Raw genomic sequence first — 57,671 nt, forward strand, 5'->3', positions numbered from 1 at the left:
GTACTTGGCCTATCTCGCAGCCATCAAAGAACAAAATGGTGCGGCGATGTCACTCGGTCGCGTCTCCACGTTCCTTGATGTGTACGCAGAGCGTGATATCGAGTCTGGTCGTTTGACGGAATCAGATGTCCAAGAAATCGTCGACCACTTCATCATGAAGCTTCGGATCGTCAAATTCTTACGGACGCCGGACTATAACGAATTATTCTCAGGTGACCCAACATGGGTAACAGAATCAATCGGTGGGATGAGTGAAGATGGTCGCTCGAACGTCACGAAGAGCTCGTTCCGATTCTTGCATTCACTCACAAACCTTGGACCAGCTCCGGAACCGAACTTGACTGTCCTTTGGTCAACGAAACTTCCAGAAGGGTTTAAACAATACTGTGCGAAAATGTCGATTGAAACGTCGGCCATTCAATACGAAAACGATGATTTGATGATGCCACAATTCGGCGACGACTACGGCATCGCATGTTGTGTATCACCGATGAAGATCGGGAAACAAATGCAGTTCTTCGGTGCGCGTGCCAACATGGCAAAAGCCCTTCTTTATAGCATGAACGGCGGACGCGATGAGAAGAACGGCGCTCAAATTGCCCCGGTTTGGGAAATGAACACAGAAGATGTACTCACGTACGAAAAAGTATATGCCGATTTCGACCGTACACTCGACTGGTTGGCAGAACTATACGTCAACACACTCAACGTCATTCACTTCATGCATGACAAATATGCATATGAACGAATCGAAATGGCGCTTCACGATCCAGAAATCTTACGGACGATGGCTTGTGGAATCGCTGGTCTCTCGGTAACGGCCGACAGTCTCTCGGCAATCAAATACGCGAACGTTAAACCGGTCCGTAACGAAGAAGGAATCATCATCGACTTCGAAACAGAAGAAGACTTCCCGAAATTCGGAAACAATGATGACCGTGTCGATGCGATCGCTGTCGAACTCGTCGAGTCATTCATGGAAAAAGTACGGAAACATAAAACGTACCGTGACGCGCTTCACACACAATCGGTACTCACGATCACATCAAACGTCGTCTACGGTAAGAAAACTGGGAACACGCCAGACGGTCGTCGTGCTGGTGAACCGTTTGCTCCTGGAGCAAACCCAATGCATGGACGAGATACTAAAGGTGCGGCTGCATCACTTTCATCAGTCGCGAAACTTCCGTTTGAGCACGCACAGGATGGAATCTCGTACACGTTCTCAATCGTACCGAAAGCACTCGGAAAAGAAGAAATCGCACGTGAACTCAACTTGGCGGCACTTCTCGACGGTTATATGAGTGGAGAGCATAAGGGACATCATTTGAACGTCAACGTCTTCAACCGTGAAACACTCCTTGATGCGATGGAACATCCAGAAGAGTATCCACAGCTCACAATCCGCGTATCTGGATATGCAGTCAACTTCATCAAATTGACGCGTGAGCAACAGATTGATGTAATCAACCGTACGTTCCACGGTTCGTTGTAAATAAAGGCTTAGCGGCCTTCGTTAGGAAGGTCGCTCATTCGTTAGGAGGTCATTTCGATGACAATGGGATATGTACACTCGGTCGAATCATTCGGAACAGTTGACGGCCCTGGTATTCGCTTCATCGTCTTTTTACAAGGTTGTGCGTTACGTTGCCTGTATTGCCATAATGCGGACACGTGGGATTTCAAAAAGAATAATCACCGCTCGGCTGAAGACGTCATTCAAGAGGCGCTCAGCTACCGTCCGTTCATGGAAGCATCGAATGGTGGCATCACCATCTCTGGTGGCGATCCACTCGCGCAACCCGAATTTTTAGAGGCGCTACTACGTGAAGCGAAAAAGCACGGGCTCCATACGACGCTCGATACGTCCGGTGCGCTCCGTCCTCCTAATTTGGATGCGATTTTAGATCATACCGATCTTGTCTTGCTCGATATCAAGCATATCGATGACGATATGTGTAAAAAGCTAACGGGTCGTAGCAATGCCAACACGCTCGCGCTTGCCGAACATCTTTCCGAGCGCGGAACAAAAATGTGGATTCGCCACGTCCTCGTTCCTGGGTGGACGCTTGAAGAAGGTGCGCTTCGTCGCACCGCCGCGTTCATTCAGAAGCTAGACCATGTCGAGAAAGTCGAAATCTTGCCGTATCATGAAATGGGCGTCTACAAATGGGAGGCGCTTGGATTAGATTATCCGCTTAAAGGAACGAAACCTCCGACATCAGATGAAGTCGAGTGGGCGGAAGGGATTTTGCAGGGAACTGTATAAAATAAGCGCAGGCCACATCGGCCTGCGCTTGTTTTATTGATTTAGAGATTAGACAAAAGTTTGGAGAATCAAAAAGAGATTTAATGCGATGACAATCGCTGTAATTCCCCAACCGATCCATGTTGTGAAGCGGTGATTCACCAGTCCGCCCATCAATTGCTTGTTGCTCGTAAAGAGAAGTAAGGGGACGAGGGCAAACGCGATGCCGAACGAAAGAACGACTTGACTCCAAACGAGAGCGTTTGACAAATTGACGCCAGACAAAATGAGTAAGAGCGGTGGGGTCATCGTAATTAGACGACGCACGTAAATCGGGATATGCTTTTGAATATAACCTTGCATAACGACATCTCCAGCCAACGTACCGACAGATGCGCTTGATAGTCCAGCGACCATTAATCCAATCCCGAACAGCATAGCAATCGGTGAACCTAAAAAGGAATCGAACTGCTGGTGGGCAATCTCCAAGTCATTTACGATTATACCGTTCTTATAAAAGACAGCAGCAGCGATAATTAACATGCTCGCATTGATCGCACCAGCAAAAATCATTGCAATCATCACATCGATTCGTTCGAATTTCATAATTCGCTTTCGTGCCACCGTATCTTTTCCGATGATCCGTCGTTGCGTCAACGCAGAGTGTAAGTAAATGGCATGCGGCATCACGGTTGCACCTAATATTCCGGCAGCCAGTAAAATACTCTCAGTGCCATCGAAACGAGGAATTAAGAGACCGGATAAAAGAGGCTTCATTTCAGGTTGAGCACTGAACGTTTGAATGGCGAATGCAAGAGCGACAACGAGTAGCATACCTGTTATAACCGTTTCGAGAGGTCGGTAGCCACGTCGTTGCACTTCTAAAATCGCAAAGGAACCGACCGCTGCGAGGAGTGCGGCTTGAATCAGTGTTACGTCAAACACCAGGTAGATTCCGAGGGCGGCACCGACAAACTCGGCTAAATCAGTTGCCATAATCATCAACTCGGCTTGAATCCATAAAAAGATGGCAGTTTTCCGAGAGAAGCGATCTCGACAAATCTCAGGTAAATTTTTTCCGGTCGCGATTCCGATTTTGGCAGATAACGTTTGAATCAAACCGGCCATGATGTTTGCAATTAAAATCACCCATAGAAGCAAGTAACCAAACTGAGAACCTGCGGCAATATTGGTCGCATAGTTTCCGGGGTCAATATAAGCAATCGAAGCGACAAAAGCCGGACCTAGAAATGGGAGGAGTGTTTTCATTTTTTGAGATATCGAGTGATGTGTTCGAGGCGATTCGACTTCGTTCAACATGACATATCCTTCTTTCTTTTGCCTGATGGTTAATTTGTTTACCTAAGGAAACTTTTTAAGTACAAGGCAATTTTACGCCTGGTGAAATAGCTTGTCAAATCGTATAAAAAAGAACTATGAGAAGCTCACAGTTCTTAATCTTTATGACCGGTGCTTTTTCTTTTCTAACACTCGTGCATGTTCTGCCTGTTTCTTCTCCATATAGAGAAGTTCTCGTTCGAGTTTGAGGTAACTCGCGTAACGTTTCGCATCTACCGTACCGTTCGTAAGCGCCTCTTGGACGGCGCAGCCCGGTTCTTTCTGATGTGAACAGTCGCGGAAACGACACGTCTCGGCAAGCGCTTCGATATCACGGAACGTGTCCTCGAGATGCTCGCTTCCTTCCCATAGTCCGAATTCTCGCATCCCCGGTGTATCGATGACGTATAAATCATCGATTCGGAAGAGTTCGCGGTGTGTCGTCGTATGCTTCCCACGCTCGTCTTGTGCCCGAACGGTTTGTGTGACGGCGAGTGCCTCGTGGGCGAGGGCGTTCGTCAGTGTGGACTTTCCGACTCCGGACGAACCGACGAATGCAATCGTGCTCTCGCTCGGTAACGCGTGACGAAGTTCAGCCACACCTTCTCCCGTCACGGCACTGACGGGGAATACTTGAATCCCGGGTGCGCTCACTTGAATGTCTTCAAGCAATGTGTCGACGGAGTCGACTTGGTCGATCTTCGTCAGGACGATGATTGGAATGGCGCCTGTGTCCCAAGCGGCTAACGTATAGCGCTCTAGTCGGCGGATGTTGAAGTCGTGTCCACACGCCATCGTAATCAAGACGTAGTCGACGTTCGCGCAGATCAGTTGTTCACGTGTCTCGTTGCCGGCAGCCGCTCGTGATAGAACGGTCCGACGCTCAAGGAGATGGTGAATCGTACCTTGACCATGTTCGCGAACTTGAATCATGACATAATCGCCGATGACCGGGTAATCCCGTTCGCTCGTCGCTGCATGTCGAAATTTTCCGGAGACTCCGCACATATAACCTTTCTCTCCGATGGAAACCGTATAAAGATGTTGGAACTGTGCCGTGACACGTCCCGTTTCAGTTTGTTGAAACAAAATAGAATCCTCCTTTTAATGATGGAGGACGACAGCCCTCCGATTCGCTGACATTAGGTGGCGTGCATGCATCATGTTGCTCATAAAACATCATCCTTTCATTGTTCGATAGCATAAGTTTACCATAATATTTGAAAACGGTAACATCTCAGTCTAAAGACCGAGGCGAAACAAGCCTTCCGCTCGTCGACCTATACAAAATAACGTATTATGATAAGAGTGTACTTAATAAGGAGGGATGACAGATGAATCACCAAGTGAAGAAGGTGCTGTTCATCGTGGCCGGGATCGCTCTAGTGCTCGTGTTAATCGGTGCTTTACCGAATATGATTTTGTTCGGATTAGGAGCTCTCTTGACGCTTTGGGCTGGGGTCCGTTTTCAGGCTGTGACACACATCGGTGCTAAAGTTGGTTTCGGAATCCTTGCTGTCGTCGGGATTGGGACGATGCTCTCGAACATTTGGGCACTCGTCGGAGTGATTGTGGCATGGTTGTTATTTAAAGGGTATATGATGTATACGGGACAAAAACGAGATCCGGATGTCGAGATTTTAGATGCGGATGGAACTCGTGCTGGCCGTAGCAGCTTCCAACAGTTCGATCAAGTGTGGCAGAAATTTGTTAATCGTCGTTAAGATTTCATAAGGAGGATTCACCATGAAGACACCGTTTGATCAGTTTCGTGAATTAGCGAATGAGTTGACGAAAGAGATTTCAAAAGAAGTGAAGAAGTATCAAGATAAAGAGATGCCACGTTCAAGCGGAGAAGCGGAATTGAACCGTCATATCCGTGGAGCGGAGAAGGAAGCGTTGTCTGTTGAGCGACTTGTTGAACGTCAACGTACACTACTCTCAGAACTTGCTGAAAAACGTGACGATGCCAAGAAAATGGCGGATAAGCGATATGAACAGACAGAGCTGGCGAAACAAGCTAATGAAGAGAAGTTGGCAGAGCGTGCAGCGCTCGAGTCGAAACATTACGGAGAACAGTACCGTTATTTTGAAGGCTTGATTGATGAAGGAGAGCGTGAATTGGATGCACTTGAACGTCGTGCGCTCGAGATGAAACTCAAGCTCGATGAGATGCAGAACAAACGATATGAGTTCGCGATGCGTGAAAATCTAGATCTGTTAAAAGGGACACTCGACCAAATTTTTGGTCAGAACACGTCACAGTCTCATCCTTTCACTGAGGAAGAAAAGAAAGAAGAGCCTGCTGAAGAGAAACAAGACACGCAAGCAGACGAAGATGATTTTGAAGCAAAACTAAAAGAACTGGAGCGTCGCTTTAAACAGGAGTGAGGTGACGGTTCGGCGATGACCTAAATAAGGTCATCGCTTTCTTTGCTTCATACATATAAACAGAAAGGGGGAAGGGACATGGAGCGTTGGAACACACGTCAAATCATCGGATTCATGATTATTTTATTTTCAGTCGGACTGTTTATCGATATCGTGACGGGTGGGAATAGCGTCTTATTCAGCATGATTCTCCCGCTACTTCTCCTCTATATCGGACGACGGTTCAGTCGTCGGGGCAAGCAGTCAGCGAGCTATATCTTTTATGCGATTGGCGGCATCCTCTTGATCGGCTTGATTTTCTCATCTGCCGCATTCGGATTCGTGCTCTCGGGACTGTTATTGTTATTCGGGTATCGACTCTATAAAAATCGACCAGTCGAAGCGAAAATTCGGACACCCCTTCGCCAGGAGCAAGCTTTCTCGTTCGGTATGAAAGAATCAGGACACTATGTGTTACGTGATACGAACGAGTTCTTTTTACTACGGGATGTCGAGATGGACCTATCACAAGCCATTATTCCGGAAGGGGAGACATTCTTACTCCTGAATGGTCTTGCAGGAGACATCCGAATTCTCATTCCAGCGGGTTATGACTATTCGATTGATGCGTCGATCGGTTTCGGTAAAGTTCAGGTAGATGACTCGAACTATTCGCCAGTGTTCAATCGCCGCTTCTATACAGCGTCCGATGATTATGTTCAAGCCACACGGAAAGTTCGGATTCATATCGTGCTCATGAGCGGAAGTGTCGAGGTGATGACGGTATGAAAAAAGATTCTTATCCACGAACGGTCGTTTGGCATCAGTTATTTAGTAGTCTCTTGACGGCTTTCTTAATCACAGTAGCGTTTCTCATAGGTGACTCGACTTCACTGAGCGATTTATTTTCGCGGGAAGAAGGGTTGCCTTTCGGTGTGTCCATCCTTGTCATTGCCGTGTTGATCGGGAGTATTTTCGGCGTAGGCTCTTACTTTTATTTGCGTCGAGACTTTCGAGAAGTCGCCAATGCCTTGTGGAAACTGGAAAATCAAAAAGACATCACATTCCGTCCGATGTCTCCTTATCGGGATACACTCGAACGAATCGTCCGCGTGTCAAAACAGCGGCAAGAGATGATTGAGATGGCGAAGCGTGTCGGAGAGCGCCCAATCAGTGTAGAAGAGGCGCGAAGTGAGGCCGTCGTCGAAGAAAGACGTCGCGTCGCACGAGAACTTCATGACTCGGTGAGTCAACAGCTCTACGCCATCTCGATGATGACAACGGCGGTCAAACAGACGATGCAGACGAAACCGGAATTAGCGAGTAAGCAGATGGAACAAGTCGAGCTCATGGCTCAAACGGCACAGGCGGAGATGCGCTCGTTACTCCTGCAGCTGCGACCGGTCGAACTAGAAGGCATGACACTCAAGACGGGAATCGAACGTTTGTTAGAAGAATTGTCGCGCAAACAGTCGACCGAGCTCGTCTGGCGATTAGAAGAAGTGAAGCTGTCCCGTCATACCGAAAATGAACTATTCCGCATCGTACAGGAGGCCATTAGTAACACGTTACGGCACGCCAAAGCGAAACGTTTGGAAATCGAGATGCGTAAAGTGCAACAGACGGTCATTTTAAAGATCAACGATGATGGAATCGGATTTAATGTGGACGATACACAAGTCGCCTCATATGGATTACAATCGATAAGAGAGCGCACGGCAGAAGTCGGTGGAACGTTGCGGTTGGTCAGTGTGCCGAATGTCGGGACACAAATCGAAGTACGTGTGAAACAACAAGTGGAGGGGTAATGATGATTCGAGTCGTATTAATTGATGATCACGAAATGGTCCGAGCGGGCGTGTCTGCTTTTTTATCGACACAACCGGACATCGAAGTCGTCGGCGAAGCGTCGGACGGAGCAACGGGAGCGGAGCTTGCCATTGCAGAAAAACCGGACGTCGTCCTCATGGATCTGGTTATGGAGCCTGTTGACGGGGTCGAATCGACGAAACAAATTAAAGCAAGTTGGAAAGAAGCGAAAATTTTAGTCGTGACGAGTTTCTTAGATGATGAGAAAGTATATCCGGTGATCGAGGCCGGTGCGATGAGCTATGTCCTCAAGACGGCGAACGCGAACGAAATCGCGGATGCGATTCGTCAAACCGCTGCCGGAAATCCCGTCATGGCCGCCCAAGTGACGGGAAAGATGCTCGAACGTCTGCGCCATCCGGAAATGACACTCCATGAGAGTCTAACTGCCCGTGAACGAGAAATCTTGCAACTGATGGCGGAAGGTAAATCGAATCAAGTGATCGCAGATGAATTGTTCATTTCACTGAAAACGGTGAAGACACACGTCTCAAATATTTTGACGAAGCTTGACGTCTACGACCGGACACAAGCGGTCGTCTATGCATTCCAACATAATTTGGTCAGTAAAGGATGACCGACTACATAGCTACATGCGCCAGCGGGGGCAGGCCCATGACGTCTATGTCTATGGCTGTGACAAATCACTGACTCATCAGCCGGTTTGAGCACATCGCCTTACAGACGATGTGCTTTTCCTTAAAGTGAAGTGATAAAAAGGAGTTGGATTCCCAGAGCACATGCCGGGAATCCAACTCCTTTTCTTATTTGATAGAACAGGCTATCTCACGAACAGATCAGCCCTTTTTTTGTGCTTGTATTTGTTCATCGATTTCAGATAGGTACGTCCAGCGTTCCATCTTCGTATCGAGTGCTTCTTTCAGTTCTGCAATCATTGCATACAATTCATTGACTTTACCGAGGTCGCTACCCGCTGTCGCGAGTGTCGTTTCCTGTACTTCAATCTGTTCCTCAAGCGCAGCGATGTCTTCCTCGATTGTGTCCCATTCCTTCTGTTCTTTGAAGGTGAATTTCACGACTTCTGATTTCGGACGATCTTTCTTCTCTTTCGGTTCTTTCTCTTTCTTTACTTGACGAACCTCTTCTTGGCGTGTGGCCAGATAATCGCTATATTCTGCGTGATACACTTGGATGGCTCCATCTTCAAATGCAATTAACTGGGCGGCGACGCGGTCTAAGAAATAACGGTCGTGGCTGACGGCGATGACAGTGCCTGGGAACGATTCTAAATAGTCTTCTAACACGGACAACGTTTCCGTATCCAAATCGTTCGTCGGCTCATCAAGGAACAAGACGTTCGGTTCGTCCATCAAAATTCGTAACAGGACGAGACGGCGTTTCTCGCCACCGGATAACTTCGCAATCGGTTTATATTGTGCGTCCGGTGTGAAAAGGAAACGCTCGAGCATTTGACCGGCCGTGATGGTCTCGCCATCCGGGGTATAAATCACTTTCGCAATTCGCTCGATTTCATCGATGACACGTCTTGACTCATCTTCAAACTCAACTTGTTGACCGTAGTAACCTAGATGAACCGTTTCTCCATGCACGATTATACCGCTTGTCGGTTCCAAACGTTTCGCGAGCAGGTTCATGAGCGTTGACTTCCCACTCCCATTCGGTCCGACAATCCCGTACCGTTCACGGCGACCAAAAATCCAATTGAACTGTTGAATCAATAACGATTCGTCGTATCCGAAAGACATGTCTTCGACTTCAATGACTTTTTTACCGAGGCGACGTGAACCAACCGAAACATCGAGCGCTTCTTCTTCCGCTAAGCTCTCTTGATGTTTCAAGTCTTCAACGCGTTGAATGCGGGCTTTTTGTTTCGTCGTTCGTGCTTTTGCACCTCGACGTAACCAAGCGAGCTCACGGCGTAAAATATTTTGTCGTTTTTGTTCCATCGACTGGGCGCGTGCTTTTAGCTCAGCACGCTTCTCAAGAAACAGTTCATAGTTTCCGTTATAGAAGTAACTCGTTCCGTCCGCAATCTCTAAAATATGGTTTGTGACACGATTCAAGAAGTAACGATCGTGGGTGATGAGAAGGATTGCGCCTCGATAGTCGGTAAGCATCGTCTCGAGCCATGCGATTGTATCGGCATCGAGTTCATTCGTCGGTTCGTCTAAAAGTAATAAATCGGCCTCATCCAGTAATGCTGCGGCGAGAGCGACTCGTTTTTGTTGCCCGCCGGAGAGCGCATTTACATCGACTGATACGTCAGGTAGGCCAAGGCGGTTCAAAATTGATTTTAGTTTTGCTTCCGTTTCCCAAGCATCTGCAGCATCGACGGCTTGTTGAGCTTTCATGAAACGTTCGAGTAACTGCTCGCTCGTTGGATCCACTTCGAGTGCTTGACGGGCACGTTCGAATTGTTTCAGCGCTCTCACAGACGGGGTATCGCTTGTGAACAGGGCGTCGAGAATCGTTTGACCTTCGCCGAATTGGACAGTTTGAGTCAAATAGCGAATTCGATAATCGTTCGGATGTTGCATTGTTCCCCGATCAGCTGTCTCAGTACCGGCGATGATTTTCATAAACGTCGACTTTCCAGAGCCGTTCACACCGATGATACCAATACGATCTCCAGGGTGGATGGTCATCGTCACATCATCAAATAGTACTTTATCGGCAAACTCTTTATGGATGCCTTCAATCATTAATAAACTCATGCGTTCTCTCCTTCAATCTGTTGACGAATGGCTGCTTCAATCGTCGCTGCGATTTCTTTGTTTGGCAGATCGGCTGGGTCGATTGCTGGTAGGAACGTAACGTCGACTGTTGCCGGAGTAATTCGGTTCTTTGCTTCTAGCAGTTTGTAGCTGCCTTGAATCGCGACAGGAACAACCTTGGCACCGCTTGATGTTGCGAGCGTCAAACTCCCGGCTTTGAACTCTTTCATCGAACCGCCTTTTGAACGTGTTCCTTCCGGGAAGACAATCATCGATTGACCAGACTGAATCGTCTCGACACCGGAACGTATCGCCTTAATCGATTGACGACGATCACTTCGGTCGATGAAGATGCAGCCCATCAATTCCATCCAACGCGGAATAATCGGGAATTTTTGTACTTCAATTTTTGAAATGAATGCTTTCGGTCGTTTCGTGGCCGTCAACATGATCGGCACGTCGAAGTTTCCTTGATGATTTGATACATATACGACGGGCTCATCTGGAATCAGTTCCTGTCCATGGACCCGAATATCGGCACCCGCAACTTTTAGCAAGAACTGAGCCCACTTATAGGCGATGTCTTGTACATAACGATAACGTTGTGGAGGTTCGATTTTCTTTGCTCTCTGTAAAAATGGAAGGGTGATTGGTAACACTGCAAAAAATGAGAAAAACCATACTACTGTTCGAATCATTTTATTTTCTCCTCTCATGATGACAACAAGAAAGAGTCTTCTTCTCTTGACGAGAATCCGACCCTTAGGTATGAATCCTTATTCCCAAAAGCGAGAATCGCTCTCTTCTTCCTCTTCCTCGAGTTCGAATGTAATGCGTTTATTCACAGGATCGACGACGAAATAAGCGCCGTCTTGCTCAATGCTTTTGATTTGCATGGCTTGGTCGTTGCCGATTTCAAGAGTGAGGCGGATTCGATTGTCATCATCGACAAGTAAGATCCCGTCTTCCTTTAACCAAAGTTCCATGACGGGTGAATAACGAAGTAGCCATTCATTCGATAACGGAATTTCATTCATACGTTTTTGTGCCTCCTGCGATTATAAATCCATTGTACGTTGTCTGTTCCTCCATAGGATACCAAATGTGGCGAGTGAAGACGAGCGTTATGTAGAGCGTTTTCGTGTCGTTGAATGCATTCTGGCCACGACGCGTTTGATTCGCTTTTGATTTCGTCTTTCCGCGAACAACTCATTTGCCTGCATGAAGAGTTGTTTAAAGGAAGAGAGGGCCATCGCAATTAAGATAGCGAACAGAAATGTTCCGATCGGATCTTTGTACAATTCAGTCTGGAATAAGAAGGCAAGTCCTACAACAGACAAAATCGAAGTGAGAAAATAAAAAATCATAGCGGAATCTCCTTTTCTTAAATGATATGAAAGAAAAAGGCAAGGTCTTCTAATTCGTATTCGACCTTTTGAAAGAAACTCCTGTCTATATCATGTAAAGAAAAAACGCCTTCAGGTGGCTGAATGGCGTTCACTCTTGCGTCATGTAAGTTGTGGATGACGATACATTCGTATCGACACCGTTTGAAAAAATAAAACTGAGTGATGCTAATAATGCGAAAAAAGCGACAAGCAGACCTTTCGTAAATCGTTTTGCAAATGAACGAGACTGTATATCAAACATTTATTATCCCCCGATCGATACTAAATGAAACCATTTTCAAACTGGACACTTCCTATATAATAACGTTTTCAAAATAAGGATACTAGAAGAAAAAGGTTCGTTCACAAAATCGTCACAAAATTTTAATAAATTAGGATTATGCTGCTAATTTCAACGTAATTTTATCTTTCAATTCCTTATTCACATTTTAGACACAAATAGGCTGAATGCTGTAAGAGAACATGATATGATTAGGAACGTGTGTAGATAGGTATACTGACAGTAATAGCTTAGAAAAGGATGTGGGTGTAATGGCATTGCGCGCAGGAGAAGTAGTAGACTTGGTCGCGGAACGTTCTGCTGATTTTGGAGTATTCATTAGTAACGGACGCGAAGAGGTACTCCTTCATCGGAAAGAACAGACGGAAGAAGTGACGGTTGGTCAAACGGTTCGTGTCTTTTTATATCATGACTCGGAAGGGCGTCTCGCATCGACGATGACCATTCCGACGGTCTCATTTGATGAGTACGAATGGTTTGAGGTGACGGGCGTTCGATATAACACGGGTGTCTTCGTCAATATTGGAATTCAAAAAGATGTTCTCGTTTCGATGGATGACTTACCGGAGAACCGTTCCTATTGGCCACAAGCAGGGGATCAATTATGTGTTCGTTTGAAGTATGACCAAAAAGGACGTTTACTTGGGGACCCTGCACCTTATGCGTATTTAAACTTGTTGGCGAGACCTTCTAAAGAAGAATGGAGCAACCAAGACGTTCAAGCGGTCGTCGTCAATAAACGTGAAGTCGGCGTTAACGTATGGGTTGAAGGCGAATCACTCGGTTTCTTGCATGAAGCAGAGATGACACGTTGGCCACGACTCGGTGAACAGTTAACGGTCCGCGTGACACAGGTCAAACAAGACGGAACGGTCCTCGTTTCAATGAAGCCGCGTGCCTATGAGGCAATTGACGGTGATGCAGCGAGTGTCCTTTCTTATATCGAGGAACGTGGTGGACAAATGCCATATGGCGATAAGACCTCACCAGACGTGATCGACCGCGAGTTCGGCATGAGTAAAGCCGCATTTAAACGGGCGCTCGGAAAATTGTTAAAAGAGAAGCGAGTTGAAAAACTCGACAACGGCTATAAATTGAAATAAGATAACTGATGTTCGGGTGACGTAAAAGTTTTAAAATGTATTTCTTTCATTTTAGGAAGAAATACGTTATAGTTAATAAAGTTGACTATGAGGAAACATTGAGAAAACGTCTGTAGATCTGTCGAACTGAACTCAGACGTTTTTTTGTATGAACAAAGGAGAATATAATTTGACAAAATTTCAAGACTTACAATTAAGTGAAGCATTAGTAAAAGGTGTACACAAAATGGGCTTCGAAGAAGCAACACCGATCCAAGCTGAGACAATTCCTGTCGCACTCACAGGAGTGGACGTATTAGGACAAGCACAAACAGGTACAGGGAAAACAGCAGCTTTCGGGATTCCGACTATTGAGCGAATCGATTCAAAGGCACGTCAAGTCCAAGCACTCGTTCTTGCACCGACACGTGAACTTGCGATTCAAGTTGCAGAAGAATTAAACAAAATCGGAGAAGCGAAGCGCGTTTACGCTCTTCCTGTGTATGGTGGTCAGCAAATCGACCGTCAAATCCGTGGTTTGAAAAAGAATCCACAAATCGTCGTTGCAACACCAGGACGTCTCATGGACCACATGAAACGTAAAACAATCAAACTTGATAACATTCAAACAGTTATCTTGGATGAAGCAGACGAAATGCTTAACATGGGCTTCGTTGAAGACATCGAAACGATTTTGGCAGGTCTTCCTGAAGAGCGCCAAACGCTTCTCTTCTCAGCAACGATGCCACCGCAAATCAAGAAGATTGCTGAGCGTTTCATGAAGTCGCCGACAATCATCAAAGTAAAAGCAAAAGAGATGACAGTTGAGAACATCAACCAACAGTTCCTCGAATTGCGCGAAGGTCAAAAATTCGATACGCTTTGCCGTTTGATTGATATCGACTCGCCAGAACTTAGCATCATCTTCGCTCGTACGAAGAAACGTGTTGATGAAGTGACAGAAGCACTCATTAAACGCGGATATACAGCAGACGGTCTTCACGGAGACTTGACGCAATCAAAACGTGACCAAGTCATTCGTCGTTTCAAAAATGGAACAATCGATATCTTGGTAGCGACAGATGTCGCAGCACGTGGACTCGACATCTCAGGCGTAACGCACGTTTACAACTTCGATGTGCCACAAGATCCAGAGAGCTACGTACACCGTATCGGTCGTACTGGTCGTGCTGGTAAAACAGGTACAGCCCTCACGTTCATCACACCACGTGAATTTGGACAAGTGAAGGCGATTGAACGCGTAACGAACAAGAAGATGAACCGTCGTCACGTACCGACGATCGCGGAAGTACTTGAAGGAAATCAAAAGCAAGCAGCTGAAGAGTTGATCGAACGCGTGCAAGCGGGTGATTTCAAAGCTTACACGCAACTTGCAACAGAACTCCTTGAAGAGTACGAAGCAGTTGAGCTTCTCGCTGCTGCCCTTCGTGGACTGACAAAAGAGCCAGATTCAACACCAGTTGAAATCTCGTACGCTGAACCAGTTCGTGTGAAGCGCCAAGGTGGCCGTGGTGGCGATCGTGGTGGATACCGTGGTCGTAACGACCGTCGTGGTGGCGGTGGCGGTGGCCGTGGTGGCGACCGTCGTGGCGGACGTAGCGGAGACCGTAAAGGATCATACCGTGGTGGTGACGATCGTCGTCGCTCGGATGACCGTGGTCCACGCCGTCCACGTGACTAATCATCATGAAATGCCGCATTTCCTTAAGTGGATTTGCGGCTTTTTTTATAGGGTCATGCTACACTAGTTGAGTAGAGATGGAAGGATGAGGTGTCAACGGATGGTGGAATTAAGTTTCGGTCTCCTTGTGCTGCTTGGTTGTATATTTGCACTAAAACCAATCGTGTCAAAGACGGACCGTCCTAATTTTCGTTATATCCCCGTGGCGACATTGTTATTTGGAGCGATGATTTTTCTAGTGTTAGCCATTGGAGTAGGCGGAAAGATGGGCATTGCATATGGCGTGATGAGTATCGTCTATTTTATTGCTTGTTTCGGTGCCTATATGTATGTACACACGCGAACGAGCTGAATGTAGCTCGTTTTCGCATTTAACGAAGAGGTGATGAGTTGTGGATGCGGTAGAAGTGATGGTCCACCCTGAAGAAGTAATGGTAACTTATGAACCAATTCTTGGGGCGGCGACGTTTCAAGTGGAAGGATATATGGTACATGGTCGCTTTCGTGGCGAATCGTTAACACCGTTTTTTTATGATGATGACGTTCCGCTCGAATATCAGTTGGACATCTCTCAACGAATGGAGCAATTAGCAGCGGAACAACTTCGTGACGCCAAGCAGTTTGTCACGTTCAGATGCCGATCTGAATGGATACTCGAAGAAGGGGGAGAAACATTCTTAGCTCCGCTTCGTGCATTGAACTTTCCATTACATCGCATTTATGTGACGCTTCAAGGAACAGATTTAGTTGATGTTCCCCGTCTGTCGCGCGTCATTCAATATTATCGGTCTTATGGATTGAAGATTGCTTTAGATTTTGCAGAATCGACCAGTATTGAGGATATTATGACCCTTGCACCTGAATTGTTACTTGTCGATCTAGGGACGATGGTTGAGAAAAAGACATTATCGGTCACGTATCCGAACATGCTTCAGACGATGGAATATATCGCTTCGAAGCTCGGTGCGCCACTCCTGTATAAGTCGATCAATCATGTCGGACAACTTCGTTACGCTTGGCAACATGGTGGCCGCTATTATATGGGTGGTCTGCTTGGGTTGGAGGATGAGCGACCTCAACTAGAAATTAAAGGAATGGGTGTGTTGGCACAAGAAGTGCCTTCATTCTTTTTACATGACCAGAAACGATTGAACCGATTATACGAACTTGAATTTGAATTGCACCGTCAGATTGGCGAACTGGTTCAATCCGGTAAATGGTCTCGAGATAAGAAAGATGAATGGATTCAATACATCGCGCCAAAGCTCGAAGAAGTGTTTGTTCGTTATTATTTGACGGATAAGACAGGCTTTCAGACGAGTGCGAACGTCTACTATGTAAATGAAGAATGGCGCGTTGACAATACGTTTCGGGGGTATAACTGGAGTTTCCGACCGTATTTTATTCAGACGATGGCTGCGATGGATGTTCGAGGACGTGGTTATTTATCTGATGACTATCGTGATTTTAGTTCGAATGAAGTGACGCGCACATTCAGTTATCCACTACCAGATGGCATGTTCTTATTCGCTGACTTGTCAGAAGACTACTTATACCAGAATCGATTATTAGACTGAAAGGAAGAACAACAGATGTTAGATTATGATTATGATGCATTACGCGAAATCGGTCGAATCGTTGCACTTGCGCGAGACGAGATGGCAAAAGCAGTCGAACCGGGTATGACGACAAAAGAATTAGATGCAATTGGGCAACGGATTTTAGAAGAAGAAGGTGCAGCTTCTGCGCCGATTACGATGTATGAGTTCCCAGGGTACACGTGTATCTCACTCAATGACGTCGCCGCCCATGGGATTCCTGGGGAAGAGGTCATTCAAGAAGGCGATATCGTTAACGTTGACGTTTCGGCTGTGAAGGATGGCTATTATGCCGATACAGGTCGTACGGTCATTGCCGGGACTGCGAAATCACCTCAGCACGAACGTTTGGTAGAGGTATCATTGACATCGCTAGAAGCTGGACTTGGTAAAGTGAAGGCGGGCGTGAAAGTCAATCAAATCGGTAAGGCGATTTATGCGGATGCGAGAAAGAACGGGTTCACCGTTATCCGTAACTTGGCTGGACACGGTCTTGGTCGGACGTTACATGGGGAGCCGGAGACCATTTCGAACTACTACAGTCGTGAGGAGAATCAACTCTTAAAAGCTGGGCAAGTCATTGCGGTAGAGACGTTCATCTCCACGAAAGACGAAGTTGTTTATCAGTCGGAAGAGGACGGCTGGACGCTCTTTACGCCGAACAAGAGTCTTGTTTCGCAGTTCGAGCATACGGTCGTTGTCACAGAAGATGGGTATGAAGTGTTAACGGGATCGTTCCGTTAAGTAAAAGGTGTGGTTCATGCGAACCACACCTTTTTTTATCAAAATTAGGCGAGAATACTCCCACTTCTAAGCGAAGCGTAGGGGGGAGTTCAAGCTTGTAATGAAATTGTTTCTTCTCGCATCTGTTCAATCACAGCCCAGTTCGGTTGTACCGAATCTGGGAGAATCAACTTTCCATTTTCCACTTCAAGTGGTGTATCGAGCAAATCTTGTTCAAAATAGGCACTCGTTCCCGACATATCTGCGGGGAAGCTCGCGCCGCTTAGCGAAGCGAACAAGAGTGTATGGTATCTTCCAATACCGGATTCATACATTCCGCCGACCCAGTATGGCGCACCATATTGTCGGATGTGGAGCGCCTCGCTTAGACCGCCGACACGTGCGGGTTTAATGTTGACGATTTTTCCCGCACCGAGCTGTGTCATCGTTTCCACGTCATCATAAGACGTGATGGACTCGTCGAGACAAATGGGGGTCGTGAGTTTTGCTTGGAGAGCCGCTGATTTCGCGAACTGTCGGCTCGGGTATGGCTGCTCGATCATCAATAACCGATGGGCATCGAGTTGTTCGAACCATTCCATCGGTTGATCGGACGCGCTTCCGTTCAAGTCAATCATGAGTGGTGCGTCGGGGAAGACCGCACGAATCTCGCGCAGAGCAGGAAGTAGTTCATTAGGAGATGCTTTTAATTTGATTCGTTCGAATCCGTCAGCCAATGCCGTCTCAATGGATTTCATCGTTTGGTTCAGTAAGCCAATTCCGATTGTTCGTCCGCAAGAAACAGAATCTCCTGCGTTCATGTATGACTTGAGTGATTTGTTCGCGCGTGCCGCTTCAATCTCCCAGAGTGCACTTTCCCACATCGCCTTTGCCATTCGCTGACCGATGATGGACGAGACCAAGTTCGGAAACACGTCCGTCGTGACTGTCTCCCTTTTCAGTAAATCGAGAATGAGTTTAGACGTATCCACCATGGATTGGGTTGTTTCTTCCGTGTACCAAGGTGTCTCAAAAGCGACACCTTCACCGTATCCAACGATACCGTCTACGGTCTCTAGGCGGAGGATAAGCGTTCGTCTGACGGATAAGACGGCGTGTGCCGTCACGATTGGGTGTTTAAACGTCAAGGGAACAATGGAAAGGTCAGCACGTTTAATCATGGCAGTAACTCCTTTAAGCGATGGCGCATTAGTTTTCCGTTCGCGTTTCGTGGTAGTTCCTGTGCGTGATAAATCGCAATCGGGTGTTTATATCTAGCTAACTGGGAATCGAGAACTGCCTTCATCTCTGCGGGGTCATAGGAGCCGACGACGAAGGCGAGCGGGACCTCTCCCCAGGTCGGATGCGATTGTTTTGTGACTCCGACATCTTGAACGCCGGCACATCGTAACATCACGGCCTCGATTTCGGCCGGATATACATTTTCACCACCTGAAAGAATGAGGTCGCTTCGGCGATCGTGTACATATAAATAGCCATCCTTCATCGTGCCGAGGTCGCCCGTTTTCCAGTAACCGTCTGATGTCCAGACGTCTGATTCAGGTTGTTCGAAGTATCCGCTCGTCACCGTCGGACCTTTTACCTCAATCTCGCCGTCCATATTGATTCGAATACTAGTTGGGGCGATTGCCTGACCGCTCGAACCGATATGCGAGAGTGCTTCGCTCGGAAGCAACGTGGCGACTTGAGAGCACGTCTCCGTCATCCCATATGTCTGGGCGATTGGTAGTTGCCGTCGTTCTGCTTCTTCTAGTAATGAGCGAGGGACTGGTCCACCTCCGACGAGTAATGTGCGAAGCTGGTGTTTCTCTAAGCCGGTATCGAGCAGTCGCTGCAGCATAATCGAGACGAGCGACAGTTGGGTGATTCCTTCTGTTTCGATGATATGAAGTGTTCGATCGACATCAAAACGTGGCTCGACATAGAGCGTCGAACCGATGATAGCACTCCGATACACTTGAGAGAGTCCGCTCATATGAAAGAGTGGGGTCACCGCGAGCATATGGTCTGTTGCTCGATAGTCCAGATGTGCTTCAGCGGCCCGCGCACTAGCGAGATGATTCCCGTACGTCTGCTTTACCGCTTTAGCCCGCCCCGTCGTACCGGAAGTGAACATAAGAGACATGGTTTCATCTCCTTTCCACTCATGTGTCACGGTGAAACATGAAGTGGCCCGATGTGTGATCAGAAGTTGGGTGACGGACAAATCGATTTCTTCGTCTACGAGAAGGAGGTCCACTTTCGCTGTTTGTAACTGAATACGTACTTCCTCCTCGGTTAGCCGTGTATTCAACGGGACCAATACTTTACCGAGCAGATGCACCGCGTGGATGGCGATGACATAGTCTTTGCTGTTTTTAGCGAATATGCCAATCCGTTCGGCAGTAGATGTCTCTTCATGGATGAATTGGGCAAGTTGAAGGCTCTCGGTACGTAACGATTCCCACGTCAGTCGATCTTCAGACGTCACGAGTGCGAGGTGTGACGCCGGGTGTTTACGAATCCATTCATACATATCAGTCACCTCCAAAAAAAGAGTAGCGACATCGCTACTCTCTCAAAAAATTAAGGGAAACGTGGGAATTGACCGAAGTCAGGATCACGTTTTTCTTTGAACGCGTCGCGTCCTTCTTTTGCTTCATCTGTTGTGTAGTAGAGAAGCGTTGCGTCTCCAGCGAGTTGCTGAAGTCCAGCAAGACCGTCTGTATCTGCGTTCATCGCTGCTTTCAAGAAGCGAAGTGCAGTCGGTGAGTGTTGTAAGATTTCTTGGCACCATTTGACTGTTTCTGCTTCGAGTTGCTCGAGTGGGACGACCGTGTTGACGAGGCCCATCTCGAGTGCTTCTTGTGCATCATATTGACGGCAAAGATACCAGATTTCACGAGCTTTCTTATGACCGATGATGCGAGCTAAGTAACCAGAACCATATCCTGCATCGAACGAACCGACTTTAGGACCTGTTTGTCCGAAGCGAGCGTTGTCCGCTGCAATGGTCAAGTCACAGACGACGTGAAGGACATGTCCTCCGCCAATTGCGAAACCTGCGACCATGGCGATGACCGGTTTTGGAATGACGCGAATCAAGCGTTGAAGGTCGAGGACGTTCAAGCGTGGGATTTCATCTTCTCCGACGTATCCGCCGTGTCCACGAACTTTTTGGTCTCCACCTGAACAGAATGCCTTTTCGCCTTCACCTGTCAAGATGATGACGCCGACTTCTTTATCGTCACGAGCGCGTGCGAATGCATCAATCAATTCATTGACCGTCAACGGACGGAACGCGTTGCGCACCTCTGGACGGTTGATCGTAATTTTGGCAATTCCGTTCCACGTTTCATATTTAATGTCTTCATACGTACGGACCGATGTCCAGTTCGCTACTGATTCCATTTTAAATACCCCCTAAAATCAATTTCTTTATTATTGTACCAAACTCTGATGCATTCTCGATATGAGGAGCATGCCCTGCATTTGAAATTTCGTAGATTTTAAAATCGGGTCGTTCTTCCTGGATGTTTCGTGCAATCGCTTTAAACTTGAGATCTTCTGCTCCGACAATCAAGTCAGTGCGTGGTAGATGGTGTAGCTTTCCCCATAACGAGGGCATATGACCCGTTCCGATGGCCCGCAAACTGTCTGCAAGAGCAACGGGATGTTGTGCGAGTCGGTCCTGTCTGAGCGAACGCTTCATCTCTTCTGTTTGTCTCCAAAGCGGAAGGTTCTCCCATCGCTTGACGAAAGCAACAAGTCCTTCGGTTTCGATAAAGTGAGCCAATTCTGCGTCTTGGCGTCGACGTGAGGTCCGCTCTTTAGAGGATAAAAGACCAGGAGTCGTACTGATCCCGATGACATGTTCGACGCGCTTGTCACATGCGGCGAGCGTCAATGCGATTCTCCCACCGAGTGAATAGCCAACGACTGTCCAAGGGCGGTCGTCCGTATCCAGTAAGTGGGACAAATCCTTAATTTGTTGACTCATCGTCGAACGATTGACGGAAGGGTATTCAGTTGCACCATGTTGAAGGAGCGATGGTGACACGAGGCGAATCGGTAACGCAGGGAGCGAATCGACCCAATGGGCGTTTCCGGTGAATCCATGTAAAAATAATACCGGTCTTCCCTCACCGCGATGAATCACTTCATAACGGACGCCACGCAAGTCGATGTTCATGACTCATTCTCCGTAGTGAGACGATCGCAGACAGATTTGGTCCAATCCCGATGAGCCATCACATTCTCCTCGCGATTCGATGGGAATTCAATCAGGTGGATGCCGTCTTCGATTGCTTCTTGAATTTGATCAGGTCGTTCAATCAGACGATAGGACAAGCCATATGTCTCAGCGAAGCCACGGATGTTTAAAGCGAGCGGTGTCCCGAACAAATCTTCGAATAATTGCGTGTCGACTGAAGCTTGCGGGAGGAAGGAGAAGATCCCTCCACCGTTATTGTTTGCAATCACAATGGAAAATTTTCCGGGATGATGTTTTAACAGTTGCAAGGCATTGCTATCATGATAGAACGCTAAATCACCAATCAATAGAGCACCGTGAGACGTATCATAGCTGTTTCCGAGTGCACTGGATAACACACCATCAATCCCGTTTGCGCCTCGGTTGGCGAGAACGTGTTTGTTCGTGCCGGCAGAAAGTGTCGTATCCACATCTCGAATCGGCATGCTGTTACTGACGAATAGACGCTCTATCGATGTATCGAGCAATCGTTTCGTCAATGCCGCTTCACCTTGAAGTGACGATTTTGCAGACTCGGCAATCTCTTCAAAAAAGCGTAAGCGCTCAAGATACCGAGGTTCGTTTGCGGATGCGATGAGCGGTAGAAAATCGAGTGCGTCTCCGTAACAGATGGTGGCACGGCTACTTGGGTCGCGATAAGACCCTGGCTCATCGATGACGAGTTGGTCCGCCATGCCCATCCATTGATTGAATCGCTTTGAAACAGGTGCAGCCCCGAAACGGACGAACACCTCAGGCAGCCAATCGGCTCGATGCTCACTTGCGAGCCAAGTGTCATAGTTGGTCAAGACGTCGTCGAAACGTCGCATGCCGCTAAGAGGATCGGCAAAGATCGGGATCTGTCGTTCGGAAGCAAATTCAACAATGGGCTTTTGCCAAGATGTCGGGGTGTAAGGTCCGACGACGAAGGCAAGCTGTTTGTGACTCGTCCGTTCTGAGAAAATGTCTTTGTCTGCCTGTGTCGGCCGAATACGCTGTCGTTCTGGCAAGACAGGATCAGCCTTCAATATCTGTTTCAATGACTCGAGATCTGGAAGAAGAGGTTCCCGGAACGGTACATTCAAATGAACGGGTCCCATCGGTGCTTGCATCGCTAGAGTCGTGAAGCGGGTAATCGTTTGTTGCATGAACGATAACGTTGTTTCTTCAGGAACGGGCAAATCAACGCTCGTCTTCACTTGTTCCCCGTAGAGCCGGACTTGATTGATTGCTTGTGGTGCCCCGACATTCCGCAATTCATGTGGTCGGTCGGTCGTCAGTACGACGAGTGGCAACTGTGATATGAACGCTTCCGTCACAGCCGAGTAGTAGTTTGTCGCAGCAGTCCCACTCGTGCAGATCAATGCGACGGGACGAATGGTTGCTGTGGAACGTGTCAATCCGAGCGCAAAAAATCCGGCAGAACGCTCGTCGACGATAATATGATGACGGATATGTGGATGTAGATAAGCCGCCATCGCGAGTGGAGTCGAACGAGAGCCTGGACTGATGACGACATCCGTCACGCCGGATTCTACAAGTCGATTCACCATGGATGCTACCCAATCGGTCAACATCTTATTCATGTAGGGTGCCTCCTTAATCGTGCGAATCAAACTGCAGAGCTTGTTTGATTGGACTCATTTTCATTTCAGTTTCTTCGAGCTCTTGCTCGAGCGCAGAGTCTTTGACGATGCCGCATCCTGCATAGAGTGCGACGAATTGATGCTGAACGAGTGCTGAACGAATCGCGACGACAAATTCGCCATCACCTTCGTTGTCAATCCAACCAAATGGAGAACCATACCATCCGCGGTCGAACCGTTCAATTTCACGAAGCAATTGGACCGATGTCCGCTTCGGTGAGCCACCAAGTGCTGGTGTTGGGTGTAATGATTCTGCTAACGACAGCAACGAGGCGTTAGTTTCAAGTGTCACCTGGATTGGAGTATGCAAGTGGAACACCGAGCGATTCGCCAAAATTTGTGGAGTTTCGTTCGTTAGAATTGGTGCGGTGTACGGTGTCAATGCTTGTTTTATATCTTTTACGACAATTTGATGTTCTTCGCGATTTTTTGCATCGTTCAGCAACTGTTCCTTCGCGAGGTCGCTTTCAATTTCTGTGTCAGGACGCTTGATTGTGCCGGCGATGGCCGCAGTATGCAGTTGCATACCTTCTTTTTGTATTAGTCGTTCGGGTGTCGCGCCAAAGAAACCGATGTCACGTTTTGGTTGGTATAAGTAGATGTAACTTGATTCTTGATGGTCTGCCAAATGCTTCAAGCTCTTACTGAATGGGAACGCATCATCGGAACGCTGATAGATTTCTTCGCGCGCGATCACGATTTTTTCGACCCGTTCTTCTTCAATCAACTGTTTCGCCTGTTGGAAACTCGACTTGAAGTGATCGATGCCATCCTTCACTTTCGAATAGGACGGTGTCGCTTCCTTTGTCGGATGAAGTGAACTGAACTGGGCCAACTGATCCGCCAACTGAATCAAGTACTGTTCAACCGACTGCTTTGAAGAAACGAGGGTGGCGACTGTCAACGTATATCGGTTTTTATAACGACGGTATAAAAATTTTGGGACGACGAGAGATGCCTCCCCAAAGGCATCCCACATACTTTTTTGTGGACGCATGAAAGTGTCAAATGAAAATCCGGCGAATGCATAGATTTTGGCATCAACGTCTCGTCGGTGTAAACTCCAATCGTACTGCAAGCGTTGAAACCGTTCTGGTCCAGAAGCACTTAAGACAAGCGCATCTCCGCAACCGAGCATCTCAAGCGTGCGGTCCGGTGTCATGAAATAGTAGTGGGACGTATCGGTGTTCTGAATGATTTCAAAAGCATCGAACGCTGTAATTTCCCAGGTGTATGAAGCGAGGACTGGACGTTGCCAAGCTCGCGCTCGTTTATGGGCTTGTTCAATTCGTTGTTTTATGTGTGTTTGAGTATCTGGCATAAAATAAAAGCCTCCTCAATCCGATAGAATTCTCACTTTTTAGTGTATCATGAGTTTGCAATCGACCTGCCTATGAAATGCTCGGAAAATTATTCGGAAAATGAGATTGTAGGCTGGCGTTGACAGATTTTTTCCTCGAGACGTAAACTAACGAAGGGAGGGAAGTAAATGAAACAGAAATCAAAAGGGGCATATTGGCGAATGATTCGCCCGCACACCCTGACAGCAAGCTTTATTCCGGTCTTGCTCGGGACGTTCATCGTCCTCAATCAAACCGAGCTGAAGTGGGGACTTTTTCTTGCGATGTTAGTGGCGTCTGTCCTCATTCAAATCGCAACGAACTTATTTAACGAGTATTATGATTATAAACGTGGGCTCGATCATGAAGGATCAATCGGGATTGGTGGCTCAATCGTTCGTGATGGATTTACACCGAAACAGGTATTGACGATTGCCCTTAGCATGTATGCTGTCTCAGCGTTACTCGGGTTATATATTGCCGCATCCACGAGCTGGCATTTGCTATGGATTGGTGCGTTGTCCATGCTCGTCGGCTACTTGTATACCGGTGGCCCATTGCCGATCGCCTATACACCGTTCGGGGAGCTCGTCGCAGGTCTATTCATGGGCTATGTCATTATTGGAATCGCTGGTTTCATCCAAATTAATACGGTGACGACGGAGTTATTACTCGTATCGTTTCCGATGGCATTATTAATCGGTGCGATCTTGCTTGCGAATAATATTCGTGACTTAGATAACGATAAAGAGAATGGTCGAAAAACGATTGCTTGTTTAGTCGGTCATCGACGTGCGGTGTATGTACTTGCGATGTTCTTTATCGCCGCATTAGTCGGCATCATCGTCGCCGTAGTGTATTATGGAGTCACACCGTGGGTCTTACTTTCACTATTTACAGTGCCGGTCATGATTCAGGCGATTAAACAGTTTTGGCCAAAAGCAGAACCAGCTGCATTGATGCCTGCTATGGCGATGACAGCGAAAGTGAATACGTTATTCGGGGCGTGGATGGTCGTTGGACTGATTGTGTCGAGGTTTGTGATGTGAGAAAAGGGGAGGCGTTAACGTGTCAGTCGTAAAGGAAATGCTTGAATTTAACAAACGTTTCGTAGAGGAGAAGCAGTACGAACCGTTCGTGTCCGATAAGTTTCCGGATAAGAAAATTGTGATTTTAACGTGTATGGATACACGTTTGACGGAGCTGTTACCTCAAGCGTTAGGACTTAAGAACGGAGACGCTAAAATTATTAAAAACGCCGGTGCTGTCCTGTCACATCCATTCGGTTCGGCCATGCGTTCGATTTTGGTGGCCCTCTACGCACTAGGAGCGGAAGAAGTCGTTGTGGTCGGACACTATGATTGTGGAATGGCAGCGATTGAACCGTCTGTCGTGATTGAAGAAATGGAACGTCGGGGAATCGACCCTCAAACTTTGAAAATGCTAAAATCGTCAGGAATGGATTTAGAACAATGGTTACATGGCTTTGATTCAGTAGAGGAAAATGTCGTTCATTCCATCAATTTAATCAACAATCATCCTTTGTTACCACCAGGCACGAATGTCCATGGATTTGTGATCGACCCGGCAACGGGACGTCTTGATCCAATAGAAGCATAAGAAAGGAGCGCGTTCATTTTGTGAACGTGCTCCTTTTGTATTAGCCATACGTGTTAGTGGGGATATCATCGTAGTCATCTTCTTGTTGTTTCTGTTTTACTTTCTTTTTGTTCTTCTTGAAATCACGTTCGTATTCTTGTTCGCTTGGCGTTTTAAAGAAACGCATCCACGTCGCGTTGATCTCAGAACCGATAAGGATGATTATTCCAGTTAATTGCAACCATAGCAAGGTGACGATGATTCCGCCGAGCGATCCGTAAGTTGAATCGTAGCTCCCGAAATTTGAGACGTACAAGCTGAATCCTAATGACACGAGTTGCCAACCGATGACACCAAAGATGGCCCCAGGAATCGTACTTTTCCAAAACACGTGCTGCTGCGGTGATATTTTATAAAAAATTGAAAGCGTCAAAATTAAGACAACCGTTGTCAAGACGTATCGGAATACGTTGATCATCAACTCTTCAGCGCCGGTGATGTTCACTGGCAAATATTCGGTGACAAACGTGATAATTTGTGACCCGAATACGTTCGAAAGAATGAGCAACAACATCCCGATTCCAAGTAAGACTGTTAATCCGAGCGCTAAGCCTTTTTTGACAAAAAAGTTACGTTCATTGTCTTCACCATAAGCGTGTAGTGCTGTCGTCACGAGACGGTCGACACCTTTTGAGGCAGACCAAATCGCTAAAATTGCACCGATAGATAACAGACCGCCTCTCGGTTCGCCAATCGCTTCAAAAATCCCGGTCAAAAAATCAGAAGCGGCTGAACCGGGAGCTAAATCATTCAATTGATTTTGGAACGTGTCTTGTGAGATATCGAAAAATGATAAGAGTGCCAAAATAAAGATAATCCCCGGGAAGATGGATAAAAACCAAAAGAATGCGAGAGTTGCCCCGTAATCTTGTACATCGTGTTCTTTAAAGCGTCGAAATAATTCTTTTCCAAACGAGAACCAATTCTTCTTTTCCTTTACTTCTGTCATCGCCATCATGAAACCCTCCTGAAACAATCATTAGTGAACGTTTCCCGAAATTGCTTAAAGGTACACTTGATTATGCCTCAGACAACGTCAAATCGTAAAAACGTGTCTCTTGTGAGGCTAATTTTTCAGCGAGCGATGGGGGACGAATCGGAAGATGGGGTAATGCTGATCGTTTGATCCACATAGGGGTATATGATCCATTTGTTTGTTCTTCTTGAAACTCTTCACCTGTTCCGGTACCAAATTCGCCACCTGTCATTTTCGCCCAATAGTAAGGATTTAACTCGTTATTGAATGCGACGTAGGCAGCCACACCTTCTAATTCTACATGGACGCCGAGCTCTTCAAATGCTTCGCGAACGGCAGTTTCTTCTGTTGTATGACCGTATTCGACTCCGCCACCAGGGAAGACGTAATAAAGCACGTCTTCCTTTTCACGTCGAATCAAAGCTACTTCATCTTGATCATTTATTAAAATGATCGCGCTTCTTAATTTCGTTCGAACCACTGAGATCGTTCCTTTCATTCCTATAATTTTGCACAAAACGCATCGACGATTCGCCGATGCGTTCAACTCATTCTTGCGTAGGTTGTTCTAATGATGCGTACATATCTTGTGTCAATCCATTCTCATGTGACGCGATAACTTTTCCGGCGATACGCATCCCTAGTCGAAGTGCATCTTCGATAGAGTGGCGCTTCATGAGTTCAGAGATGACAGCGGAGAAGAATGAATCACCGGCACCGGTAGAGTCGGCGACTTTCACTTTCGTCGTCGGGACGTGACCTTGTTCATTCGTGCGGAGATCGACGTAAACGGCACCAAGTTCGCTCATCGTGACAATTGTCAATGGGGCACCTTTCATGGCGAGTACTTCAGCGACACGCAGGGCATCATCCACGGTGACGATTGACATATCAGATAAGATTTCTGCTTCTTCCCGACTACAGATGAACCCCGTAAACCCTTGGAGTAAATGACGGTTTCGTTCAATGACAGAAAGGTGGCCGCACACGCCGTACAGCGGCAAATCCATAACGCGACATAGTTCAATCGTCTCGTTTAGTACGTTGACCGACAAGTCTAAGTCGATTGCGACCGCATCGCTCTCTTCAAAGACGGTATCGATTTGTCGTAAAATAGCTTTTTCCATTCGCGCTTCGTCAGGTTGCTTTGAAATCGACGTTTGGAGGTCGCCGTTGTTATCCATAACGGCGAGCCACATCCCCATGCCGTTATCTTCGAGCATATCAACCCCATCGACGTTTACGTTCAAACAACGTAATTCCTCGAGGACACCGACGCCGATTTGATCGTTCGTAACGGTTGAGACGAAACGAACATCATTGCCGAGTACTCCTAAGTTTTGCGCAACGTTGCGACCTGTTCCACCATTAGAGAAAGTGATGTCGCCGACGTTCTTCGCATCTTTATGGAGCGGTGCGAAGGAAGTCCCTTTAATATCGACAAATACCTTGCCGATGACTGCAATCGTATTCATATTTTGTACCACCTTTAGCCAATCTTTCGATCTAATTCAGTCTTTTAGACATATTGTTTCAATTATAACGAAATCGACATATTGTTTCAATCATCGTTTTCATTTGTCGAATTGGTCACTCCCATGTTGACGTGAGGAGTCGAAGCCCGTTCAAAATGACAAGGATGGTAGAGCCTTCATGTCCTACGACAGCGAACGGCATGATGAGTAGTTCGAAAATGTTCGTTGCGATCAAGATGAGGATGACACCGAGTGCGAAGACGACGTTTTGTAAGACGATCCGATTCAACTTCCGCGATTGACGAATGGCGTCGCTCAATCGGACGAGGTCATTTTTCATTAAAACGACATCTGCCGTTTCTAGTGCGGCATCCGTTCCTTCGCCCATTGCGATTCCGACGTCGGCTGTCGCAAGGGCGGGGGCATCGTTGATCCCATCGCCAATCATCCCGATTGCCCCATATTCTTCACGTAACGTCTTAATCTGCGAAACCTTCTCTTCCGGTAAACATTCGGCGACGTAGCGTGTCAATCCGGCTTCGTTCGCGATGGCACGAGCGGTCGCTTCATTGTCACCGGTAATCATGATGGTGGCGATGCCTAGGTCATTCAGTCGCTGAATCGCTACTTTCGCCTCATGTCGTAGCGTGTCACGTAAGGCGTAGGCACCGATTGTACGCGAGTCGTCACTGATGAAAACGAGCGTGTGACCAGCTTCTTTCAAACGTTCTACATCCTCTTTAAAGAAATCACCGCTTCGATCAGCGAACTTCTGTTTACCGACGCGATAAGCGACTCCGTCAATCGTCGCTTCAATCCCCGATCCTGTGACATCTTTGAAATCCATCATGTCTCCGGTGTATCTCCCGGTATATGAAACGAGCGCTTCGGCGAGAGGGTGCATCGAATGTTCTTCAATCAAACTGACGATTCGGTTGACATCGTCTTCATGTAACTCTTGTGTGATAAGTACTTCTTGTACGACCGGCTTCCCGATTGTAAGTGTGCCGGTCTTGTCAAAAGCGATTGCTTTTAGGCGTCCCATATTTTCGATGTGGGCGCCACCCTTAAAGAGAATACCGTGTTTTGCGGAAGAGGCGATGGCAGCCAACGCAGCAGGTGTGATGGCGGCGACGAGCGCACAAGGAGAGGCGACGACGAGAAGGATCATGCCGCGATAGATGCTCGTTTCAAGAGACCACGACGTAAAGAACGGTCCAAGTAGGATGATGGCCGTGACGGAGATGAGCACGATTTGAACATACCGTCCTTCATAACGATCGATGAACTGAGCGGATGGTGATTTTTCTTCCTGTGCTTGTTGAACCATTTGGATGATTTTTTGGAACAACGTTTCGGTCGCAAGTTTTGTCACTTCAATCGTTAGCACGCCATTCAAGTTGACGCTTGACCCGAATACGTCTTCTCCGATTTGGCGATCAACAGGGACGGACTCTCCTGTGATGGCGGCTTCTTCCACCGAAGCACTTCCTTTGACGATTTTTCCGTCGACAGGGATACGTTCCCCTGGGCGGACGTAAATAAGGTCACCGACTTTCAAGTCATCAATATGAACAACTTCAAGTTTCTCAGGAGTTGTCAGGCGGGTTGCTTGTTCAGGTTGGAGTTCCATTAAAGATTCGAGCGCACGTTCGTTTTTGTTCATTGTGTATGTTTCGAGCGCACCGGATAAGGCGAAAATGAAGATGAGAATCGCGCCTTCCATCCAATATCCAATCGATGCGGCCCCGATGGCGGCGATGATCATTAAGAGTTCTACATTAAGAGATTTCGTTTCAATGGTGTCCGAAATCCCTTCTTTTGCTTTCGCGTATCCCCCGATGAAAAAGGCGGATAAATAAAGCGAGACGTGAATCCAAGGGGCTCCTTCTTGTGTTTCGGTGATATAAGCGAGTACAATCAATACACCGCTAATGAGCGCCATAATCAATTCGATATGTTCGTACCAGTTAGCCCGTTTGAAAACGTGGCTTTTTTCGTGTGTAACAGATGGAGCGTTCATGTAATCCCTTCTTTCTAATTGAGAATAAATCTCGATTAAATGATAATGGTTGAAGATGATTATCATCATCAACTGGCTTTGAATTAACGATTTAATCCATGTTAACCTTTTTTTAATTTATAATAATTATTATCTAGGTTTATTTTATCATGCTTATCATCTGCCAACAAATAAAAAGATTAAGGAGTTTTTGTGTCATGCAAAATATATTTCAGCGCCCATGGACGGTGGCGTTATTAGCAATCTTCAACACCCTGTTATGGGGGAGTGCATTTCCATTCATCAAACTGAGTTATGAGAAGTTGGACATTCAGTCGAATGAGTATGGTCAACAACTATTGTTCGCAGGCGAACGCTTTTTACTAGCCGGACTTTTGCTGCTCATCATCAGTCAGACTGTCTTGAAACGGTCGGTTCGATTGACGCGTGAAAAGGTTAAAGCGTATGCGCACCTGGGATCATACTTGACGTTTCTACAATATTTGTTCTTCTATATCGGACTCTCTCTTTCGACTGGCGTGCAAGGATCGATTATTGCCGGGTCGACATCGTTCTTCCAAATGGCACTTGCCCATATCCGTTATGAGGATGATAAGTTGAATCGGTTGAAGGGGCTGGCTTTGACGTTTGGTTTTTCTGGAATTGTCATCGCAAACTGGCCGGCAACCGGTTCGGAGTTTGGTTTTGGATTAGGGGAGATTTTACTCATTTTGGCGATGGTGTCGGGTGCGTTCGGGAACTTGATTGCGAAGGATTACTCGAAAACATATGACGTTGCCCCGATGACGGCTTGGGCGATGGTGATCGGTTCAGTTGGATTGCTCGTCATCGGTTATTTGTTAGACCCAAGTGGAATCTCCATGCCGTACACCGGACAGACGATTGCGTTTCTGTTTTACTTGGCGATGTTATCAGCAATCGGTTTTACATTGTGGAACACGTTAATGAAATACAATCCGGTCAGTCGGATTTCACTCTATATCTTCTTAGTTCCCTTATTTGGCGTGATTTTGTCTGGGATTTTGCTTGGAGAATCGATTCCTTGGAATGCGGTTGTTGGACTTTTGTTTGTCATCGCGGGTATTTATTTATCCACTTACTTTCAAGGGAGACGGATGAGAAACATACAGTAAGTAATTGAAGATGAGACAGAGTTGACGGAATTGAAATCACATGACAAAATATATTAAAAATTCTGAATATTAAAGTTCAAAAATCGGTCTTCGTTTGTAAAGACTTGCGTGCGCAATCATTCAAAGGGAGGATGAGAAACAATGACTAGGAATCGAATCGTTCGAAACATTCTCATCTCGCGTCAACCGAAAGATGAGTACGTCAAGTACGTGATGAAGTGCGTGAGTCAAAGTTTAAAGGAAAGTCACGGTCCAGTGGCGACCCGCGCGACGAGACAAGGAGACGATATTCAGACGAGATGGCAGTTTGATGACCGTGTCGTAGAGGTGACGCTGAAATCAGATGTCCTCGCTTCGCTAGATACGGAACCGTTCGCGCTAGACGAAGTGTTCATCCGGGCTCTACAGTTGAACGACGATGAAATGGAACGAGTAGTGGAATAAAACAGAGGCAGGTGGTTCATGGGAACCATCTGCCTCTGTTTATATGTCGATTGGTTTGGTGGTCGACGTAAAGAGTCGAAGCGCCAGAATACCGAGAATCACGGCATACATAAAGAAATAGACCTCTTTCGGTAAAGACAACCAGAAGGCACCGATCATCGGACCTGAAATCGAACCGATGCTGAATGAAATACTGTACAGCATGTTTCCGGTCGGGAGCAATGAACGGGGAAGTACCTCTGTCATGTGCGCTAAACCGAGTGAATACGTCGACCCTAAACCTGCACCAGCAAGCGCGAATAAGATGAGTAATCCGATGTAGTGGTCGACGACGATGTTTGCCAAGGCGAACACGACTGAGCCGAACGTCAGCACGATTTGTAAGATGCGTTTCTTACCGTACAAGTCTGCGAGACGACCAAGAGGAAGCTGAACGACAATCGACATGACGATGAACGTCGTGATGAGTGTACTCGTTTCCGTCAAACTCATCCCATTTCGTGAAGTGAAGATTGGGAAGTTTGCGTTTAAACTCGCTTCGAGGAAACCGTATGTAAAGGCAGGTAGAAGCGTGTATCCCGCACCGACGAGAATCAGTCGAATTCGTCCTTTCGAGTCGGTCTTCACTTTTTCAACCTCCGGAAACTCATTCTCGACTTTAAAGACGAGCATCAACGAAGCGAGGCAGAAGAAGACGATCATCAGAAACGGCAACCAAAACCATACATCAACAAGTGGTGCGAGTAACGGGCCGATGGCAAAACCGAGACTGAATGACATTCCATAATACGCCATCGCTCGACCGAGACTTCGCTTTTCGCTAGCTGAGGTCACCCACACTTGTGACCCGTAGTGGAGGGCGGAATCTCCGAATCCGATGAAAAATCGCATTATTGCCCAAACGAGCAAGGATGGCCAAATCGGCAAAACGAAGGTCGCGAATGCCGTCAATACGATGCCGAGGACGATAGTCGGTCGGAACCCGTATTTTCGGACGAATCGCTCCAAAAGAGGCGCAGAGACGATCACACCGATGTAAAGCATTGTCGCGTTCATTCCGTTTACCCAGGCTGGGGCCCCATCCCGTTCAATCAGCGTGGATAAAAGAGGGATGAGTGCGCCTTGAATCAAACCAGATATAAAGACGATTAATAATAAAATCATAAAACGAAAGCGGAGCATGAATTCACCTCATGAAATCAAAGTAAAAAGCCGAGAGGGTTCTCAGCTTTTCGTGTCGTCAATCGGTTGTGGAGAGTGATTCAAATGGAGTAATTCATCATCCCAACTACCTTGACTGAACATTTCATCATGCTCTACTTTGTCTGAAACGAATGCGGCTGTCAATAAAATACTGAGTGTGCCAGCGAAGATTACGATGGCCATAACTGTAATGATGAACACATAAATAGCTGTCATCTATACACACCTCGATTCGTTTAATATACAGAATATTTCCCGAATTGAAATATTTAAAACGAGGTAGCTTTTCTAGATTGGAAATCAATCGTTGGATAATAGGCTTGTTTGACGAGTGCGTTCGGTCCGAGACATTTGACGGCTGGGCAATGACAAGACAGTGTGGCGTTCAATTGGCTGTTTGTCCATGCATTGTACGCTTCCTGGAATGACGTATCATAGACGGTACCAAGAGTACCAAGCTCGTCACCGAAGTCGGTCACGATGATCTGTCCGTCAAAGATATTCGTGTTAAGGCGTGAACGACCATCTGGGTCATTTCGGACGGTCACGTTTTTTGTTTCATGAAGTCGCTTCAATAGAGCACGGTCTTCAGGTAGGTCAGAACATGCATAGAATGGCAACGTCCCAAACAACATCCAGACGTTCTCGTCACGGACGTCGAGTAAGTCATGGATGGCTTGTCGCGTATCAGCGAGTGACGCTGATTCAAGTGCGCTAGCCCAGTCTGCGGGGTACATTGGGTGCACCTCATGTCTTTGACAACCGAGTGAGACGATTTCTTCATGAATTTCTTTCAAATGTGGAATCGTCCGTTTGTTGATCATCGTCTCCGCCGACACGATGACTCCTTCTGCCGTTAAGGCGCGGGCGTTGTCTTTCATGGTCTGGAGCATTTTCAAGCGGGCCTCTTCACTCGGTTTCCGGTCCATCATCGCGAATCCGCCTTCGAGGAAATCGGCATCGGTGCCCCAGTTATGCGAAATGTGCAAAACGTCCAAGTAAGGGGTAATAAGATGATAGCGAGATAACGGTAGCGTCAAGTTCGAGTTGATCTGAGTGCGGGCGCCACGTTCTTTCGCATAGCGTAACAGCGGAACGACATAGTTACGGACTGATTTCATCGATAACATCGGTTCACCACCTGTGATGGAGAAGGCGCGTAAATGTTCGATCTCATCCAATCGTTGAATTAACAATTCGAGTGGGACTTCAGGTTCTTCCTTCTGGTCAAGCATATAACCGACCGCACAATGTTCGCAGCGCATATTACACAATTTTGTTGTTGTTACTTCGACGTTGGATAAGACGAGTCGACCATGTTCGACTTGATCGAGATAGGCTTCCCAAGGGTCGAAAGTTGGGGAGATGTTTTGCATGTGGATTCCACCTTTTCATCAAGTTACAAGAAATAGTATGCTATAATAGCAACTCTTTGTCACGAACCAAAGGAGCGATTACAAGATGGGTAAATCACGTACAGATACTGCCGGAAAGATGAACGTCCTAAAATCGAGAACGGAACTGCTATGTCTATCGGTCAACACGCTAGACGAGCATACGACACCTGAAGATTTACATCGCCTGTTAGCCGACATTGATTCGTTGCGCGCTAAAGTGGTGCGTTACGCCAAAGACCTAGAACAATCGTCTCGAAAGGATGAATCAGATTGAAATTAATTATTGGAGATTTTAAAGATGTCACAGTCGACCGACTTGGCATTAATGGAGAGGGCATCGCGACCATCAATCGCATGGTCATTTTCATTCCAAACTTATTACCGGGAGAACGAGCAAAAGTCGAAATCACACGTGTAGAGAAAAATTACGCAGAAGCGCGTGTCGTCAAACGCGACAACGACTCGAAAGACCGTGTTAAAGCACCTTGTCCGATTTACGACGAGTGTGGAGGCTGCCAAATCCAACACATGAGTTCTCGACTGCAGATGGAGTATAAAGAAGAAATCGTTCGAAATGCCTTCCGTCAAAAGACGAAGCTAAACGTGGAAAAATCGGATATTCGTCCGACAATTGGTATGGAAGACCCGTGGTACTATCGAAATAAATCACAATTCCCACTCGGCACACGCCATGGCGAGATTGTCTCAGGACTCTACAAGCCGAACACAAACCATCTCGTGTCGATTGAGCACTGTATGGTCCAACAGCGGGACACAACGAACATCAATAATGCGATTGTCCGTATTTTAAACGAACTCGACATCCCCGTCTATGACGCACGCCGCGACACGGGGTATGCCAGAACCGTCGTCGTTCGTTCCGGATACAACACGAATGACGTACAAGTTGTTCTCGTCGTTGGGCATGAAGATGTCCCGGATTTAGATGAATTGAGTGACCGCATCATGGCATTGCCAAATGTTGTCTCGTTCCATATCAATATCAATTCAAACCGCTCTAGTGTTATTTTTGGTTATCGGACGGTTCACATCGCGGGTCAAGAAAAGATGGATGAGCAACTTGATGACGTCCATTATCACTTGTCACCACGCGCATTCTTCCAGTTGAATCCGGCACAGACGGAAAAAATGTATCGTGAAGTCGTTGAAGCTGCAGCATTGACGGGTGAAGAACGTGTCATTGATGCGTATGCGGGTGTCGGTTCGATCGGTCTTTGGTTAGCGCCACACGCGAAGGAAATTCGAGGAATGGAAGTTGTACCGGAAGCAGTCGAAGATGCGAACGACCATATGCGTGAGAATGGCTACAGCCACGTCACGTACGTCGAAGGGCGTGCCGAGCATTGGATCCCTCGTTGGGTTAAAGATGGATGGCTCCCAGATGTCGTCGTAGTCGATCCGCCACGGACAGGTATGGATCATCAATTAATCAATTCAATCATTTCATCCAAGGCGAAACGAATTGTTTACGTGTCATGCAACCCGCAGACGCTCGCACGTGATACCGATCAGTTGATGAAGGCCGGATACAAGGTGAATTACGTACAACCGTACGACATGTTCCCTCAGACATCACATGTCGAATCCGTTGTTGTATTCGAGAAGAAGAAAAAGAAAAAATATTGACGAGTCGGTGAAAACACTTGTGAAGTAAGCGTTTTCACGTTATAGTTCAGATGTCAGACTTCTTATCAAATATAGAAGTGGAGGAACATCCAATGATTTCACAAGAACGCGTACAAGAACTCGTGCATAAAGCTATTGAGGCGCGCAAGCGCGCTTATACACCTTATTCAAAATTTAACGTCGGGGCTGTCGTCATCGACGCATCCGGTAATGAGATTACAGGGTGTAACGTTGAAAATGCTTCATACGGTCTATCGATGTGTGCCGAGCGAACAGCGATTTTCAAAGCTGTCTCAGAAGGTAGCGAATCGATCGAGACGGTGGTTGTCGTCGGCGATACAGAAGGGCCGATTTCACCGTGTGGGGCATGCCGCCAAGTCATCGCCGAATTCGCAGGAGAAGAGTTCACGTTGATTCTAGCGAACTTAAATGGTGACACAAAAGTGATGACAAAAGAAGAGATGTTGCCTTACGGATTCTCACCGAATGACTTAACATAAACAAGCTGCGGACAAAGGTCCGCAGCTTGTTTATTTGTCCGTATATTTCTTTTCGCTCACCGAGTCATCTTTTGAGTGACGTTTGTTCTTCTCGTCTTTTACCCGTTCATTTAACTCCTCAACGGGAATCGGATCGACAGTCTGCATGCCGTCCTCGTCAAAAATGCTCTCTTTGTCCGTGTCGACAGCATCTGGGTTATCGAACGGACGCTTCGAGGTTGGTCGTTTCTTTTCCATCCAATCGCCTCCTTCCACCTAAACATTCCACTACATGTAAAGCTGTAAACGTTTTCGTCATGGGTTTTGAGATTATGAAATGGTGGAATGAAGAGTGCATAGTGAAGGAGGGGTTATGATGGACCGGAAAGTATTGACCGGGATTGTATTAGGTGTCGCTGGAGCTGCGCTCGTAGCACCGAAAGTGGCGGCACTACTTTCTCAACGTGAGGCAGAAGACACATGGCAAAAGATGGATGAACGGGAGAGTGTGGACGCGAGTCAGGATGAGGCAGAAGAAGGCCTCACGCAACTAGATTCTAGTCATCGTGCCGAGTGGCAAGCGAACGGATTCCCACAGACGCACGCCGAACGAGAGCGACTGCAACAAGAATCGATTAATCAATATAAAGGCAAAGACATTTAAAAAGGCAGCCCTATGCTGAACTGCCCATAAAAGTTAGATTTTCATGTCTAACTTTTATGGGGGCGGTTCATGCGGGCTGCCTTTTACATATCGAACGTGTCTTCCGGGAGGAGAGGTAAACCGACCGTGACAGTGGTTCCTTTTCCGACTTCTGAACTGAAGTGGAGCGACCCCTCGTGCCGCTCGATGATATGTTTAGCAATGGCCAGACCGAGACCGGTCCCACCATCTTTTCGTGTTCTTGATTTATTGACGCGGTAGAAGCGTTCCGTCAATTTATCTACATCTTCTTTCGGAATGCCCCGACCTTCGTCGCGGATTTCAGTAATCGCATAGTTTGTTTCAGCGAACGATTTCACATGAATTGTTTTGCCCGATTCCGTGTAGCGGAGTGCGTTGTCAAGTAGATTACCGATGACCTGTTCGAGTCGGTCGTGATCGCCAAGGATAATTAAGTCGAAATCTAAGTCCGATTCAATTGTCACACCTTTCGCCCGGGCAATGGGTTCGAGTCGATAGAGGACGTCTTCGAGTACTTGTGAATAGACGACTGGCTCTTTTGTCATCGGATACGAATCTCGCTCTAACTGTGCGAGGTCGAGTAAATCAGTAACAAGTCGTTGAAGCCGGTTCGTCTCGTTCTCGATGATGTCATAATATTGTGCCCTCGTTTGTTCATCCAATGTGTCGTCTTGAAGCATCTCGGTATAACCGCGAATGTATGATAACGGTGTGCGGAGTTCGTGACTGACGTTCGCTAAAAACTCTTTTCGTTGTTCTTCGACGAGTCCGAGCGATTCCGCCATCGAATTGAGCGTATCCGCCAGTTCACCAATCTCGTCATCATAGACAATCGGGATGCGGTGTGAGAAATCGCCCTGCGCATATACTTGAGAGGCACGTTTCATTTGGATGAGCGGCTGAATGATGGTGTCGATGATTTGTTTACCGAATAGGAGCAAGTTCACAATCATGAGGACGAGCAAAAACGTGATCATGAGCCGAATCGGTTGAAACGGTTCGCTGATTTTACTGAGCTCCATGTAAAGGATTAACGCATTATCGAGTTCACCGTCTCGTACGAGGGGGAATGCAGTCATCAAAATGTCAACGTCCTCGGTCGGGTGTTTCCGAGTCACGGAAATTACATACCCGTCTTGTAGCCGCTCGAGATCTTGTTGCCTTAAAAACGTCTTTCCTGAACCGAGTGTATCTTCTCGAACCGAGGAGAGGAACACTTTCGTTTCCGTTAGCTCATTCGTATACGTCATACTGTCTGCAAACGCGTCAGAAAAACCGTCGGCCTTGTAGATGGTGACGAGTTTCTCTCCACGATTGATGAGCAGCTCTTCTTGCGTTTGAATATAGAATTTATCGTACAAATAAAACGTCATAATCAGAAACACGAATGCTGAGAAGAGGCTGGCTGTCCAGATGGTAATCCAAATCCGCTTCCGAATCGTGTATCGTTTCATTCGTTTGCCTCGAATTTATATCCGATGCCCCATACCGTTTGAATGTAACCGCCCGCTTCACCAAGTTTCAGACGTAGTGTCTTAATGTGTGTATCGACTGTACGAAGGTTCCCGTGGTATTCGGTTCCCCAAATTTGATCGAGTAGCTGTTCACGAGAGAATACTTTCTCGTCGTTTGTGATAAACAGGTAAAGCAAATCAAATTCTTTACGTGTCAGGTTGACGGTTTTTCCTTTCACACTGACGGCACGGCCATCGATATCAATTGAGAGAACCCCGATATCAAACGTTGCCTCTTGTTCTTTAGAGAAACTATGAGTGCGACGGAGAGTTGCCTCAATACGAGCGAGTAATTCGCGTGGACTAAACGGCTTCGTGATATAGTCGTCCGCCCCAATTTTTAGTCCGTGAATCCGGTCGAGTTCTTCCGATCGTGCCGTTAACAGAATGATGGGCACGTTCGAAAACTCACGGATGCGCATGCATGCCGTCAAACCATCGAGTTCCGGCATCATGACGTCGAGTAAGACGAGATGGAACGTCTCTTCTTTTAAGCGCTCAATAGCTTCAAGACCGTTTGAGGCGGTGACCGTCTCATACCCCTCTTTTTCTAAATTTGATACAAGTAAATCTCGCATTTGTTCTTCGTCATCAGTTACGAGGATACGAAACATTGATTCTGACATATGTCATTCTCCTTTACAAAACGGTTAACGGGAGATGTGATGAATCCCCCATAGTTCTATCATACCTATCTCTTCGAATTAGAACAGATTTATTCGGCTCCGACAAGTTACCTCCATCAAATCCACACAAAAAAGCCACAAAAAAGCCAATTCTTTGACAGAATTGGCTCAGGCTTCGAGTTGCGTTTCGTAAGGAACTTCGTATTCTGGGACATGAAGGGTATGCGAGTAAAGTTGGAAACTCGACTTGGATACTTCATAAAGGACGTATTCGGCGTCACCCTGATTGATTTCTGCAAGCAGTTCTGAACGAATCTCATTCGCGCAAAACGCGTAGGGAAGCTTTTCTGCTGCGGCAATCGAGCGTTCATTCGATTTACGGATTTTTAAAAACACACTTTCCATGTCAAGTTCGAAGAAGAGTTCCGAGAAGAACGACTCTTTCGCGACTTGATTATAACCTTTGCCATGATATGGCTTGCCAAGCCATGTACCAAGAAACCCGTAGCCGGATTCGACGTCGAACAAGCTGATTGTCCCAATTGGGGTACCATACTCGTTCGTGATGGTACGTGAGATGATATTTCCTTGCTCTTCTAGCTCGATGATTTGCTTCGTGCTAAATAAAAACTCGTCAAAGTGGACCGTCTTTTGACGGACATACGGAAAGACATCTGGGTGTTGCATCAGTTCGAACAACTCCGCGCAGTCGGTGAGCTCACGAAATTTGAGCACCTTTACATTCCTCCTCCTATTTCAGACCGCTGAAGAATAGTCGTAACGAAAGCATACTTCTGGCTTCGCTGTTCGAACCGCCTTGGCTGCTTTATAAAGTTACAAGATAAATTTTATATAGTATTTTTAAAAAAGCAAGTAAATTATGCGTAAAAACGCTTATGAAAAATAATGAAAATTATTCGACCTCATGATGCGTTTCGGCACGCTCCGTTTTGTAGACGACTTCGCCGTTTACAATCGTCATAATCGGCTTCGCCAAGTAGTCGAGGGGGAAGTGATTCCACAGCACGAGATCGGCGTCTTTCCCGACTTCTAGTGAGCCGATGCGGTCGTCAACACCTAATGATTCAGCAGGATTGATGGTGATTCCTCGTAAAGCGACATCAACCGGTAAGCCTTCACGAGCCGCAAGTCCTGCGCATAAATTTAAGTATTGAACAGGCGTGTACGGATGATCGGTCGTAATCGAAACGATCATGCCATGTTCATGTAGAACACGATACGTCTCCCACGTCTTATTTTGGAGCTCGATTTTCGATTTTCGAGTGAACGTCGGTCCGACGGTGACGTGTTTCACACCGAGTTCCTTTAACTTTTTAGCGACGAGGTGACCTTCCGTACAATGCTCGATTCGAAAGTCGAGGTCAAACTCTTTTGCGAAACGTACGACAGATAGGATATCGTCGGCTCGGTGTGCATGAACACGAATTGGCATTTCACGATTGAGAGCGAGTTGAATCATCTGACTGCCGAAAGTTCCAATCGTCTTGGTCGACCCGACCGTGCGGAACGCTTCACGAAGCAATCCCATAATACCCATTCGTGTTAAGTCCCCCGTTTTTCCCATACTATGAATCCGTTTTGGGTTTTCACCGAGCGCCATCTTCAGTCCGGCATGACGTCGGACAATCATGTCATCAATATAGCGACCATGCGTTTTGATGACGCTTGTCACACCACCGATGACGTTCATGCTACCTGGCATGACCTGTACGGCAGTCACCCCTGCCATCAGCGCTTCCTGAAAACCTTCATCCAGGGGATAAACACCATCAATCGCACGGGCATGAGGAGTCATCGATTCTACTGTTTCATTAGCGTCGTTTCCAACGGACCCGGTCCCTTCATCATATAAGCCAAGATGGGTATGGGCATCGATGAAACCAGGGAATAAGAAGTTTCCTTCCGCCTCGATGACGTTCTCATCGTCAAGTGGCTCAAGCAATTCAGCCATTTCGATGATTTTGCCGTCTCGAACACGAAGGTCTCCGTAAAAGTGAGGTGCGGTAATCGGATAAACATGGGCATTTCGAATAAGTAAGTGACTCACAATTAATTCTCCTTAGGCATCTTGTAGTAGTTGTGTTAGAGCGGGTTCGAGTGTTTCATATCGAAAATCGAATCCGTGTTGAAGCGCTTTAGTCGGAACGACCTTCGCGCCTTCTAGGACGATGACACTTTTCTCACCGAGAACGAGTTTCATCATTGATGTAGGTGCGGGAATCCAATGTGGACGATGCATCACTTTTGCGATCGTCTTCCCGAATTCATTCATCGTCACCGGTGTTGGAGCCGTTCCGTTTACGGGACCTTCGATTGCATCTGTTTCGATGATATGCACGAATAACCGTACAAGATCATCTAAATGAATCCAGGGTACCCACTGCTCTCCCGATCCAATTTTACCACCGACCCCGAACTGATAAGGAAGTTTCATTAATGGGAAAGCACCTCCGTCATTTGATAAAACGACTCCGGTGCGCATGGTAACGAGACGTATGCCAAGGTCGCGAATCGGGTCGGCTTCTTGTTCCCAAAGAATACATACATTCCCTAGGAAATTGGTCCGCGTCGGTAAGGGCGTCTCTTCCGAATAAGTGATGGAGCGGTCTTCACCATATATCCCAATCGCTGAGCCGCTTATGACGACTTGTGGCTTCTGTTTCAACTGTTTAATCAGGCGAACGACTTCTTTCGTTCCTTCGATTCGACTTTGAAGGATGGCTTGTTTTTGCTTATGTGTCCATCGTCCATCATTGATGGAGGCCCCAGCTAAATGAATGAAAGCATCCGTTCCTTCAAGTTCTTTTTCTGGTTTGCTATTTGGTGTCAACCATTCGATAAATGACACCCCGCGATGGCGAGGACGAGGATGACGAGTCAACACGACGACTTGATGACCGGCATCGGCTAGTGCGCGGACGAGCGGTTGACCGATGAGCCCGGTTCCACCGGTGATTGCGATTTTCATGAAATTCCCTCCGATATCATGTGTTGTTTCTAAAATGGGTATAAGTCAGTATATCCAGATGAATACCCTTTCTTCTAACTTATCAAAAATCCTCTACAATTCCTGAACGTGATATGTTAGAAACATGAAATGGAGGGGAATCGTTGTGAAAATTGCAAAGTTCACTACCCAACAAAAGAATAAAGACCGATTGAACGTCTTCATCGAGCGCGAAGGAAAAGAGGAGTTTGCGTTTGCTATCGATGTTGACGTGTTCATTAAGTACGGACTCGCAAAAGGAATGGAGCTTGAGGATGACTTTGTCCAAGATGTGCTTGAAGCGGAAGAGGCTCAAAAGGCGTATAAATTGGCCGTCAATTATTTATCGTATCGAATGCGTGCCATTTCAGAGGTACAGGACTACCTAGTGAAGAAGGAGTTAAGTGAAACTGCCATCAAACATGCCATCACGCGACTGAAAGAGCAACGCTACTTGAATGATGCTGAATTCGCGAAAGCTTATGTCCAGACTAAGTTCAATACGAGTCCGAGCGGGCCAATTAAAATTAAACGGGAGCTTGGACAGCTTCGTATTCCAGCAGACATCGTCGAGACGGTAGTGGCGTCAATCACTCATGAAGAGCTTGTCGAAAAGGCAGGAAAGTTCGTGAAAAGGAAACAAATGGAAACAAATCGACGTTCTGCCACAGAAGTGCAACAAAGAATTCAACAAACCCTAATGCAAAGGGGGTTTACCTTTGATATTATTTCAGAGGCGATTCAAACTTTTTGGGAGGAAGAAGACGAAGATGTCGAGATTGCGGCATGTCTGAAACAGGCTGAAAAGTTGAGTCGGAAGTTCAACGGATATGATGCGTTCGAACGCAAACAGCGTATGAAGATGCAGCTTCGGCGCAAAGGATTTCCGTATGACGTGATTGAACGTACATTAGATCGACTCGTTCAAGAAGAATCGTGATGGGACATCTGTTTACGGTAGGGGAAAATACGAAAAGGTGGGTCTACATTGACGATTTTAGAATGGATTACAGCACTGACACCGATTGTGGCCGTGCTTATCTTATTGGTAATTATGCGTTTACCTGCATCAGTAGCAATGCCTTTGTCACTTGTGACGACGGCGATTTTAGCATTCTTTGTTTGGCAATTGGATGCGACACGGATTATGTCAGCCACGCTACAAGGTCTTGTCATCGCCGTGACAACAGTATGGATTGTATACGGTGCCATCGGAATGATGAATACGATGAAAGAAGGAGGCGGAATGAATGCAATTCGCTCCGGATTCGTCAACATCACACCCGATCCGCGGATTCAAGTTTTGATTGTCGGTTGGTTATTCGTTTCATTCATTGAAGGGGCTTCAGGGTTCGGTACACCGGCTACCGTGGCGGCACCACTTTTGATTGCACTCGGCTTTCCGCCAATAGCGGCAGTCGTCATCGCACTATCAGCAGACGTTTCAGCCGTTACGTTTGGGGCGGTGGGTACACCGGCACTCATCGGGATTGGTAATGGTCTATCCCTTGATGTGAATCAGCCGGAGGCGATTGAATTTATTACAGAGGTCGTCTTACAAACAGTCTTGATTGACATGGCGGTTGGATTATTCATCCCATTTATTTTAATTTTGATGCTGACTCGTTTCTTCAGTAAAGAAAAGTCAATCAAACCTGCGCTTGAAGTGTTTCCAATCGCAATTGTCGCAGCGCTTCTATATAGTGTGCCGGCATACATTTGGACGTTGATTCTAGGGTTTGAGTTCGGTGGAATGCTTGGTGGATTGACGGGGCTAGTCATTCTCGTCACAATGGCACGAAAAGGGATTCTCATGCCAAAACGCGTATGGACGTTTGATGGATACGCGGATCAAATCGAACAACCTGTTGAAAGTAAGACCGTTAAAACTGGAAAGCGTGAGTTGCCACAATGGAAAGCGTGGGCACCTTATCTCATTTTGACGATTTTCTTGATTTTGACACGAACAGTTCCATTCTTGAACGAGTTATCTCGTAGTGTACGAATCAATCTCCCGGATATTTTAGGGGTCGAAGGGATTTCAACATCTTGGGAACCATTTTATTCACCAGGATTCATGTTTATCTTGACGATCATCGCAACATTCTTCTTGCACAATATGAGTTGGTCACAAGTCACGTCGGTCTTTAAAGCAACGACGCTTGGTGTCGTTGGAACGGCCATTACGTTAGCGGCTTCTGTTCCGATGGTTCGTATTTTCATCCACTCAGAAAGTGGTGGAGCTGGACTTGCGTCGATGCCAGTCGAACTCGCGACAGCGGCTGCTGACACGTTCGGTGGAGTATGGCCACTCGTCGCACCATGGATTGGGGCCCTCGGCGCGTTCGTTTCAGGATCGGCGACCTTCTCGAACATGATGTTCTCGAGCTTGACGACAAATGTCGCTAGTTCAGTTGGGTTGAATGAGTCACTAGCCTTGTCGATGCAGATGGCAGGGGCGAACGCCGGAAACATGATTTGTGTGTTAAACGTCGTAGCGGTGGCATCTGTTGCCGGATTGCTTGGGAAAGAAGGAACGATCATCCGTTATACGCTCATGCCGATGATTTATTATGCAACGGCTACAGGGGTCGTTGGTCTCATTTTGGGCATGTTTTTCTTAAACTAAAAACAAGTTACAATTTTTTTACAGAATAATATTGACAATTTTCAGAACAGTCTGCTAAGGTTTGAGTAGATTTTAAAACGATGAAACGAGAGGAGCCAAAATGATGAACAACATTGCACTCACAAACACACTCAAAACATCATATGGCTACTCGTATTTAACTGCGTGACTTTGGCAGCTGGATAGGGGTAGTGTCCTTTCCCTGACCATGCAAAAGACTGAAGACTTCTTCAAGCGCGCTTCATTTGATTGGTTGCACAATCAGGTGGAGTGCGCTTTTTTGTGTGCTCAGATGGATTGGGCGAAAGGGGGAAATCAGTCATGAAACTGACTAAACAATTGGATTGGTTTATTAAAAGACAGAAACGGACGTATGTGATCGCCATCATCTTACTTATCATCACGGGTGTGGTGGATATGCTACCACCATGGATTATCGGACAGGCAATCGATGCGATTCGTGAAGGTAGTTTGACGACAGAGCGGTTAATTCTGATTGTGTCGTCGCTTCTAGGCATCATGGTGCTGTCTTATGTGATGTCGTACTTGTGGATTGCCCGACTATTTGGGACAGCCTTTCTACTGGAAAAGAAATTAAGAGGTCGCTTTTTTGGTCATCTGCTCAAACAAACACCGCGTTTTTATCAACAACATCGTACAGGTGACTTGATGGCGCTTGCGACGAATGACTTGAAAGCGGTAGAGCGGACAGCAGGGTTTGGGGTCATGACATTAGTCGACTCATTCAACATGACGCTCATCGCGTTGACGATCATGGGTGTGTTTATCGATTGGAAGTTGACGCTCGCAGCACTCTTGCCGATGCCGATTCTTGCCTGGTCGATGAATAAACTCGGAAGTCAAATTCATACACGTTTCACGGCAGCTCAAGACTCGTTCGGGGTGATGAACGACCAAGTCGTGGAATCGATTTCAGGTCTTCGGGTCGTCCGTTCCTTCGTCCAAGAAGAAGCGGACACGAAAAAGTTTGATGATATCACTGATGACGTGATGGCAAAAAACCTGCATGTCGCAAAAATCGATGTGTTGTTTGAACCGGTCATCAAGTTGCTTGTCGGATTCAGTTACTTGATTGGGCTATCGTTCGGGACGTATCTCGTCTTTACGAACGACATCACGCTTGGTCAGCTCGTCTCCTTCAATATTTATTTAGGGATGCTCATTTGGCCGATGTATGCGTTCGGGGAACTCATCAACGTCGTGCAGCGAGGAACAGCGAGTCTCGAGCGAATTGAAACGACGATGAACGAAGTACCAGACGTTGCCTCGACGGGAACAGTTCACATCGATGTACCGGAGAAAATCACCTTCAAATCGCTTTCGTTCCGTTATCCAAACGCAAATCGGGAGTCGTTAGAAGACATCGTCCTGCACGTCTCACGTGGTGAGACAATTGGAATCGTCGGACCGACTGGGGCCGGGAAGACGACGTTATTGCGTCAATTGCTTCGGGAGTATCCGATTGACGATTCACTTCTCGTGAACGGTGTACCAATCTCTGACATCAAACTCGAAACCGTCCGTGGCTGGAGTGGATATGTGTCACAAGAACATCTCCTATTCTCGAAAACAGTACGTGATAACATTCGCTTCGGGGTAGATGACGTATCGGATGAAGCGCTCGAGACGGCGATTCATCTCGCCGCATTTGATACAGATATCGAACACCTTGACAATGGTCTGGATACGGTTGTCGGGGAACAGGGTGTCATGCTGTCAGGTGGACAGAAGCAACGTTTGTCGATTTCACGAGCGTTGTTGAAAAATCCAGAGATTCTACTTCTTGACGACTCGCTTTCGGCGGTCGATGCGAAAACGGAGTCACGAATCATCGATTCGGTCCGTACGAGCCGTGAGGCGAAGACGACATTCATCGTGGCTCACCGTCTTTCTGCGGTGGCGCACGCTGACCAAATTCTTGTCCTTCAAGACGGGCGTGTCACTGAGCGCGGCACACATGACCAACTGATGGAACGACACGGTTGGTACTATGAACAATTTATTCGTCAAGGAGAGTCGGAGTAATCCGGGAAAGGGGGAATCTCTCATGATCGATCAATATGAATTAGATCCGGTCCGCCGGAAGAAGACGATTCGCTCACTCGTTGGCTATGCCAAACAAGTGAAGCGCTCCATCTTCCTCGGACTGGCATTACTCTTTTTAGCGGTCGGCGCAGAACTTGCCGGGCCGTATATCGCCAAAGTCATTATCGATGAGCATATCGTCGCCATCGAGCGTGACTGGGTTCAAGTCGAATCTGGCGGTAGTGTTTCCTTTGATGGTGATTCTTATGAGAAAGAAACGAGACTAAACGGCCAAGATGTGATTCAGCCGGTCTCGATCGTACAAACGACCGAAGGATACTATCTTGTACCTGAGGCGGTTATGAGCGGAGGAGTCCGTGAAGTTGAAGGAGACGTGCTGACGATTACAAGAGGAGACGAGACGGCGACGTATGATAATATCGTCTCACTCTCGTCGACTGACGTATTTCAGTTCTATCAAACGGATTTACGAGCGGTCCTTCTCTTATCGGGACTTTATGTCGTCTTGTTATTATTTGCGGCGGGATTGAACTGGGGACAACAGATGCTCTTGCAACGGTCAGCGCATAAAATCGTAAAAACGATGCGTCTTGACGTGATGAAGCATCTCCAAACGATTCCGGTCCGTTATTTTGACCAGACACCGATTGGGAAAATTGTCAGTCGTGTCACAAATGATACGGAGACGATTCGTGACCTGTATTTAGGGGTGCTCGCTCGCGTCTTCCAAAGTGTCGTCATGATGATTGGGGTACTCATTGCGATGTTCTTCCTAGACGTACGTCTTGGACTCGTCTCACTCATTATCATCCCGGTCGTCATCGTCTGGATTAAATTGTTCCAACGTTTCTCGACGAAAAATAACTTCCGTGTCCGCGCACTCGTCGCGGATATGAACGCGCAGTTGAATGAGAGTATCCAGACGATGCCAATCATTCAATCGTACGTTCGCGAAAATCTCGTCTATGACGAATTTAACGAGAAGAACAGTGACAACTTCCAAACGAGACGGAAATTGTTGAAGCTAGATGCGTTGATGAGCCATAACCTCGTCAATTTCTTCCGAAACATGGCGCTCGCCTTGCTCATTTGGTTTGTCGGAACACAAACGCTCGGTGGGGGAAGTATCCTGACGCTCGGGATTTTGTACGCATACATCGACTACGTCTCACGGATCTTTGAGCCGGTGACACAAATCATGAACCAATTGTCACCACTTCAGCAAGCGCTCGTCTCGGCCGACCGAATGTTCCAGTTACTTGACGAAAAAGGGGAACCGGTCTCATCAGAACGCATTTCACGTTTTAAAGGGGAAGTTGTCTTTGATGATGTGACATTCAGTTATGAAGCAGGGAAGCCGGTGTTGCAACAGATTGAACTACACGCCGCACCGGGTGAGACGATCGCTCTGGTCGGACATACGGGTAGTGGGAAGAGCTCGATTATGAACTTGCTCATGCGATTTTATGACCCGTCTGTAGGCGTCCTACGAATCGATGGGATGGATGTGACGAAGCTCCCGACTCAGGCAGTACGGGACCACCTCGGGATCGTCTTACAAGACCCGTTCCTGTTCACCGGTACAATTCGGACGAACGTCACGCTAGGAGACGAGACAATCACGGATGAGCAGGTTTGGAACGCACTGACAGCCGTAGGGGCTGACCGTTTCGTGAAGCAGTTGCCACAAGGAATCGATGAACCGGTGATTGAGCGTGGGGCCTCACTCTCGAGTGGGGAACGACAGTTGATCAGCTTCGCTCGTGCCCTCGTCTTCGACCCGGCCATCCTCGTCCTCGATGAGGCGACAGCAAGTGTCGACTCGGAGACCGAGGCACTGATTCAAAAGGCACTCAAAACACTCACGTATGGTCGAACGACGTTTGTCATCGCCCACCGTCTCTCTACGATTCGGGAAGCGGACCAGATTCTCGTCCTCGACCACGGTCGAATCATCGAGCGAGGGAATCACCAGTCGCTCATCGAATTCGGTGGTGTCTATGCTCGAATGCACGAATTACAAAGTAAACAACAAGTCATCAGCTAAGGAGGTCACATGGAAATCACGGGGAAATACAACCGCGCCAAAGTATTCAATGAACGAATCGATGACATGACGCGGAGTCAGATTCAAACGCTACTTGACCAACCGTTCACACTAGGGGCATCGATTCGGATCATGCCGGATATGCACGCCGGTAAAGGGTCGGTCGTTGGGACGACGATGACGATTCAGGATAAAGTCGTGCCTAACCTGGTCGGTGTCGACTTAGGATGTGGGATGCTTTGTACGGAAATCAAAGCAAAGCGGATCGACTTTCAGCGACTCGACGATATCATTCGTGAACTGGTACCGAGCGGGATGAACATTCGTGAGAAGGTTCATCCATATGCTTCTGAACTTCCGCTAGAAGAGGTGCGGGCGCCGTATAAACTCGACCGTGCCTTGCGTTCGGTCGGATCGCTCGGCTCGGGGAATCACTTTATTGAAGTGAACCGGGATGAAGAGGGACGAACGTTTCTCGTCATTCATTCCGGTTCACGCCATCTCGGGGTGCAGATTGCCGATCACTATCAAGAGCGCGCGATTCAACATATGATGGAAACGAAAGATGTAATAGAAGCAATCGAACGATTGAAGGATACTGCACGCCATAAAGAAATCTCGACGTATCTGGAAAGAGAGCGAGCGTCACGGAAACCATTCCAAGACTTGGCTTATGTCGAAGGAGAGGACATGGACGATTATATGCATGATGTTCGCATCGCTCAACAATATGCAGCGGCGAACCGTCGAGCGATGACAGATGTGATCGTAGAAGCGATGAAGTGGAACGTCGTCGATCAATTTGACACCGTTCATAACTATATCGACCATGACGCGATGATTCTACGAAAAGGTGCCATCTCCGCGCAAGAAGGAGAGCGTGTCATCATTCCGATGAACATGCGAGACGGTTCGCTCATCTGTACCGGTAAAGGGAACCCGGACTGGAACTTCTCGGGTCCACACGGATCAGGGCGAATCATGTCTCGCTCGGCAGCACGTAAACGCGTCGACTTCAAAGAATTTAAACGTACGATGGAAGGCGTTTGGTCGACATCGGTCCGACCATCTACGGTGGATGAGTCACCATTCGTGTACAAATCGATGAAAGAAATCGTCCGTTATATCGAACCGGCCGTCAGCATCGACCAAGTCATCAAACCATTGTACAACTTCAAGGCGAATTGAGTGGGTTTTCACTCAGTCTCGCCTTTTTCTTTTTTTCGCAAAATCTGATACGCTTACATCGAGGTGAACGAAATGGAAAAGCGGTTAAGTGACTTATCGATTTATGAGTTAGAGCAGGAGATTCAAGCATTACATGAACGGAAGCGGAAGGCTGAACAAATGGGCATGGTCAGTGAAATCGAAGTTGTCCTTCGACGGATTGCGATTGCCGAAAGTTATTTGGTCGACCCATCATCGTTTCGTCCCGGTGAAACATACGTCGTCAACTATAATGACCAACCTTTCCGCTTGAAATTCGTCAACGGTGTCATGGGTTGGGGTACGTTTGAAGGGGACATGACAGAACGGGCCATCCCACTCTCTGAACTGTCGGAGGTGGAACAGTGAATCGGAACGAACAGTATGATCGGCTTGCTACAATCTTAAAAGAAAAGAATGATGTGTTAAACGACTCGGAAGCGGTAACGTGGGTCGAGGTGTTATGGGAAGACTTTGAAACAACGCTTGCCAAGGCCGGGGAGCCGTATCCGGGAGAAGCGAAGGCGTTTCAGTACGTCATTCAACAGATTGATGCGTACGGCGCACAGCTCCACTTGTTCCAAACGAAGAACGAAAAGTTTAAGCATTTGATGTCTAAACGGAATTTACATTGAATCACGTCTATCCGACGTGATTTTTTTATTGCAATTATCATTCAGTTCGTTATAATAAAGGTCGCTAATAGTTTGATTGTAAGTATAGTATAGATAAACTTTCTTTAGTTAAACTCATGTTTTACTAAACTAGAAGGAGGCGTTCAGTCGTTGGAAGTAGGTCAAAACATTAAGCGGCTCCGAATTAAAAAAGGATTGACCCAAGAAGAATTGGCGGAGCGTACGGATTTGAGTAAAGGATACATTTCTCAAATCGAACGGGATTTAAGCTCTCCCTCGTTAGAGACGTTATTTGATTTATTGAGCGTCCTCGGTAGTTCTCCAAAAGAGTTCTTCGATGAAGACTTGAATCAAAAAGTCGTCTACACCGTCGATGATCGCACTACTTATGTAGATGAGGAGCGAAAATATCGGACAGAGTGGCTCATTCCCGAATCGAATGAGAAAGAGATGGAGCCGATTCTCGTCACGTTTTGCAAAAATGGAGAATTCAAACAATATGAACCTTCACGTTCAGAGACATTGGTTTATGTCTTGTCCGGTAGAGTGGCGCTGAAGTTAGGTCATCACACTTATTTCGCTAAAGCAGGGGAAACAATGTACTATGTCGCTTCGGATTCACACCAGATCGTCAACGACCATGATGGCGAGAGTGAATGTCTCATCGTAGCGACCCATTCTTATTTATAAGGCAATAGAGGAGGAAACAGCATGAATGCAGAGACAATTATTCGTTTTGACCATGTGTCAAAGCGTTACGACGACACAGTCGTCTTAGAAGATATCAGTTTTGAAATTGAGCGTGGAAGGTTTTATACGCTTCTCGGTCCATCGGGATGTGGGAAGACGACAATCTTACGTCTCATCGCAGGATTTACGGATGCAACCGAAGGAGATATTCACTTCAGTGGGAAGCGAATCAACGATGTTCCGGCCAACAAACGACAAGTAAATACCGTTTTTCAAGATTATGCGCTGTTTCCTCATTTGAACGTATTTGAAAATGTTGCGTTTGGTCTCCGCATTAAAAAGTTGAAAGAAGCAGACATTAAAGCGAAAGTGGAGCAGGCTCTCAAGTTTGTTAACTTAGAAGGATACGGCTCGCGCGAAATCGATGAGATGTCAGGGGGACAACGTCAACGTGTCGCTATCGCCCGCGCGATCGTGAACGAGCCAGAAGTCATCCTCCTCGATGAACCGTTGTCTGCCTTAGATTTGAAACTTCGGACGGAAATGCAATACGAATTGCGTGAATTGCAACAACGTCTTGGCATCACTTTCATCTTCGTCACACACGACCAAGAAGAGGCGCTCGCGATGTCCGATGAGATTTTCGTCATGAATAACGGTAAAATTGTTCAGAGCGGGACGCCGACTGATATTTATGACGAACCGATTAACCGTTTCGTCGCAGACTTTATCGGAGAATCCAATATCGTACCTGGTGTCATGCCGGAAGACAACGTCGTCACGTTCGCTGGTAAAACATTTGACTGTGTCGACCAAGGATTTGACCGCAATGAAAAAGTCGAGGTCATCATTCGTCCTGAAGACTTGGAGATGACATCGGTCGAAGCGGCAAACCTTGTCGTCGACGTCGATTCACAATTGTTCCGAGGCGTCCACTATGAGATTTGCTGTTATGACGAAGAAGGGAATGAATGGCTCGTTCACTCGACGAAGAAGTCGACAGTCGGATCAAAAATCGGGTTGACGTTTGACGAAGAAGCGATTCATGTTATGCGATTAGGGGAGACGGAAGAAGAGTTTGACCGTCGTCTCGAATCCTATGAGGAGGTTCCTCATGAATCAAACTAATCAGACCGCAAAGACGGTATATTTGACGACGTATTGGATTTGGATTGCCTTATTCGTCATCGCACCACTCGTCCTCGTCGTCTATTATTCCTTTTTTGATATCGATGGGAACTTGAGTTTAGAGAACTATCAGACGTTCTTCACCTCAACGTATTTGACGATGACGTTGTCGTCGTTTTGGTATGCGTTCCTCATTACGTTCTTCTCGCTACTCGTTGGATATCCGACGGCATACTTGTTGACGAAGACAAAGCACAAACAGCTTTGGCTCTTGCTCATCTTGCTTCCTTCATGGATTAATCTTTTATTAAAAGCGTACGCATTCCTCGGTATTTTTGGAACGTACGGCATCACGAATCAGTTTTTAGAGGCGATCGGGATTGGAACGAAACAGATTCTCTTTACAGACTTCAGTTTCGTCTTCGTCTCCGTATACATTTTCATACCGTTCATGATTTTGCCGATCTACAACGCGATTGAAAAATTACCAGCCTCTCTCGTCTATGCATCACGAGACTTAGGTGCATCGAACTGGACGACGTTCCGACGTGTCATCTTCCCGCTGACGCTTGACGGCGTCAAGTCAGGGATTCAAATTGTCTTTATTCCGGCGTTGTCACTCTTCATGATCACACGCCTCATCGCAGGGAACCGTGTCATCACGCTCGGTACAGCGATTGAACAACAATTCCTTGTTACGCAAAACTGGGGGATGGGATCAACGATTGCCGTCTTCTTGATCTTGGCGATGGTTCTCGTCATGGTCATCACGCGTGACTGGGGTGCGAAAGGAGCGGTCCGTCGATGAAGCGTAAACGATTCAAATTATCAAACCTGTACTTGGCGGCCGTATTCTTTATTCTATACGCGCCAATCTTATATCTCGTCTTCTATTCGTTCAATAGCGGCGGGACGATGAGTAACTTCGAAGGCTTTACACTTGAATGGTACAAATCCCTCTTCACCGATACGAGACTTCTCGTCATCGTCTTGAACACGATTGTCATCGCGCTGTTATCGGCGACAATTTCAACTGTGCTCGGTGTGATAGGAGCCCTCGCCATTTATACGGCGAAACAAAAGTATACGAAGACGTCGCTCTTGTCTTTGAACAATGTCTTGATTGTCAGCCCGGACGTCATCATTGGAGCATCATTCTTAATTCTCTTCACGATGCTTGGGATTCAATTAGGCTTCTATTCCGTCCTCTTGTCGCACATCGCCTTCTCAGTTCCGATTGTCGTCATCTTAGTGTTACCAAAACTCCAAGAGATGAGTCCGACGTTGATTGATGCGTCACGTGACCTAGGAGCCAGTACGTGGGACGTGTTGACGAAAGTCATTCTACCGTATATCACGCCGGGGGTATTTGCCGGATTCTTCACGGCACTCACATATTCGTTAGATGACTTCGCGGTCACGTTCTTCGTAACAGGGAACGGATTTACAACACTTGCGGTAGAAGTTTACTCACGGGCACGTCAAGGGATCTCGCTTGAAATCAATGCGCTGTCTGCGATTTTGTTCGTCTTCACCCTTATTCTTGTCATTGGATATTATGTGTTGTCGCAACGAGGATCAAAGGAGGTTAGACGATGAAAAAAATAGTCATCATGCTGACTGTGCCATTGGTTGTCAGCTTTGGTCTCCTTCTTTGGATTCAGCAACTGAACGCTGCGCAAGGGTTTGGTGGCGACAATACGCTTGTCGTCTATAACTGGGGAGACTATATCGATGAGGATTTGATTGGGGAGTTCGAAGAGCAGAGCGGGTTGAAGGTCGTCTATCAAACATTCGACTCGAACGAAGCGATGCTTACGAAAATTGAGCAAGGTGGTACGGCGTTCGATGTAGCCGTACCGTCAGACTATGCGATTAGTAAGATGATTGAAGAGGATTTGCTCCTTCCAATCGACTACGACAAGCTTGAGAATTTCGATAACATCGACCCACGCTTCCTCGATAAATCGTTCGACCCGGATAACAAGTACTCGGTCCCTTACTTCTGGGGCACGGTCGGGATTGTCTATAATCCTGAATTAGTTGATGGTGAAATCACATCGTGGAACGACTTGTGGGAGATGCCGCTTGAAAATGACATCCTTCTTGCGGACGGAACACGAGAAGTGATGGGCTTCGGCTTGAACTCGCTCGGCTATTCGCTCAATACGACGAACAAAGATGAGTTAATTGAAGCGGAACAAAAGCTAGAGACGCTTTGGCCAAACATCAAAGCAATCGTCGGGGATGAAATTAAAATGTTGATGGCAAACCGTGAAGCGGCAGCTGCTGTCGTTTGGTCTGGAGATGCGTCGGAAATCATGTACGAAAATGAAGAACTAACGTATGTCATTCCAGAAGAGGGGACGAATCTCTGGTTCGATAACCTCGTCATTCCAAGTACAGCACAAAATGTGGACGGTGCGCATCAATTCATCGATTTCATGCTAGATGCCGAGATTGCAGCACGAAATACGGACTATGTCGGCTATTCGACTCCGAACGATGCCGCTCTCGACTTTTTGGATGAGGAAGTGACATCAGATGAACGATTCTATCCGTCTCGCGACGTGACGCAAGAACTCGAAGTATATGAAAATCTAGGGAAGCGGATGAACGCTTACTATAACGAATTGTATTTACGCTTTAAAATGCAGAGTAAATGACAACACATCCCCGCACTCATCGTGAGCGCGGGGTGTTTTGTTTTAGCGCTTTACGCTCTTCTTCTGTAAAGACTCGAGAACGTCCTAAAAATCGTTTCCCTTCGACACCTTCGAGTGAGAACATACCGCCTCGACCATCGACCACATCGATGATTAGTTGTGTATGTTTCCAATAATCATATTGTTTCTCGTGGATATAGAATGGGGTATCTCCGATTTCACCAAGGAGCACATCATGATCGCCCACCATGAACTCGTCGTGTGGAAAGCACATGGGTGAACTTCCATCACAGCATCCCCCCGATTGATGAAACAGAAGTGGACCGTGTTTCGATTTTAGACGTTCGATCAGTTCGAGCGCGGCGGGGGTGGCCTCGACTCGTTTCATCATCTTAGAAGAACCCGAGCTTCTGTTCGCTATAGCTGACGAGCATGTTTTTCGTCCGTTGATAATGACCGAGCATCATCTTATGGTTCTCGCGTCCAATCCCAGACATTTTATAGCCGCCGAACGCAGCGTGTGCCGGATATGAATGGTAGCAGTTGATCCAGACGCGGCCTGCTTGGATTTCGCGGCCGAAGCGGTACGCGCGATTCATGTCACGGGTCCATACGCCTGCCCCGAGTCCGTAAAGCGTATCGTTCGCGATGGCGAGTGCTTCCGCATCATCTTTGAACGTCGTCACCGATAAGACTGGTCCAAAAATTTCTTCTTGGAAGATTCGCATCTTGTTATGACCTTTGAAGATGGTCGGTTGAATGTAATATCCATCCGCGAGGTCTCCATCCATCATGTTGCGCTCACCACCGATTAGACATTCTGCGCCTTCCTCTTTCCCGATTTCAAGATAAGAAAGGATTTTCTCCATCTGTTCGTTCGAAGCTTGTGCACCCATCATGACGTCAGAATCGAGCGGGTTCCCGAGTTTGATCGCTTTGACGCGTTCGAGCACACGCTCCATAAATTTGTCATAGATGGATTCTTGAATCAACGCGCGGGATGGGCACGTACATACTTCCCCTTGGTTCAAGGCGAACATGACGAGACCTTCGATCGCTTTATCAAAGAAATCATCATCCGCTTCCATGATGTCCGCGAAGAAGATGTTCGGAGACTTCCCACCGAGCTCGAGTGTGACGGGGATGATGTTTTGAGAAGCGTATTGCATGATGAGGCGACCCGTCGTCGTTTCTCCCGTGAAGGCGACTTTATCGATACGATTGCTCGATGCGAGTGGTTTCCCTGCTTCGAGCCCGAAACCGTTGATGATGTTGAGGACGCCTGGTGGTAATAAGTCTTCAATGAGTTCCATGAGGACCATGATGGAAGAAGGTGTTTGTTCGGCTGGTTTTAACACGACACAGTTTCCGGCTGCGAGCGCCGGAGCGAGTTTCCAGACAGCCATTAAAATCGGGAAGTTCCACGGAATGATTTGAGCGACAACGCCGAGTGGCTCATGGAAGTGATAAGCGACTGTATCGTTGTCGAGTTCACTGATTCCGCCTTCTTGTGAACGAATCACACCGGCGAAGTAACGGAAGTGGTCGATCGCGAGCGGAAGGTCGGCATTAAGTGTTTCTCGTACTGCTTTACCGTTCTCCCACGTTTCTGCATACGCGAGCATTTCGAGATTCTCTTCCATGCGATTGGCGATTTTATTTAAGATGACAGAACGTTCCGCGACGGACGTTTTGCTCCAAGCGTCTTTGGCTGCATGAGCGGCATCCAAAGCGAGTTCAACATCCTCTTTCGTTGAGCGGGCGACTTCACATAGTACTTTC

At 47.0% G+C, this 57,671-nt stretch carries 60 protein-coding genes (2 of these 60 cut by a window edge); 32 read left to right on the forward strand and 28 right to left on the reverse strand.

The features are described from left to right. Positions 1–1,495, forward strand: the 3' portion of a protein-coding gene (gene pflB / locus KNO76_RS09725; protein ID WP_483297392.1) for a formate C-acetyltransferase. 740 nt of this gene lie to the left of the window's left edge; the window shows 1,495 of its 2,235 coding nt (coding positions 741–2,235); its start codon lies off the left edge, out of view; it ends in the stop codon at positions 1,493–1,495. Between the two features lie 57 nt (positions 1,496–1,552). Beyond that, positions 1,553–2,269, forward strand: a complete 717-nt coding sequence (gene pflA, locus KNO76_RS09730) for a pyruvate formate-lyase-activating protein (protein ID WP_026826768.1) — start codon at positions 1,553–1,555, stop codon at positions 2,267–2,269. 48 nt (positions 2,270–2,317) lie between these two features. Here pflA and KNO76_RS09735 read toward each other — a convergent pair whose 3' ends face one another. Beyond that, positions 2,318–3,595: an Nramp family divalent metal transporter gene (locus KNO76_RS09735; RefSeq protein ID WP_268745959.1), complete on the reverse strand. Its 1,278-nt coding sequence runs from the start codon at positions 3,593–3,595 to the stop codon at positions 2,318–2,320. 114 nt (positions 3,596–3,709) lie between these two features. Continuing rightward, positions 3,710–4,675, reverse strand: a complete 966-nt coding sequence (gene rsgA / locus KNO76_RS09740) for a ribosome small subunit-dependent GTPase A (protein WP_214885133.1) — start codon at positions 4,673–4,675, stop codon at positions 3,710–3,712. Between the two features lie 245 nt (positions 4,676–4,920). Between rsgA and KNO76_RS09745 the strand changes: the two genes are divergently transcribed. From KNO76_RS09745 to KNO76_RS09765, 5 genes are all read left to right on the forward strand, one after another. Beyond that, entirely contained in the window at positions 4,921–5,310 is a 390-nt protein-coding gene (locus tag KNO76_RS09745) for a lmo0954 family membrane protein (RefSeq protein ID WP_214703932.1), read from the forward strand. Between the two features lie 22 nt (positions 5,311–5,332). Continuing rightward, on the forward strand, positions 5,333–5,977 hold the full coding sequence (locus tag KNO76_RS09750) for a PspA/IM30 family protein (protein WP_026826764.1): 645 nt from the start codon (positions 5,333–5,335) through the stop codon (positions 5,975–5,977). A 78-nt stretch (positions 5,978–6,055) separates the two neighbouring features. Next, positions 6,056–6,745 (forward strand): cell wall-active antibiotics response protein LiaF, encoded by a 690-nt coding sequence (gene liaF, locus KNO76_RS09755; RefSeq protein WP_214701126.1) that lies wholly within the window; start codon positions 6,056–6,058, stop codon positions 6,743–6,745. Further along, the gene (locus KNO76_RS09760; protein ID WP_026826762.1) at positions 6,742–7,764 is read left to right on the forward strand and encodes a sensor histidine kinase; all 1,023 of its coding nucleotides are present in this window, start codon (positions 6,742–6,744) and stop codon (positions 7,762–7,764) included. The genes liaF and KNO76_RS09760 overlap by 4 nt, the downstream gene beginning before the upstream one ends. 2 nt (positions 7,765–7,766) lie before the next feature. Continuing rightward, positions 7,767–8,402 carry a response regulator gene (locus KNO76_RS09765; RefSeq protein ID WP_214885135.1) on the forward strand — a complete coding sequence of 212 codons (636 nt, stop codon included), beginning with the start codon at positions 7,767–7,769 and terminating at the stop codon, positions 8,400–8,402. Positions 8,403–8,622: 220 nt separating this feature from the next. On the opposite strand, the gene KNO76_RS09770 is transcribed toward KNO76_RS09765, so the two are convergent. From KNO76_RS09770 to KNO76_RS09790, 5 genes are all read right to left on the reverse strand, one after another. Next, positions 8,623–10,521 (reverse strand): ABC-F family ATP-binding cassette domain-containing protein, encoded by a 1,899-nt coding sequence (locus tag KNO76_RS09770; RefSeq protein ID WP_214885139.1) that lies wholly within the window; start codon positions 10,519–10,521, stop codon positions 8,623–8,625. Then, a complete protein-coding gene (locus tag KNO76_RS09775) occupies positions 10,518–11,219 on the reverse strand; it encodes a lysophospholipid acyltransferase family protein (RefSeq protein ID WP_214701130.1) in 702 nt (233 codons plus the stop codon). Before KNO76_RS09775 ends, KNO76_RS09770 begins: the two co-directional genes overlap by 4 nt. A gap of 78 nt (positions 11,220–11,297) precedes the next feature. Next, entirely contained in the window at positions 11,298–11,558 is a 261-nt protein-coding gene (locus KNO76_RS09780) for a hypothetical protein (protein ID WP_026826759.1), read from the reverse strand. An 87-nt stretch (positions 11,559–11,645) separates the two neighbouring features. Further along, complete coding sequence (locus KNO76_RS09785; protein WP_214885141.1) at positions 11,646–11,888, reverse strand: hypothetical protein; 243 nt, start codon at positions 11,886–11,888, stop codon at positions 11,646–11,648. Between the two features lie 130 nt (positions 11,889–12,018). After that, a complete protein-coding gene (locus tag KNO76_RS09790) occupies positions 12,019–12,171 on the reverse strand; it encodes a hypothetical protein (protein WP_167330583.1) in 153 nt (50 codons plus the stop codon). Positions 12,172–12,461: 290 nt separating this feature from the next. Between KNO76_RS09790 and KNO76_RS09795 the strand changes: the two genes are divergently transcribed. From KNO76_RS09795 to map, 5 genes are all read left to right on the forward strand, one after another. Then, complete coding sequence (locus KNO76_RS09795) at positions 12,462–13,313, forward strand: CvfB family protein (protein ID WP_026826757.1); 852 nt, start codon at positions 12,462–12,464, stop codon at positions 13,311–13,313. A 169-nt stretch (positions 13,314–13,482) separates the two neighbouring features. Then, on the forward strand, positions 13,483–14,994 hold the full coding sequence (gene cshA, locus KNO76_RS09800; protein WP_251125183.1) for a degradosome RNA helicase CshA: 1,512 nt from the start codon (positions 13,483–13,485) through the stop codon (positions 14,992–14,994). A gap of 100 nt (positions 14,995–15,094) precedes the next feature. After that, on the forward strand, positions 15,095–15,346 hold the full coding sequence (locus tag KNO76_RS09805) for a hypothetical protein (RefSeq protein WP_026826755.1): 252 nt from the start codon (positions 15,095–15,097) through the stop codon (positions 15,344–15,346). A gap of 40 nt (positions 15,347–15,386) precedes the next feature. Then, a complete protein-coding gene (locus tag KNO76_RS09810; protein ID WP_026826754.1) occupies positions 15,387–16,571 on the forward strand; it encodes an EAL-associated domain-containing protein in 1,185 nt (394 codons plus the stop codon). A gap of 15 nt (positions 16,572–16,586) precedes the next feature. After that, the gene (gene map / locus KNO76_RS09815; RefSeq protein ID WP_214703936.1) at positions 16,587–17,336 is read left to right on the forward strand and encodes a type I methionyl aminopeptidase; all 750 of its coding nucleotides are present in this window, start codon (positions 16,587–16,589) and stop codon (positions 17,334–17,336) included. A gap of 89 nt (positions 17,337–17,425) precedes the next feature. Here map and menC read toward each other — a convergent pair whose 3' ends face one another. The 6 genes from menC to KNO76_RS09845 are packed head-to-tail and all read right to left on the reverse strand — an operon-like array spanning position 17,426 to position 24,534. Then, positions 17,426–18,496, reverse strand: coding sequence for an o-succinylbenzoate synthase (gene menC / locus KNO76_RS09820; protein ID WP_214701137.1), 1,071 nt, complete (start codon positions 18,494–18,496; stop codon positions 17,426–17,428). Further along, the gene (gene menE / locus KNO76_RS09825; protein WP_214885143.1) at positions 18,493–19,851 is read right to left on the reverse strand and encodes an o-succinylbenzoate--CoA ligase; all 1,359 of its coding nucleotides are present in this window, start codon (positions 19,849–19,851) and stop codon (positions 18,493–18,495) included. The genes menC and menE overlap by 4 nt, the downstream gene beginning before the upstream one ends. A 50-nt stretch (positions 19,852–19,901) precedes the next feature. Beyond that, positions 19,902–20,726 (reverse strand): 1,4-dihydroxy-2-naphthoyl-CoA synthase, encoded by an 825-nt coding sequence (menB, locus tag KNO76_RS09830; protein WP_026826750.1) that lies wholly within the window; start codon positions 20,724–20,726, stop codon positions 19,902–19,904. Position 20,727: 1 nt separating this feature from the next. Next, positions 20,728–21,507, reverse strand: coding sequence for an alpha/beta fold hydrolase (locus KNO76_RS09835; RefSeq protein WP_214703940.1), 780 nt, complete (start codon positions 21,505–21,507; stop codon positions 20,728–20,730). Then, positions 21,504–23,153, reverse strand: a complete 1,650-nt coding sequence (gene menD / locus KNO76_RS09840; RefSeq protein WP_214885145.1) for a 2-succinyl-5-enolpyruvyl-6-hydroxy-3-cyclohexene-1-carboxylic-acid synthase — start codon at positions 23,151–23,153, stop codon at positions 21,504–21,506. The genes KNO76_RS09835 and menD overlap by 4 nt, the downstream gene beginning before the upstream one ends. A gap of 13 nt (positions 23,154–23,166) precedes the next feature. Then, a complete protein-coding gene (locus tag KNO76_RS09845; protein WP_214885147.1) occupies positions 23,167–24,534 on the reverse strand; it encodes an isochorismate synthase in 1,368 nt (455 codons plus the stop codon). Between the two features lie 168 nt (positions 24,535–24,702). On the opposite strand from KNO76_RS09845, the gene KNO76_RS09850 reads away from it, so the two are divergent. Together KNO76_RS09850 and KNO76_RS09855 are read left to right on the forward strand one after the other, a co-directional pair. Next, positions 24,703–25,602, forward strand: coding sequence for a 1,4-dihydroxy-2-naphthoate polyprenyltransferase (locus tag KNO76_RS09850; RefSeq protein WP_214885149.1), 900 nt, complete (start codon positions 24,703–24,705; stop codon positions 25,600–25,602). Positions 25,603–25,639: 37 nt separating this feature from the next. Beyond that, positions 25,640–26,173, forward strand: a complete 534-nt coding sequence (locus KNO76_RS09855; RefSeq protein ID WP_251127971.1) for a beta-class carbonic anhydrase — start codon at positions 25,640–25,642, stop codon at positions 26,171–26,173. A 40-nt stretch (positions 26,174–26,213) separates the two neighbouring features. Here the strand turns inward: KNO76_RS09855 and KNO76_RS09860 are convergent, their stop codons facing one another. The 4 genes from KNO76_RS09860 to KNO76_RS09875 all read right to left on the reverse strand — a co-directional run bounded on the left by KNO76_RS09860 (position 26,214) and on the right by KNO76_RS09875 (position 30,686). Next, positions 26,214–27,167 carry a YihY/virulence factor BrkB family protein gene (locus tag KNO76_RS09860; RefSeq protein WP_214885153.1) on the reverse strand — a complete coding sequence of 318 codons (954 nt, stop codon included), beginning with the start codon at positions 27,165–27,167 and terminating at the stop codon, positions 26,214–26,216. Between the two features lie 64 nt (positions 27,168–27,231). Beyond that, complete coding sequence (locus KNO76_RS09865) at positions 27,232–27,669, reverse strand: NUDIX domain-containing protein (RefSeq protein WP_084483614.1); 438 nt, start codon at positions 27,667–27,669, stop codon at positions 27,232–27,234. Between the two features lie 67 nt (positions 27,670–27,736). After that, positions 27,737–28,663 carry a carbohydrate kinase family protein gene (locus tag KNO76_RS09870; RefSeq protein WP_214701151.1) on the reverse strand — a complete coding sequence of 309 codons (927 nt, stop codon included), beginning with the start codon at positions 28,661–28,663 and terminating at the stop codon, positions 27,737–27,739. A gap of 115 nt (positions 28,664–28,778) precedes the next feature. Next, the gene (locus tag KNO76_RS09875; protein ID WP_214885156.1) at positions 28,779–30,686 is read right to left on the reverse strand and encodes a heavy metal translocating P-type ATPase; all 1,908 of its coding nucleotides are present in this window, start codon (positions 30,684–30,686) and stop codon (positions 28,779–28,781) included. A 197-nt stretch (positions 30,687–30,883) separates the two neighbouring features. Between KNO76_RS09875 and KNO76_RS09880 the strand changes: the two genes are divergently transcribed. Together KNO76_RS09880 and KNO76_RS09885 are read left to right on the forward strand one after the other, a co-directional pair. Then, complete coding sequence (locus KNO76_RS09880; protein WP_214885158.1) at positions 30,884–31,819, forward strand: DMT family transporter; 936 nt, start codon at positions 30,884–30,886, stop codon at positions 31,817–31,819. Between the two features lie 141 nt (positions 31,820–31,960). After that, positions 31,961–32,263 carry a hypothetical protein gene (locus KNO76_RS09885; RefSeq protein ID WP_214703950.1) on the forward strand — a complete coding sequence of 101 codons (303 nt, stop codon included), beginning with the start codon at positions 31,961–31,963 and terminating at the stop codon, positions 32,261–32,263. A 39-nt stretch (positions 32,264–32,302) separates the two neighbouring features. Here the strand turns inward: KNO76_RS09885 and KNO76_RS09890 are convergent, their stop codons facing one another. The 3 genes from KNO76_RS09890 to yfkAB are packed head-to-tail and all read right to left on the reverse strand — an operon-like array spanning position 32,303 to position 34,842. Then, positions 32,303–33,445 carry an MFS transporter gene (locus KNO76_RS09890; RefSeq protein WP_214885160.1) on the reverse strand — a complete coding sequence of 381 codons (1,143 nt, stop codon included), beginning with the start codon at positions 33,443–33,445 and terminating at the stop codon, positions 32,303–32,305. A 42-nt stretch (positions 33,446–33,487) separates the two neighbouring features. Further along, the gene (locus KNO76_RS09895; protein ID WP_214885162.1) at positions 33,488–33,682 is read right to left on the reverse strand and encodes a hypothetical protein; all 195 of its coding nucleotides are present in this window, start codon (positions 33,680–33,682) and stop codon (positions 33,488–33,490) included. Between the two features lie 53 nt (positions 33,683–33,735). Further along, complete coding sequence (gene yfkAB / locus KNO76_RS09900) at positions 33,736–34,842, reverse strand: radical SAM/CxCxxxxC motif protein YfkAB (protein WP_214885164.1); 1,107 nt, start codon at positions 34,840–34,842, stop codon at positions 33,736–33,738. A gap of 85 nt (positions 34,843–34,927) precedes the next feature. On the opposite strand from yfkAB, the gene KNO76_RS09905 reads away from it, so the two are divergent. From KNO76_RS09905 to KNO76_RS09915, 3 genes are all read left to right on the forward strand, one after another. After that, positions 34,928–35,137, forward strand: a complete 210-nt coding sequence (locus tag KNO76_RS09905) for a hypothetical protein (RefSeq protein ID WP_015880867.1) — start codon at positions 34,928–34,930, stop codon at positions 35,135–35,137. After that, complete coding sequence (rlmD, locus tag KNO76_RS09910; RefSeq protein ID WP_214885166.1) at positions 35,134–36,510, forward strand: 23S rRNA (uracil(1939)-C(5))-methyltransferase RlmD; 1,377 nt, start codon at positions 35,134–35,136, stop codon at positions 36,508–36,510. Before KNO76_RS09905 ends, rlmD begins: the two co-directional genes overlap by 4 nt. Positions 36,511–36,602: 92 nt before the next feature. Then, positions 36,603–37,010, forward strand: coding sequence for a cytidine deaminase (locus tag KNO76_RS09915; RefSeq protein ID WP_251127966.1), 408 nt, complete (start codon positions 36,603–36,605; stop codon positions 37,008–37,010). Between the two features lie 30 nt (positions 37,011–37,040). On the opposite strand, the gene KNO76_RS09920 is transcribed toward KNO76_RS09915, so the two are convergent. Next, complete coding sequence (locus tag KNO76_RS09920) at positions 37,041–37,247, reverse strand: hypothetical protein (protein WP_026826733.1); 207 nt, start codon at positions 37,245–37,247, stop codon at positions 37,041–37,043. 118 nt (positions 37,248–37,365) lie between these two features. Here KNO76_RS09920 and KNO76_RS09925 point away from each other — a divergent pair, with 118 nt between their 5' ends. Next, positions 37,366–37,653 carry a hypothetical protein gene (locus KNO76_RS09925; RefSeq protein ID WP_026826732.1) on the forward strand — a complete coding sequence of 96 codons (288 nt, stop codon included), beginning with the start codon at positions 37,366–37,368 and terminating at the stop codon, positions 37,651–37,653. Positions 37,654–37,736: 83 nt separating this feature from the next. On the opposite strand, the gene KNO76_RS09930 is transcribed toward KNO76_RS09925, so the two are convergent. From KNO76_RS09930 to KNO76_RS09950, 5 genes are all read right to left on the reverse strand, one after another. Further along, positions 37,737–39,128 carry a sensor histidine kinase gene (locus KNO76_RS09930; RefSeq protein ID WP_214885170.1) on the reverse strand — a complete coding sequence of 464 codons (1,392 nt, stop codon included), beginning with the start codon at positions 39,126–39,128 and terminating at the stop codon, positions 37,737–37,739. Next, positions 39,125–39,814, reverse strand: a complete 690-nt coding sequence (locus KNO76_RS09935; RefSeq protein ID WP_026826730.1) for a response regulator transcription factor — start codon at positions 39,812–39,814, stop codon at positions 39,125–39,127. The genes KNO76_RS09930 and KNO76_RS09935 overlap by 4 nt, the downstream gene beginning before the upstream one ends. 168 nt (positions 39,815–39,982) lie before the next feature. Beyond that, on the reverse strand, positions 39,983–40,549 hold the full coding sequence (locus tag KNO76_RS09940) for a GNAT family N-acetyltransferase (protein ID WP_214701161.1): 567 nt from the start codon (positions 40,547–40,549) through the stop codon (positions 39,983–39,985). A 178-nt stretch (positions 40,550–40,727) separates the two neighbouring features. Then, on the reverse strand, positions 40,728–41,882 hold the full coding sequence (locus KNO76_RS09945) for an amidohydrolase (RefSeq protein ID WP_214885172.1): 1,155 nt from the start codon (positions 41,880–41,882) through the stop codon (positions 40,728–40,730). Between the two features lie 12 nt (positions 41,883–41,894). Next, positions 41,895–42,803 (reverse strand): TIGR01777 family oxidoreductase, encoded by a 909-nt coding sequence (locus tag KNO76_RS09950; RefSeq protein WP_026826727.1) that lies wholly within the window; start codon positions 42,801–42,803, stop codon positions 41,895–41,897. Between the two features lie 145 nt (positions 42,804–42,948). Here KNO76_RS09950 and recX point away from each other — a divergent pair, with 145 nt between their 5' ends. The 12 genes from recX to KNO76_RS10010 all read left to right on the forward strand — a co-directional run bounded on the left by recX (position 42,949) and on the right by KNO76_RS10010 (position 55,889). Then, on the forward strand, positions 42,949–43,761 hold the full coding sequence (gene recX, locus KNO76_RS09955; protein WP_026826726.1) for a recombination regulator RecX: 813 nt from the start codon (positions 42,949–42,951) through the stop codon (positions 43,759–43,761). Between the two features lie 48 nt (positions 43,762–43,809). After that, positions 43,810–45,450 (forward strand): L-lactate permease, encoded by a 1,641-nt coding sequence (locus KNO76_RS09960; protein WP_026826725.1) that lies wholly within the window; start codon positions 43,810–43,812, stop codon positions 45,448–45,450. Between the two features lie 321 nt (positions 45,451–45,771). After that, the gene (locus tag KNO76_RS09965; RefSeq protein WP_214885176.1) at positions 45,772–47,496 is read left to right on the forward strand and encodes an ABC transporter ATP-binding protein; all 1,725 of its coding nucleotides are present in this window, start codon (positions 45,772–45,774) and stop codon (positions 47,494–47,496) included. Positions 47,497–47,518: 22 nt separating this feature from the next. Then, positions 47,519–49,564, forward strand: coding sequence for an ABC transporter ATP-binding protein (locus KNO76_RS09970; protein WP_214885177.1), 2,046 nt, complete (start codon positions 47,519–47,521; stop codon positions 49,562–49,564). A 9-nt stretch (positions 49,565–49,573) separates the two neighbouring features. Then, positions 49,574–50,752 (forward strand): RtcB family protein, encoded by a 1,179-nt coding sequence (locus KNO76_RS09975; protein ID WP_214885178.1) that lies wholly within the window; start codon positions 49,574–49,576, stop codon positions 50,750–50,752. 72 nt (positions 50,753–50,824) lie between these two features. Next, positions 50,825–51,139: a YfhH family protein gene (locus KNO76_RS09980; RefSeq protein WP_214885180.1), complete on the forward strand. Its 315-nt coding sequence runs from the start codon at positions 50,825–50,827 to the stop codon at positions 51,137–51,139. Further along, positions 51,136–51,405, forward strand: a complete 270-nt coding sequence (locus tag KNO76_RS09985) for a YfhJ family protein (RefSeq protein ID WP_026826720.1) — start codon at positions 51,136–51,138, stop codon at positions 51,403–51,405. The genes KNO76_RS09980 and KNO76_RS09985 overlap by 4 nt, the downstream gene beginning before the upstream one ends. 150 nt (positions 51,406–51,555) lie before the next feature. After that, the gene (locus KNO76_RS09990; RefSeq protein ID WP_026826719.1) at positions 51,556–52,095 is read left to right on the forward strand and encodes a helix-turn-helix domain-containing protein; all 540 of its coding nucleotides are present in this window, start codon (positions 51,556–51,558) and stop codon (positions 52,093–52,095) included. A 21-nt stretch (positions 52,096–52,116) separates the two neighbouring features. Continuing rightward, positions 52,117–53,223 carry an ABC transporter ATP-binding protein gene (locus tag KNO76_RS09995; protein ID WP_214701171.1) on the forward strand — a complete coding sequence of 369 codons (1,107 nt, stop codon included), beginning with the start codon at positions 52,117–52,119 and terminating at the stop codon, positions 53,221–53,223. Continuing rightward, positions 53,210–54,031 (forward strand): ABC transporter permease, encoded by an 822-nt coding sequence (locus KNO76_RS10000; protein WP_034771217.1) that lies wholly within the window; start codon positions 53,210–53,212, stop codon positions 54,029–54,031. The genes KNO76_RS09995 and KNO76_RS10000 overlap by 14 nt, the downstream gene beginning before the upstream one ends. Continuing rightward, entirely contained in the window at positions 54,028–54,822 is a 795-nt protein-coding gene (locus KNO76_RS10005; protein ID WP_026826716.1) for an ABC transporter permease, read from the forward strand. The genes KNO76_RS10000 and KNO76_RS10005 overlap by 4 nt, the downstream gene beginning before the upstream one ends. After that, complete coding sequence (locus KNO76_RS10010; RefSeq protein ID WP_214885182.1) at positions 54,819–55,889, forward strand: ABC transporter substrate-binding protein; 1,071 nt, start codon at positions 54,819–54,821, stop codon at positions 55,887–55,889. Before KNO76_RS10005 ends, KNO76_RS10010 begins: the two co-directional genes overlap by 4 nt. A 16-nt stretch (positions 55,890–55,905) precedes the next feature. On the opposite strand, the gene KNO76_RS10015 is transcribed toward KNO76_RS10010, so the two are convergent. Together KNO76_RS10015 and adh are read right to left on the reverse strand one after the other, a co-directional pair. Beyond that, positions 55,906–56,280 carry a DUF779 domain-containing protein gene (locus KNO76_RS10015; protein ID WP_214885190.1) on the reverse strand — a complete coding sequence of 125 codons (375 nt, stop codon included), beginning with the start codon at positions 56,278–56,280 and terminating at the stop codon, positions 55,906–55,908. Position 56,281: 1 nt separating this feature from the next. Continuing rightward, positions 56,282–57,671 carry the 3' portion of an aldehyde dehydrogenase gene (gene adh / locus KNO76_RS10020; protein ID WP_214885192.1) on the reverse strand. 131 nt of this gene lie beyond the right edge of the window, so 1,390 of the gene's 1,521 nt are visible here — the last part of the coding sequence; the start codon falls outside the window, past its right edge; its stop codon occupies positions 56,282–56,284.

This window comes from Exiguobacterium sp. s101 (assembly GCF_018617835.1).
GTDB classification, from domain to species: domain Bacteria; phylum Bacillota; class Bacilli; order Exiguobacteriales; family Exiguobacteriaceae; genus Exiguobacterium; species Exiguobacterium marinum.

Bases quoted from the DNA above. Each gene is read 5' to 3' on its own strand.
- pflA (WP_026826768.1), top strand. From the start codon at position 1,553: ATGACAATGGGATATGTACACTCGGTCGAATCATTCGGAACAGTTGAC.
- KNO76_RS09745 (WP_214703932.1), top strand. From the start codon at position 4,921: ATGAATCACCAAGTGAAGAAGGTGCTGTTCATCGTGGCCGGGATCGCT.
- KNO76_RS09750 (WP_026826764.1), top strand. From the start codon at position 5,333: ATGAAGACACCGTTTGATCAGTTTCGTGAATTAGCGAATGAGTTGACG.
- liaF (WP_214701126.1), top strand. From the start codon at position 6,056: ATGGAGCGTTGGAACACACGTCAAATCATCGGATTCATGATTATTTTA.
- KNO76_RS09760 (WP_026826762.1), top strand. From the start codon at position 6,742: ATGAAAAAAGATTCTTATCCACGAACGGTCGTTTGGCATCAGTTATTT.
- KNO76_RS09765 (WP_214885135.1), top strand. From the start codon at position 7,767: ATGATTCGAGTCGTATTAATTGATGATCACGAAATGGTCCGAGCGGGC.
- KNO76_RS09770 (WP_214885139.1), bottom strand. From the start codon at position 10,521: ATGAGTTTATTAATGATTGAAGGCATCCATAAAGAGTTTGCCGATAAA.
- KNO76_RS09775 (WP_214701130.1), bottom strand. From the start codon at position 11,219: ATGATTCGAACAGTAGTATGGTTTTTCTCATTTTTTGCAGTGTTACCA.
- KNO76_RS09780 (WP_026826759.1), bottom strand. From the start codon at position 11,558: ATGAATGAAATTCCGTTATCGAATGAATGGCTACTTCGTTATTCACCC.
- KNO76_RS09785 (WP_214885141.1), bottom strand. From the start codon at position 11,888: ATGATTTTTTATTTTCTCACTTCGATTTTGTCTGTTGTAGGACTTGCC.
- KNO76_RS09790 (WP_167330583.1), bottom strand. From the start codon at position 12,171: ATGTTTGATATACAGTCTCGTTCATTTGCAAAACGATTTACGAAAGGT.
- KNO76_RS09795 (WP_026826757.1), top strand. From the start codon at position 12,462: ATGGCATTGCGCGCAGGAGAAGTAGTAGACTTGGTCGCGGAACGTTCT.
- KNO76_RS09805 (WP_026826755.1), top strand. From the start codon at position 15,095: ATGGTGGAATTAAGTTTCGGTCTCCTTGTGCTGCTTGGTTGTATATTT.
- map (WP_214703936.1), top strand. From the start codon at position 16,587: ATGTTAGATTATGATTATGATGCATTACGCGAAATCGGTCGAATCGTT.
- menC (WP_214701137.1), bottom strand. From the start codon at position 18,496: ATGATTAAACGTGCTGACCTTTCCATTGTTCCCTTGACGTTTAAACAC.
- menE (WP_214885143.1), bottom strand. From the start codon at position 19,851: ATGTATGAATGGATTCGTAAACACCCGGCGTCACACCTCGCACTCGTG.
- menB (WP_026826750.1), bottom strand. From the start codon at position 20,726: ATGGAATCAGTAGCGAACTGGACATCGGTCCGTACGTATGAAGACATT.
- KNO76_RS09835 (WP_214703940.1), bottom strand. From the start codon at position 21,507: ATGAACATCGACTTGCGTGGCGTCCGTTATGAAGTGATTCATCGCGGT.
- menD (WP_214885145.1), bottom strand. From the start codon at position 23,153: ATGAATAAGATGTTGACCGATTGGGTAGCATCCATGGTGAATCGACTT.
- KNO76_RS09845 (WP_214885147.1), bottom strand. From the start codon at position 24,534: ATGCCAGATACTCAAACACACATAAAACAACGAATTGAACAAGCCCAT.
- KNO76_RS09850 (WP_214885149.1), top strand. From the start codon at position 24,703: ATGAAACAGAAATCAAAAGGGGCATATTGGCGAATGATTCGCCCGCAC.
- KNO76_RS09855 (WP_251127971.1), top strand. From the start codon at position 25,640: ATGCTTGAATTTAACAAACGTTTCGTAGAGGAGAAGCAGTACGAACCG.
- KNO76_RS09860 (WP_214885153.1), bottom strand. From the start codon at position 27,167: ATGGCGATGACAGAAGTAAAGGAAAAGAAGAATTGGTTCTCGTTTGGA.
- KNO76_RS09870 (WP_214701151.1), bottom strand. From the start codon at position 28,663: ATGAATACGATTGCAGTCATCGGCAAGGTATTTGTCGATATTAAAGGG.
- KNO76_RS09875 (WP_214885156.1), bottom strand. From the start codon at position 30,686: ATGAACGCTCCATCTGTTACACACGAAAAAAGCCACGTTTTCAAACGG.
- KNO76_RS09880 (WP_214885158.1), top strand. From the start codon at position 30,884: ATGCAAAATATATTTCAGCGCCCATGGACGGTGGCGTTATTAGCAATC.
- KNO76_RS09885 (WP_214703950.1), top strand. From the start codon at position 31,961: ATGACTAGGAATCGAATCGTTCGAAACATTCTCATCTCGCGTCAACCG.
- KNO76_RS09890 (WP_214885160.1), bottom strand. From the start codon at position 33,445: ATGCTCCGCTTTCGTTTTATGATTTTATTATTAATCGTCTTTATATCT.
- KNO76_RS09895 (WP_214885162.1), bottom strand. From the start codon at position 33,682: ATGACAGCTATTTATGTGTTCATCATTACAGTTATGGCCATCGTAATC.
- yfkAB (WP_214885164.1), bottom strand. From the start codon at position 34,842: ATGCAAAACATCTCCCCAACTTTCGACCCTTGGGAAGCCTATCTCGAT.
- KNO76_RS09905 (WP_015880867.1), top strand. From the start codon at position 34,928: ATGGGTAAATCACGTACAGATACTGCCGGAAAGATGAACGTCCTAAAA.
- KNO76_RS09915 (WP_251127966.1), top strand. From the start codon at position 36,603: ATGATTTCACAAGAACGCGTACAAGAACTCGTGCATAAAGCTATTGAG.
- KNO76_RS09920 (WP_026826733.1), bottom strand. From the start codon at position 37,247: ATGGAAAAGAAACGACCAACCTCGAAGCGTCCGTTCGATAACCCAGAT.
- KNO76_RS09925 (WP_026826732.1), top strand. From the start codon at position 37,366: ATGGACCGGAAAGTATTGACCGGGATTGTATTAGGTGTCGCTGGAGCT.
- KNO76_RS09930 (WP_214885170.1), bottom strand. From the start codon at position 39,128: ATGAAACGATACACGATTCGGAAGCGGATTTGGATTACCATCTGGACA.
- KNO76_RS09935 (WP_026826730.1), bottom strand. From the start codon at position 39,814: ATGTCAGAATCAATGTTTCGTATCCTCGTAACTGATGACGAAGAACAA.
- KNO76_RS09950 (WP_026826727.1), bottom strand. From the start codon at position 42,803: ATGAAAATCGCAATCACCGGTGGAACCGGGCTCATCGGTCAACCGCTC.
- KNO76_RS09965 (WP_214885176.1), top strand. From the start codon at position 45,772: ATGAAACTGACTAAACAATTGGATTGGTTTATTAAAAGACAGAAACGG.
- KNO76_RS09970 (WP_214885177.1), top strand. From the start codon at position 47,519: ATGATCGATCAATATGAATTAGATCCGGTCCGCCGGAAGAAGACGATT.
- KNO76_RS09975 (WP_214885178.1), top strand. From the start codon at position 49,574: ATGGAAATCACGGGGAAATACAACCGCGCCAAAGTATTCAATGAACGA.
- KNO76_RS09980 (WP_214885180.1), top strand. From the start codon at position 50,825: ATGGAAAAGCGGTTAAGTGACTTATCGATTTATGAGTTAGAGCAGGAG.
- KNO76_RS09995 (WP_214701171.1), top strand. From the start codon at position 52,117: ATGAATGCAGAGACAATTATTCGTTTTGACCATGTGTCAAAGCGTTAC.
- KNO76_RS10000 (WP_034771217.1), top strand. From the start codon at position 53,210: ATGAATCAAACTAATCAGACCGCAAAGACGGTATATTTGACGACGTAT.
- KNO76_RS10005 (WP_026826716.1), top strand. From the start codon at position 54,028: ATGAAGCGTAAACGATTCAAATTATCAAACCTGTACTTGGCGGCCGTA.
- KNO76_RS10010 (WP_214885182.1), top strand. From the start codon at position 54,819: ATGAAAAAAATAGTCATCATGCTGACTGTGCCATTGGTTGTCAGCTTT.
- KNO76_RS10015 (WP_214885190.1), bottom strand. From the start codon at position 56,280: ATGATGAAACGAGTCGAGGCCACCCCCGCCGCGCTCGAACTGATCGAA.